The organism is Flavobacterium zepuense (genome assembly GCF_007097145.1).
Lineage (GTDB): Bacteria > Bacteroidota > Bacteroidia > Flavobacteriales > Flavobacteriaceae > Flavobacterium > Flavobacterium zepuense.
Genome location: NZ_VJVZ01000004.1, coordinates 1 through 57,671 on the forward strand (window position 1 = coordinate 1; position 57,671 = coordinate 57,671).

Genomic DNA, 57,671 nt, shown 5'->3' on the forward strand with positions numbered 1-57,671 from the left:
CTCATCCTGGTACGTGGTCAGGTTGAATACCGCCGTGCCGTCGGTGTCGCTTGCGCCGTTGTCGCAAAGCTCGTATGGCTCTGCCGGGGTTACGGCCTCCGGTACAGGGTGTACGATGAGTTGTACTTCGGCTATATCAAAGCACTCTGTTTGGTTAGAAGCAACATTAATATATAGTGTTTGCACGCCGTTGGTAGTATATGCCTGTATATTCTCATAAGCAGCGATCTCTGCATCAGATAAAGCATTAGCACCAAAGGTTGCATCTGCTAAAGTTTCATGCACCGTTAGCACTACGGTGCCTCCCATGTACGACAGTATATAATCTAAAGCTTCGTTAACATTAAATGTAGCTACATTATCATTATTAAAATCACATTCTTCTATTGGCGGAACAATTGGTGCAATTGGTGCCGGCAATACGTCTAACTGCGCTGTGGTTACGGTAGCACAGCCTGTTACATTATTAATAACTTTTACATATATAGTAGCATCCGGTGATGAATACGGGCTATTTAGCGGGTTATTTCCTGTTTGTGCATCATCTAACGTAAGGTAGTAAGCAACACTAAGACCTGAAACACCGTTAGTTACTACAGGAGCTATTTCGTCAAGGTTAAATATACCTTCGTTAGGCGTTTCCTCACACGCATAAAACGGTTCCATAGCTGTATTAACAGCAGGCAGCGGATTGACAACTAAATTAAATGATGCTACACTTGCACAGCCAAATTGCGACGCTACCCTTACCCAAAGCGTTGCATTGCCACTTTGGAAAGTAGCAGGTGCAGCAATTTGTGGTGTACCGGCTAATGCATCCTGCTGGCTTGCATAATAAGTTACAACAGCATTAGGGTCGGACGTAACATCATCATTAAGCGTAGTCAGGTCAAATACCTCAACACCATCGGGCGAATTATTATCATCACACAATACATAACTGGCTATTGCAGGTATTTCCGGATTAGGATGTACAATTAGCTGTACGGGCTCTACCGTAGCACAGTTGGTTGTGGTGCCGGTTTGTATTACCCTTATATAAATTACAGGGACAGACGTGCTGCTTGTATAAGTGGCGGGCGATGTTATAGCTCCCGTACCATTTTCGGCGGCAAGTTGCGTAGTATGGTAGGTTACCGTTAAGCCTGTTTGCCCATTAATAACTTCGGCACCGGCCACAGTAAGGTCAAACACAGCAGTGCCGTTGTTTGGCAGGCCATCACAAGCCTCAAGCGGCGTTGCAACCACAGTTACAGGACGCTCAATTACATTAAGCTGCACCGGTGCAACCGTTAAACAGCCTGTTGCATTGTTTACCACACGAACATAAACCGTAGTTGTTGCGGTAGTATAAGAAGATGCATCAAGCGCATCGGTACCGTCTTCGGCTAAAGCCTGTGTTGTATAATAGCTAAAAGTGTAGTTGGCAGGATTGGCAATAACGTTAGCATTGGCCTGGGTAAGCGTAAAAGTACCCTCGCCGTTTTCATCTTCACATACCTGTAGCGGCGTAATTGTTGCATTTACCGGAGGCAGCGGATTAACCACAAGGTTAAACGATGCCACACTATAACAATCAAAACTATTTTGAACCCTTACCCAAATGATTTGTGGATTAGCTGTATTAGTATATGCCTGTGGGGCCGCAATGGGAGCCGTACCGGCTTCGGCTGCTGCCTGGCTGATGTAATACGAAACCTCTAAAGTAGCATCAGACCCTACAGCCTGTGCATTTTTAGTAGTTAAATCAAAAACGGTAGCCTCACCCGTGGTAGATGCATCATCACACAGCACGTAATTTGTCATAACAGGAGTGGCCGGCTTAGGATTCACAACAAGCTGAACTGTTTCTATCGCATAACAGTTTGTAGTTGTACCTGTTGGCACTACTCTTATGTATATAGTTTGTGTATTAACAACTTCAGACGGATAAGCATTTGGAGTAGTGATCGCGCCTGTGCCTGCTTCAGCCTCAGCCAATGATTCGTGGTAGGTAACCGTAAACCCGGTTTGCCCGTTTATAACCTGTGTGCCCGCAGGGTTAAGGTTAAAAGTGGCAAGGCCATCAAAATCATTATCACAAAGCGCTATGTCATCGGCTGTAGCCAAAACAGGAGCTCCTGCAATAGTAATATTTGCTGTGCTGCTGCCTGCCTGTAAACACATTGCAGGATTAGCCGCAACAGTATACGTAACCGTATAAGTGCCGGGTGTACTGTTTACAACATCAATTTCGCCGGTCGCTGCATCGATGTCAAGACCCGGAGTTGACGAATATATACCACCCGCCGTAAAGCCTGTTGCAGGGGTAGGTGTAACATTAGGTGCAATATCGCAAACGGCAGCCGGCAATGTAAACGATGTTACCGTAGGGCTTGGCTCTACTATAGTTATAATAATTTGTACCGGTACACTCTGGCAATCGTTAACGGTAACCTGCCTTACAAAATAGGTTGTACTGCCCAGCGTTGCCGTATTTATAACCGGAGGTGTTACAGACCAGCCGTTGCCCGTTAGCCACTCTACTACATTAGTTGGGTCGTCTACCGGGATTACGGGAGCAGTAGCTGTAGTTCCCTGGCAGTATGAAACGTTTGTTACCGTAGGGCTTGGCGGTTCGGCACCGGTAAATTCTACCTCCATGGTGCTGATACAGTTGCTTGTACCCCAATCAAAATAATAAGTTCCCGGGGTAGAGAAATTGGATATTGTAATGTTTTGAGAGGTAGGGTCAGAAATTGTTGCCGTACCCGGATTATCGGCATGTGGTGTCCAGCTACCAATACCTGCCGACTCAACATCTATAGACAGCATGCCACAAGGCATATAGTATGGTGTATCTGTAATAATCTGGTTTTGAGCGGTAAACTGAATAGCATCTAAGAAGTTACCGGTACTTGTATCGCCAGTAGCAGTAGATACTGCCTGAAAGTAAAAGCGTGTTACAGTTTGCCCTGCAGGAACTGTATAGGTTATGGCAGCATTAGGTGCTTCGCCATAGTGTACCCATGCCGCGTTTGATGTAGAAACCTGGATGATCTGGTCTAATGTGCCTCCCGGAGGCCCCGCAGATAGTTTACAAACATCTGTACCTACACGGCCACGGTGAGCAAACTTAATGGTAAACACAGTAGGCTGTGGCGTAGCATAATCCTGGTAAACGCCCATGGTGCCCTGGTTAGCATTGGCATTAAGCTCTATAAACTGAACGCCCTGAAAAGCTGTTACACCTTCGGCCGATGGCGATGGCCAAAACTCCATTATGTGGTCATTATTGGTGGTTCTCCAACCTTGCACCGTATAATCGTTTATAAAAGTCGGCCAGCCCGCCCCTGCCGGAGGAGCAGGAGTTTCAAAACTATAGTTGATGGTATTTATAGAACAATCTAAATTACTGCTTGCCGGTGGCGTTGTTACGCATATATTAAATGAAGTAGCAAGGCTGGGGTTGGTAAGGTTAAAATAAGTACGTAGCTTATATACTGTACCGGGTGTTAACCCACTTGCTATTATTACATTATTAGCACTGCAATACAACTGGGATAAAGCTCCGCAGCTACCCTCATATAAAACCAGCATGGTGGGCTGCGGCGTACCTGTAAAGCCCGATAAGGCAATGGTATGCGTGGTTGCTGTTGCGGTAAACTGGTACCAGATATCCTGCCCGCTGATGGTTGTACAAAGGTTACCCTCTGTAGATGCCGTTGCAGCTGTAAACGATGCCGTAGTAGTAGCGGTACATGCTGTACCCGCATTTACGGTTAAGGTTGTTGCATTAGCACAATCATCATTTGGGGGAGCTACCAGTGTTTTTTTACCAGATTTTACCGGTGGGGTAATGTGCTTATTTGCCGATACATATTGAACAAAAAACAGCGAAATAAGCAGTAACGTAATTCTTTTCATCGATAGGTAATTGAGGTTTTAAAATTATGCTAATTATGTATATGAAACAACTGAGTACCCTATTTTACTACTTTTAGATTTCATTTTTATAATGTATTCAATCATAACGCATTAAATTAAATTATGTGTATTTTTTTTCATAAAATAATAAACCACTTAAAGCAACAGAACCTTTTTCAGCGAAAGAAAAAGCATTTTAACGTAATATTAGCAATCGGTTTGGTATCGAACTGCCAAAACTTTATGGTCACGGGATATACATAATTTTATTCGACCATGCAATTCCCCATATCACACCCATCAAAAAATATGAAAAGTAATTTATCAGGGTCAGGAACGTTAACTCAAAGTCCGAAAGTGAAATATTAACCCTATTTTGAAAGTTTTTCGGAAATAAAAAAGCCCTTCCGAAAAAATCGGAAGGGCTTGGTATATAATTTCAGGATAGTATTACCTGTGTTTTATCTCTGCCATTTTTATAGCCACAACAGCAGCCTCTGTACCTTTATTACCGTGAATACCACCACTGCGGTCTATTGCCTGCTGCATGGTGTTATCGGTTAACACACAGAAGATTACAGGTACATCAGTAAGTACATTAAGGTCTTTTATACCTTGTGATACCGCCTCGCATACAAAGTCAAAATGCTTGGTCTCGCCTTGTATAACGCTGCCTATTGCTATAACGGCATCTACATTTTGGGTAGCAATCATTTTTTTAGCTGCATATACCAGCTCAAAACTGCCCGGCACACTCCAGCTAACTATATTGTTTTCAGGCACATGGTTTTCAAGAAGAGTTCCTATAGCACCTTTATACAGGCCCGATGTTATATTCTCATTCCACTCTGAAATAACAATCCCAAACCGAAAATCTTTCGCGTTTGGGATTGTGTTTTTATCGTAATCTGATAAGTTTTTATTAACTGTAGCCATTACTCAAGCATTGCAATGTAAGAATCTATCAGTACACCTTCCTGAGAGGTGCTGAATTTTTCTTTAATTTCTTTAAAGTATTTAAGAGCCTCAGGTTTTTTGTTAAGATCTAATGCAAGTTGGCCTGCTTTAAACAAAAAGCGTGGTGCTGTAAGTGCATTATCTGAAACTTTAGCAGCCTCATCATAAAACTTAAGAGCCTCCTCTTTGTTAGCAGGTGTACCAAGCTGAACAAAAGCATCGCCTTTAGCACCTGTTGCCCAGGCTTTTAAAACCTCATCATCAGTTTTAAACTCTTCAAGGTGTTGTACAGCCTCTTTGTATTTACCAGTATTTAGGTAAGCAGTACCCGCGCAGTATTCTGCAAGGTTGGCAGCATCTGTACCAGGGTATTTGTCTATAATAGCTAAAAAGCCATATTTACCTTCACCGCCGTTAAGGGCAAGATTGTAAAGTGAGTCGTTTGCAGTTTGTGCGTTAACAGCCTGTGTAAGATACTGTTCTGCCTGAAACATTTCGTTAGCAGCCTCATCTTCTTTAGGAGCCACAAGAAATTTATCGTAAAATAAATAACCAATAGTTAAAAGTGCAATAACACCAACTACTATAAAAATAGGCTTTTGGTTTTTAGCTACCCATTCCTCTGTTCTTGAGGCACCTTCATCTAATGAATTAAAAACCTCTGCTGTTGTACTGTTCCCGTCAAAAGTATCCTCAATAGGTTCTGCAGGTAGTACATCTTTTGGTTCTTCCGGTTTAGGAGCTTTGTATCCTCTTTTATTATATGTTGCCATTTAATTTATTTTAGTGAGCGCAAAAATAAAATTTTTATTGAATAATAAAATATCTTTTTGTCGTTATTTTTCAATAATTTGCAGCTTCGTTAAAAATACACCTTTATTTGTAGAAGGTTTTCATATTCAGGGCCATTAAAAATGCACTTAAAGAATTTATCGCTCATTAATTACAAAAATATTGCAGAGGCCAATTACGAATTTGACCCTAAGATTAATTGTTTTGTAGGAAAAAACGGAATTGGCAAGACAAATGTGCTCGATGCCATCTATCATTTGGCGTACGGCAAGAGTTATTTCAACCCTCTTGCATTGCAAAACATCAAACACGGCGAAGAATTTTTTGTGATAGACGGTACTTTTGAAAAAGACAACCGCACTGAGCAAGTGGTATGCAGCTTTAAAAAAGGTCTTAAAAAAGTACTTAAACGCAATGCCAAGGCCTACGATAAATTCTCTGAGCATATTGGTTTTATATCCCTTGTTATCATATCCCCTTCTGACAACGACCTTATAGTTGAAGGCAGCGAAACCCGCCGAAAATTTTTAGATACCGTTATATCGCAGCTCGACCCGGCTTATCTTCAGGAACTTATCAACTATCAAAAAGTAGTTGCGCAGCGCAATGCCCTTTTAAAATACTTCGCCCTGAACCATACATTTGATCGCGATACACTATTAATATACAATGAGCAGCTAAACAGTATGGCACAGCATATATTTGAAAAGCGTCGTGATTTTTTAAACAGTTTTGTGCCTATTTTTAATAAGCACCACCAAACAATTACAGACTCGGCTGAGGATGTGAGCCTGGTTTACGATAGCCACCTGCATAATAAATCGCTGGCTACATTGTTAGATGAGAACCTGCAACGCGACCGTGTGCTGCAATATACCAGCGTGGGCATACATAAAGACGACCTGCTATTTGAGATAGATGGACATCCGATAAAGAAATTCGGGTCACAGGGACAGCAAAAGTCGTTCTTAATAGCGCTTAAGCTTGCCCAGTTTGAGTTTATAAAAAAACAGAGCGGGGTGCTCCCTATCCTGTTATTTGACGATGTTTTTGATAAACTGGATGAAACACGGGTATCTAAAATTGTACAAATGATAGACGATAAGGTTTTTGGGCAGATATTTATAAGCGACACCCACCCGGAACGTACCGAAGCAATTATCAAAGCCACCCACCAGAGTTACAGGATTTTTAATATGTAACCGGCTTGTTAATTTGATAATTTATTGATTCGGTAATTTGTAATTTGTAATTTGTAATTCATAATTCATAATTATCTTTAAACTATGATAACAACCACTACACTTCAGTTTATTGAAGACCTAAGGAATAACAACAACCGCGACTGGTTTCAGGGCAACCAGGACTGTTATAACGACTACAAAAAAGATTACAGGGATACCGTTGATGAATTTCTTAATGAAATGAAACCGCTGGATGACACCCTGGAGCAGCTTGAATTTAAAGATTGCTCATACCGCATCAACCGCGATATACGTTTTAGTAAAGACAAGACACCTTATAAAACCCACATGGGTATATGGATGTGCGAAGGCAAAAAGAACACCAACCTTGCCGGTTATTATGTGCATATTGAAAACGGCGCTGCCTTTGCGGGCGGTGGCTTATATATGCCCGAAGCTTCTGAACTTAAGAAAGTGCGCCGTGAAATTGATGGTTTTTATGAAGAACTTGAAGCCATACTGGCCGACCCCGAATTTAAAAAGGTTTACGGCAGCCTTGATACTGATGAAGGTATGGTATTAAAATCGGCACCAAAGGATTTTGACAAAACGCACCCTGCCATTGAGTTACTAAAGTTCAAGACATTTTTAGCTACCGCAAAAATTTCACAGAAAGAGCTATTGAGTAAAAACTTCGTGAAGGATACCTCAAAAAAGCTTATTGTTTTAAAACCGCTGATAGAATTTTTAAACCGCGCACTCACTACCGAATAAGCTTAATAGCTTATTTTTGCACCAACAAATCAACTTTGTCCTTTTTATGGAGATCCTTACGCAATACCCGCTAAAAAAACATAACACCTTTGGCATGAATGCTTTTGCTAAGGAGTTTATTTCTGTTACCTCAACAAATGAACTTGCCGAAGTTTTAAGAGAAAATCAGGGTAAAAAGCTGTTTATATTAGGCGGCGGCAGCAATATGCTCCTAACGCAGGACGTAGATGCACTTGTTATTCAGGTTGGGCTTAAAGGTATAGATGCAGTTTGGCAGAATGACGAGAAAGTACACATTAAGGCAATGGCCGGCGAAAACTGGCATGAATTTGTGCAATATTGTATTGAGCATAATTTTGGCGGGATAGAAAACCTGTCGCTTATTCCCGGTAATGTTGGCACCACACCCATACAAAATATTGGCGCCTACGGTACTGAAATTAAAGATGTAATGATTAGCTGCGAGGCTATGGAAATTACAACCGGACAAATAACAACGTTTACTACAAGTGACTGTGAGTTTGGCTACCGCGAAAGCATTTTTAAAGGCAGACTAAAAGATCAATACATTATTACATCGGTTACTTTTGGGCTCACCAAGGCAAACCATGTAATTAACACATCCTACGGCGATATCGCCGCAGAACTTACTAAACAAAATGTTACCCTGCCCCCTACCATTAAGGAGGTTGGCGATGCTATAACAGCCATCCGCCAAAGTAAACTGCCCGACCCCAATGTATTAGGCAACAGTGGTAGTTTCTTTAAAAATCCTATTATTACTACTGAGGAGTTTGAAAAGGCATATCTTCAGCATCCGCAAATGCCGCATTATACTGTAGATGACACGCACATTAAAGTCCCCGCAGGCTGGCTAATAGAGCAGTGCGGCTTTAAAGGCAAGCGTTTTGGCGATGCCGGTGTTCATGAAAAACAGGCATTGGTATTGGTAAATTATGGCAATGCAACCGGTCAGGATTTGCTGGAGCTTTCTAAAAATATTCAGGAAACTGTTTACGAAACATTCGGGATTAAAATTGAAGCCGAGGTTAACGTAATATAGTGGTTAGTTATCTTTTAAATTAAGTTTCTAAAAAACTGTATACCGATTACTAAAGACTGAACAGTTTTAACTAATTTTGCGCAAAAATTAAGAGCCTATATGCTTAACATTATTTTTTACGTTTTTGTTGCTGTTGTAGTTTTGCAAATGGTTTATTATCTGGTAATTTACGGAAAATTTGCCTTTGCCAAACCGCAGGACATCACCACTAAAAAGCTGCCGGTATCGGTAATTGTTTGCGCTAAAAACGATTCTGAGAACGTAAAGCGACTTATACCATTGCTTGCTGCACAAAATTATCCTGATTTTGAGCTGGTACTCATAGACAACGCATCCAGCGACGATACACTTGATGTTTTTGAGGAGTTTGAACAGCAATACCTTAACATACGCCTTGTAAAAGTTGAGAATAACGAAGCTTTTTGGGGCAACAAAAAATATGCGCTTACCCTTGGTATTAAAGCCGCAAAAAAAGAATACTTGTTGTTTATAGATGCTAACTGTGTACCTAATTCACCCGAATGGATAGCCCACATGGCATCGCAGTTTACCATGAGCAAAACCATCATTCTTGGCTATGCAGCTTATGAGAAAAAGAAAAACTCGTTCCTTAATAAGATCATACGGTATGATGGTGTGCTAAATGCCACACAATATTTTGCATGGGCAAAAGCCGGCAGGCCTTTTAATGGTAATGGCCGCAACCTTGCCTATAAAAAGGAAGAGTTCTTTAAAGTAAACGGCTACATCAACCACATGAAAATGCATATGGGCGAAGACTCTTTATTTATTAATGAGGTAGCTACCCCAAAAAATACAGCCATTTGCTATACTCCGGAGAGCTTTACCTATCGCGAGAGTAAAAAATCGTTTAAAGGCTGGATAAAAGAAAAAAGGAAGAAAACCTATACGGCAAGCTTCTTCCGCTCGTTCGACCAGTTACAGATAAAAGCCTTTTACGTATCGCAATTAAGCTTTATTGTATTAGCTATAGTTTTGGCAGCATTACAGTTTAACTGGATGTTCCTCGTGCCTGTAATTGTATTGCGTTATATAATAAGCTGGGTAACCATGGCGCAAAGCGCTAAAAGGCTTCAGGAAAAAGATGCGGTTTACTGGTACCCTGTTATAGAAATTATTCTTATCTTCACACAGCTATATGTAAACTGTACCAATTTGTTCTCAAAGCAAGCGCATTGGAAATAAACTCTCAACTCATACAAAAAAACATTGAAAAGGCAAAAATGGGCGACCAGGTTGCCTTTACTTTTTTATTAGATTTTTTTTGGAATGAGGTTTACGGCTTCATGCTTAAGCGCACCCAAAACGAAACCGACACCGAAGATATTGTTATAGAAACCTTTAGCAAAGCGTTTGACAGGATAGCAACCTATAATCCTGATTATGCCTTTAACACCTGGCTTATAGCTATTGCTAAAAATGTACACATAGACCTGTTGCGTAAAAAACGCTCCTCTTTATTTATAGAAATAACCGATGAAGAAGACAGCCGCGCCTACAACGTAGCCGACAGCTCCCCTTCTGCCGAAGATAACCTTATCAAGGAGCAAAATCTTTCGCGCCTGTTAGAATGCATTAAGCACCTTAAACCACAGTACCAGGAAGTAATACAATTGCGGTATTTTCAGGAGTTGAGTTACCAGGAAATTGCCAATCAGTTGGGTGAACCTTTAAATAACGTAAAGGTTAAACTGCTCAGGGCAAAAAAACTACTGCTTGAAATCATCACTAAAAAGTAATATTAAGGCTTAATTATCACCGATTTTTACTTTTATTGAAGTAAAACACTAAATCTGCTTCAGATTAAATAAAAATCATCTTTATACTTCTGAATTTCAGCTTTTAGAACAATAAATTTTAAAGAAAATTTATTGTTCTTTTCATACTATGCGCGCCTTCTAAATCGTTGTAGTGATATAATCTTAGTACAAACCAAAAATCACCAACAATTATGTCAAAAGTAAGTGTATTCAACCACGCATGGATTGACTTAGTATTCGAAGGTCGTAATCAGGAGTACGGTGCCTATCAATTGCGCCGCCAGGACTCTAAAACAACGCTTATTGCCCTTTTTTCTGGCATAGGGCTTATGGTATGCCTCGTAGCCGTTCCTACAGCTATTAATTATTTTATACCAAAACAGGATGTAGCATCTGTAACACCTAATGATCCCGGGGTTATTGTAACATTAGATGACTTTAAACCTCCTGTAGAAGAACCTGAGCCACCTATGCCGGAAACAGCGCCTGCGGCAGCTGCACCGCCCAGTATTACCCCTACTACAGAGTTGAAACCTATTGTAGCCACCAGTGAGCCTGTAGAATTTACAACTACTACCGAGGAGTTAAACACTGCCCCACCGGCCGCAACCACAACTGCCGGTAATGGCAGCGGTACGGTTAATATTGGCCCGAGCGGCACAGTACCCGGCGGCACTGGTACAAATACTACCGGAACGGTTAGTGGCCCGGAAATAATTGAAAATGTTGTTGATGTAATGCCACAATTTCCCGGAGGCTTAGAACGCTTTTACTCCGAAGTTGGAAAAAGGTTCCGCACGCCTGAGAACGACAGCGAAACAACATTAAAAGTATACGTATCGTTTGTAGTAGAGAAAGACGGCAGCATGACCAACCTTAAAGTACTGCGCGACCCCTGCAACTGTATGGGTAAAGAAGCACTAAGGGTATTAAACTCTATTAAAACCAAATGGGAGCCCGGTAAGAAAAAGGGTGTTACGGTAAGAACAGCCTACAACCTGCCCATTACGGTAAATTTAAAATAGATAACTGCGGCTCCACATGGAGCCGTTTTCGTTTAAATCAGTTTCTGTAATAAATAACAAAAAGTATCTTAATATACCATTTTTGGAAACCATACGTTTTAGCCTTGTATGCAAAATAAACCTTATCTTTGCACTCTAAAGTTTTTACTCTATGGAAACTGTATTAGATACATTAAGGCCTGTTGCTGCTAACGGCCTGCTTACTCAAAAACCAAAATGGCTTAGGGTTAAACTACCTACCGGCCAAAAATATACTGAACTGCGCGGACTTGTAGATAAATACAAGCTTAATACCATATGTACATCGGGCAGCTGCCCAAACATGGGCGAATGCTGGGGCGAGGGTACCGCTACTTTTATGATACTGGGCAACACCTGCACCCGCTCTTGCGGCTTTTGCGGCGTTAAGACCGGAAGGCCGGAAACGGTTGACTGGGATGAGCCGGAAAAAGTGGCGCGCTCTATTAAAATAATGAATATTAAGCATGCCGTTGTTACCAGTGTAGACCGTGACGACCTTAAAGATATGGGCTCAATCATTTGGGCAGAGACCGTTAAGGCAATCCGCAGGATGAACCCTACTACCACACTTGAAACCCTGATACCGGATTTTCAGGGAATAGAACGCCACCTTGACCGTATTGTAGCTGTTGCCCCGGAAGTGGTATCACACAATATGGAAACTGTTAAAAGGCTAACCCGCGAAGTACGCATACAGGCTAAATACGAGCGTAGTTTAGAGGTGCTTAACTACCTTAAACAATCGGGTATTAACCGTACAAAAACCGGACTTATGCTTGGCCTTGGCGAAACCGAAGCCGAAGTATTGCAAACTATGGAAGACCTGCGCAATGTTAAGCTGGATGTGCTTACCATTGGCCAGTATTTACAACCAAGTAAAAAACACCTGCCTGTAAAAGAGTTTATAACTCCGGACCAGTTTAAAAAATACGAGACCATAGGCCTGGAAATGGGCTTTAGGCACGTAGAAAGCGGTGCATTGGTACGTTCATCTTACAAGGCACAAAAGCATATTTTATAATAGCACCCTGCAATGAGGATACCGTTGCTGTACATCCCAAAAACAGGGATTAAAAAGTTTTTATATATTGATAAGCAGTATAACGCATCACGGCTTATATTACCTATAGGCTGTGATTGCCACCCTGCTTATTGCCTTCAAAAACTACACATAAGGCAACATAGTTTTCCGTTCGACTGGCTTAATATTACACCTGTAAAAACCATAAGCTATGTGTTGGAAAACATAAATACCAATTTTATCTTTTTTCTTGAAAATTTAGCACCAAATGATGCAGGCAATATTGTTTCTGCCACCTATCCTTTTGCAGAATTCATTCACGAAAAAGACCTGGACACTAATCCTAAAACACAACAAAAATTTGTCCGTCGTCAAAAGCGCTTTTTAGAAGTTTTGGCAAACGAACCTGTAGATTTACTTTTAAATATACCAGCTTCAGAAATACAGAGTCAACAGGATGTTGATTACTTTCATCAATCGGTAACAGATTTAGCTGCTGCTATTAAAAGCAACGACAGGATTTGCATTTATATTAGGTATGACGAAAATCTGAATGAAAACGCTGTTTTAACCAACACCTTTACAACACAGCTTTTAAAATTACCTAAAGTCACTATTACCCAGTACTGCCGCAGTTTTAGCCATTATGGCATCTGGGGCAACCCCAATAAATATCCGCAGATACTTGCATCGCTTGGGATTAAGCTGCAAAAAAAATTCCCTAAAATATACATCAAATAAAAATGAAGATAAAAATTGCTATAAATGGTTTTGGCCGCATAGGACGGAACCTTTTCAGGCTCCTGCTCAACCACCCTGCTATAGAGGTAGCTGCTATAAATGATATTGCCGATGCCCGCACTATGGCACATCTTATAAAATACGACAGCATACACGGCGTTTTGCCTTATGATGTGTCTCATACTGATGATGCTATCATTATAGATGAAATTTCTTACCCCTATATTTGCAAAAAAGATGTAGCTGATATAAACTGGGCTGCCCATAACATTGATATTGTTGTAGAGTCTACAGGGCGCTTTAAAACGCTTGATGATGCACAGCAGCATATTAACTCAGGCGCTAAAAAGGTTATTTTATCTGCCCCGCCCGAAGACGACCGCATTAAAACCGTTGTTTTAGGGGTTAATGAACATATTTTAGATGGGTCTGAAACTATTATCTCCAATGCCAGCTGTACCACCAACAATGCTGCGCCAATGATGAAGATCATTAACGAGCTGTGCGGTATAGAACAAGCCTATATTACAACGGTGCACTCCTATACTACCGACCAAAGCCTGCACGACCAGCCGCATAAAGACCTGCGCAGGGCACGTGCTGCATCGCAGTCTATTGTGCCTACTACAACTGGTGCTGCAAAAGCGCTAACGCGTATTTTTCCTGAGTTTATTGGCAAAATAGGTGGCGGTGGTATTCGTGTACCCGTGCCCGATGGCTCGCTGACCGATATTACCTGCTACGTTAAACGCGAAGTTAGCATAGAAGAAATTAACGCCGCTTTTAGGGCCGCTGCCGATGGTTATTTAAAAGGCATACTTGCCTATACCGAAGACCCTATTGTGAGCGTAGACGTGATAGGAAACCGCAACTCGTGCCTGTTTGACGCACAGCTAACATCGGTTATAGATAAAATGGTAAAAGTAGTAGGATGGTATGATAACGAGATTGGCTATTCATCAAGAATAATCGACCTGGTTTTGTATATGGAGCGATAGGTTTATTTCGCAAAGTTTCACAAAGAAGGCACAAAGTTCCGCAAAGTTATTTGCTATTTTCACACATAGTTATTGCGAGCGTAGCGAGCTTTCTGCCTTATCTATTACTCGTTTAAATAATGAGACTGCCACGGTCGTACCTCCCTCGCAGTGACAGTACGAGAAGAAGGGAAAATCTACAATATTATTTTCTATGAAGATTCCTCAATTCCGCTGCGCCACATTCGGAAACCTAACGTAGTGGTTCGGCTTAGCCATGAAACAAACGTTATTCCATTTCGACCGTAGGGAGAAATCTCAATTTAATAAAACATTTTTTAAGAGATTCTTCGACTTCGTTGCACTTCGCTCAGAATGACACACCATGCCTATTCAACAGCGTAAGATATGATTGTCTCACTACTGAAAACTGCGACTCCCTACTATCTAATCACTTCTCCTAAAATTATTCCTGCTGCCGGCATTGCCCGGGCGGCTTGCGGGATTTCCCGGCCTTATAACCCTGTCGCTATTTTTAACTTCAGGTTTGGGCAAGCTGGCCTCTTCGGTTTTACTTGAAGGCTCAATTAAGGTATTAAGTTCCTGTATCTCGGCCGGGGTAAGCTCGCGGTAGCGGCCAACCGGAACATCAAGCGAAATATTTATAATACGGGTACGCTTAAGCGCGGTAACATCATATCCTAAATATTCGCACATGCGCCTTATCTGGCGGTTAAGCCCTTGGGTAAGTATTATTTTAAAGATATATTTACTTACCTGCTCTACATGGCATTTTCGGGTAACTGTGTCTAAAATAGGTACGCCATTGCTCATACGCTCAATAAACCTATCGGTTATAGGACGGTTAACAGTAACAATATATTCTTTTTCGTGGTTGTTGCGGGCGCGGAGTATCTTATTTACAATATCACCATCATCGGTCATAAAAATAAGGCCTTCACTGGCTTTATCAAGCCTGCCTATAGGGAAGATGCGCTTAGGGTAATTTATATAGTCAACAATATTATTGTGCACCTCCAAATTAGTGGTGCACTCAATACCCACCGGTTTGTTGAAGGCGAGATAGGTATGCCTGCCTTTTTTTTCGGTTATAAGTTTGCCATCAATACGCACTTCATCGGCAGGGGTAACTTTAGTTCCCATCTCCGGCACTATACCGTTTAGGGTAACTCGACCCTCCTCAATAAGGCGGTCGGCTTCCCTGCGCGAGCAGTAACCCGTTTCAGATATAAATTTATTAAGGCGTTTTAACTCTTCTTCCATATTGCAAAGTTACTTATTTCCCGTCAAACAAAAACGAATAGATCCTGGTGTAAAGTTTATCATCATGCATACTGTGGCCAAGCCCTTTAGTTTGCACAAAATCGGCAGTGGGCCAGGCAGCGGCAATCTTTTTACCCTCTTTAAAGGCTACCGTTTTATCATTAACGTCATGGGCAATTAACCCTTTAATCTTAATTTTAGATGCAAACAAACTACCCGAGAACTCGTCAGTCTTAATCTTAAGATTTTCCAGAAAATGCTTGTTGAGCAACTTAAATACATTGCCATTAAGGCTTAGCAGGCCAATGTAATTATTAAGGATTGAATTAAAATCGCAAGGGGCACCCATAATCACCATTTTTTCGATACTATTATCAGGATAATGCGACTGGTAATATAATGCTGTAGCACCACCAAGTGAATGCCCCACCATGTATTGTGGCTTTTGTTGCCTTACCAGCACATCTATAAATTCTGCATACTGCGGAATATTAAATTCAGTCCCTGATGACAACCCATGTGCAGGGGCATCCAGAGCTATAATAGTGCATCCCGCTTTTTTAAGGTAGGTAATAAACAATTTCCAACGCGATGCGTTACTTTCCCACCCATGTACAAGGAGTACTTTGCAATCGTTTGTACCTTTCCATGTGTAGGTTTGAAAGATAAAATCGTTATGGGTAACCATTTTAGCCTCGGCCTCCCTAAGTACCGATGGCAAACTATCTTTTAAAAGCCTTCCATCCCTGGGCTCGCTAAAAAATTTGTAGGCAAGCCTGGTGGCTTTTTGCGGCGCAAGGTAACTAAGTATGTTAATGTATAGTCCTATAAGTTTGGCAAGGACAAAAGTGAGCAGTCTCTGCATGGCTATTATTAAAAAGCCCCGCGGGTGCGGGGCTTAAAGTATTATATTTTTGCAAATAATTGCTCCATTTTTTCTCTTTCCTCTTCCGCAAGCGAACTGTCTACAAGAATCCTTCCGCTGTGCTCATCGGTAATGATTTTTTTACGGGCAGCAATTTCCATCTGGGTTTGCGGCGGTATTGTAAAGAAAGAACCTGCAGATGCGCCCCTTTCTATAGAAACCACAGCTAGCCCGTTACGAACGCTGGTCCTTATCCTGTTATAAGCAGCAAGAAGCCTTTCCTCTATTTGCGCCTGGTATTCGGCCGATTTTTCTGCAAGAAAGTTTTCTTCTTTCTCCGTTTCCTGCATTATAGCATCAAGCTCAGATTTTTTGTGGCCAAGGTGGTTGCTCTTAGCATCAAGTTTTTCCTGGCTTTGAGCAATAGTATCTTTTTTAAAGTCTATCGAAGCCCTCATTTCTTTAATGTGCTTTTCCGCAAGCTGTATTTCAAGCTCCTGAAATTCAACCTCTTTAGTAAGGGAGTTGAACTCACGGTTATTGCGCACATTTTTTTGCTGTTCAGTATATTTTTTTATGGCAGCTTTATGGTCTTCAATAGCAGCTTTTTTATCTTTAATCTGCTCTTCTATAGACTCAAGGTCGCTTTTTAGTTTATCAAGCCTTGTGCTCAGTCCCGCTACTTCATCTTCAAGGTCTTCAACCTCAAGCGGAAGTTCACCTCTCACGTTCCTGATCTCATCAATTCTTGAATCAATTAACTGTAAATCATAAAGTGCCCTTAATTTGTCCTCAACACTTAGTTCCTTGATATTCGCCATATTTATATGTACTTAACTGGATTTGTATTATCTTCCTGTAAAATGATTGCAAAATTAGGGATTTTTTCCTTATGAAAATCAACTAAATATTTTTTTGTGCTAATGCCCTTATTTTTCAATATGTAACCTTGTTACTTACTCTTACAAATTACAAATAATTAACCGGATTAGTGTTTACCTGAGATAATACAACATTTACACCCTCAACCCTTTCTAAAATATAATCGGCAATATAGTTCATGGTATAGCGTTCGCTTTCAAAATGGCCTATATCTGCTAAAAGCAATTTATTTTCAGCTTCATAAAACTGATGGTATTTAAGGTCGGCTGTTAAGAAAACATCTGCACCGGCAGCAATGGCATTTTTAATTGCAAAGCTACCCGACCCTCCTAATACGGCAACCTTACTCACCATGTTGCCGGTAAAAGCACTATGCCTAATTCCCTGTGCATCCATTTTTTGTTTTACAAATTGCAGGAACTCAGCTTCAGGCATCGGTTTAGCTAACTCTCCCGTCATACCCAACCCGATATGCTGATGGCTATTTTCTAAAGAATAGATTTCATACGCTACCTCTTCATAAATATGATTTGTAAATAGGGCTTTTAATATTTTGGGTTCGAGGTGTTTTTCAAAAGTAACCTCAATTTTAATTTCGGCAGCTTCTACAAATTCACCACGCTTGCCTATTTGAGGGTTGCTAAACTCATTACCACTATAAGTACCAGTACCAAGGCTGTTAAAGCTGCAATTATCATAATTACCAATACTGCCCGCCCCCGCATTAAAGAGTGCGTTACGAAGCTCTAAATGATTATCGGGCGTAGTATAAGTTACCAGCTTACGGATGAAGTTTTGTTTAGGGATCAGTACTTTGGTATTGATAAGGCCCAGTGCATCGCAAAATATTTTATTAACGCCCTGCTTATGGTTATCCAGCGCGGTATGAACTGCATAAATGGCAATATCATTTTTAATCGCTTTTATAACAGCACGCTCAACATAATTTTTACCCGTTATTTTTTTTAGTCCAGAAAATAAAATAGGATGAAAACAAACCACCATATTACAACCTTTAGCAATTGCCTCATCAATAACAGCCCTAAGAGCATCATGGCAAACAAGTACACCAGTAACATCATCATTTGCATTACCTGTAAGCAAGCCTACATTATCAAAATCTTCGGCATAAGCTAATGGTGCCATTTGTTCTAAAACCTCTATTATATCTTTAGCTTTCATAAGTTGCATTTATATCTCAAAAATAACAATAAAAAAACTGCCCCTAAAAGGGGCAGTCAGTATTTTATCAAACTATTACCTATTGGCAAATTAAATCCTTAGTTTGTTCATAAGCGTCAATATATTGTTGATAAGGCATCTCGGTATCCTCGTTTTCTATTACAGCAGTTCCGTTAGGACCTTTACAAATTTTTACACCGGTTCCTGCAGGAGCTCCTGCCGTAGCACACGTAACGCAATTAGTGACAGGGATTGGAGGAGCAACAAACTCGTTACCACAAAAAAGCGAAAAATAATAATCTGCGGCTACATTAGTATTAGCGTTATCAACATACGCAATTCCGTCCTCATCTATACAAACTTCGTAATCCTGATCTATAATATCAGATGGTGGTGCATTTTCCGGTGTATCTTTAATTTCACATATCTGGCACCCTACATAGGTAACAGTTGCAACATCAGTATCGTCATCTCCACAGGCAACCAGCGTGATTCCGGCTAATAGTGCTATAGATAGTATAAGTTTTTTCATTATTGAGGGTTATTTATTTTGCGATACAGCAAAAAAAGAAAAAACGCGGGTCATATCCAAATGTTTGCGTTAAAAGTTTGCAAATATTATACATCAAGATATCGTTAAATAAAAAAACTGCCCCATTAGGGGCAGTTTCTTTAGGAATTAGTCACACATTAAATCTACATATTCATCATATGCAATTCCAGAGTCTGTTCCTTGTACTGTAGCATTTCCATTATCAGCTTTACATACTTGGTAAGTTTGACTTTGACCACCAGCACTAACTGTACAATCTACACAGTTATTTCCTTTGTCATCATCAGATGAACAAGCAACGAATGTCATACCAGCTAATAGAGCTACAGCTAAAATAATTTTTTTCATGTTAAAAGGTGTTAATTAATTTGTGATAGCGCAAATCAATAAAAATTTAATGTGATTTCCTAAAAATTTTGTGTTAAAGTTTAAATTTTTCTTTGTAAAGTGGAGAGTTTATCTACTTATTGATTAAAAGTTGTAAATTAGCGTAATGAAAGTCTTACGATTATTACTACTCCCTATATCCTTAATATACTGGATGGCAACATCTTGCCGTAATTTGTTTTATAATTTCGGTTATTTCAAATCATTTTCGTATTCACTGCCAATTATCGCTATTGGAAACCTAAGTACCGGTGGAACCGGCAAAACGCCACAAACTGAATACCTTATAAGACTCCTTTCCAGTCATTTTAGCCTTGCAACATTAAGCCGTGGGTATAAAAGAAAGTCGAAAGGATTTGTTTTAGCCGACAAAAACGCCAATGCAGACATATTAGGAGATGAACCTTACCAATTTGCATCTAAATTCAGCACTATAAATGTAGCTGTTGATGTTAACCGTAAAAATGGTATTGAGCAACTTATTGCCTTAAAAAATCCGAAAATCATACTACTTGATGATGCTTACCAGCACCGTCGTGTTAAAGCAGGTTTTTATATCCTGCTCACAGCTTATGGTGATCTTTATAGCGACGATTATATATTACCGGCAGGTAATCTTAGAGAAGGCCGTAGTGGCGCAAAACGAGCCAATATAATTGTGGTAACTAAATGCCCGCCTCAATTATCAACTGAAGAACAGCACAAAATAACAAATAAGCTAAAACCTTTACCATCGCAAAAGGTGTTCTTTACAAGCATTGAGTATGATGCAGCGGTATATAACGGCCTAACAAGCTTAGACACATCTGCCATTAAAAACCAGGAAAAAGTACTCGTTGCCGGTATTGCAAAGCCTAAGCCCTTTTTTGACTTTTTAAGCAACCCTAAAGACATTATAAAAAGCTATCCCGATCATCATAATTTTAACGATAGTGAGTTGTTAGAACTAAACGAACTGGCTAAAAACAAAATTATAATTACTACTGAGAAAGATTATATGAGGTTAAAAGGAAAAGTACCGTTAGATAAGTTATTTTACCTTCCTATTAAGAGTAATTTTATAAGTAAAGGAGATGATTTTGACAGTACTATACTTAACTATGTAAATCGCTAATAAACGAGCAGCGTGCAGATTTAGCAAAGCATTTTCGTCCATTACATCAATTAAAAGCATAAAAAAACCCTTTCATTACTGAAAGGGTTTCTTATTTATTTAAGCTTGTCCTGCAGGACCAAAACTCAGTGGAATTTGCGGTTGCTCCGTATCGCTTATCGTGCCGTGGGCAGCTTCAAAACGGTGGATGTTCTCGCCTAACGCTTTTAGCAGGCGCTTAGCATGCTGCGGCGTTAACACAATGCGTGATTTTACCTTAGCCTTGGGTATACCCGGCATAATGGCTACAAAATCAACAACAAACTCAGACGCCGAATGGTTAATGATGGCAAGGTTACTGTACGTACCCTCAGCCGTTTTTTCATCAAGCTCTATGTTTATTTGTCCCGGTTGTTGTTTCTGGTCACTCATTATTAATAGTTATATTCCTCTTTAGGAGTTAACAGCTCATTATATTCTTCTTTAGAACCTACAATAATGTTATCGTAATCCCTCATACCTGTACCTGCAGGTATCCTGTGGCCCACGATTACATTTTCTTTAAGTCCTTCAAGTCCGTCAACTTTACCGGCTACTGCAGCTTCGTTTAGTACCTTAGTAGTTTCCTGGAACGATGCCGCAGAAATGAACGATTTAGTTTGAAGCGATGCCCTTGTAATACCCTGTAGTACCGGAGTTGCCGTTGCAGGAACAACATCTCTTGCAGATACCTGGTTTTTATCATTACGTTTAAGCAGCGAGTTCTCATCCCTTAGCTGGCGTGGCGTAATAAGCTGCCCCGGTTTAAGGTTTTCAGAATCTCCTGCATCTTCAACAACTTTCATTCCGTATAGCTTATCGTTTTCTACGATAAAGTCAGACGTATGTATTAACTGGTCTTCAAGGAAAAGGGTATCTCCCGGATCCTGAACCTGTACTTTACGCATCATCTGGCGGATAACAACTTCAAAGTGCTTATCATTGATCTTAACACCCTGAAGGCGGTATACCTCCTGAATTTCGTTTACAAGGTATTGCTGTACAGCAGATGGGCCTTGTATCCTAAGGATATCTTCTGGTGTAATTGCACCGTCTGATAATGGTAAACCGGCCTTAACGTAGTCATTTTCCTGAACAAGGATCTGGTTAGAAAGTTTAACCAAATATTTCTTGATCTCTCCAAATTTAGATTCGATAACGATCTCACGGTTACCCCTTTTAATCTTACCGAATGATACAACACCGTCGATTTCTGATACTACAGCCGGGTTAGAAGGGTTACGCGCTTCAAGAAGCTCGGTAATCCTTGGTAAACCTCCGGTAATATCGCCGGTTTTAGATGAACGCCTTGGTATCTTAACTAAGATCTTACCAGCTTTAATCTTCTCGCCGTTATCTACAATAAGGTGGGCACCAACCGGTAGATTGTATGAACGGATAAGTTCTCCTTCTTTTCCGTAGATCAATAAGGTTGGGATCAATTTCTTGTTCCTTGCCTCAGAGATTACTTTTTCCTGGAAACCTGTCTGCTCATCTATCTCAACCATAAATGATTGTCCTTGCTCGATGTCCTCATAAGCTACCTTACCGGTAAATTCAGAGATAATAACACCGTTATAAGGGTCCCATTTACAGATGGTCGCTCCTTTTTCCACCACGTCGCCATCTTTAACAAAAATGCTCGAACCGTAAGGGATGTTGTGCGTATTTAATACGATACCTGTGTTAACATCTACAAGCTTAAGCTCTGTAGAACGAGACACAACAATATCGGTCTGGTTACCTTCAGTATCCTCACCTACAACAGTTTTAAGATCTTCAATTTCAAGCCTACCTGCAAAACGGGTAACAATGCTTGATTCTTCAGATATACCACCCGCAACACCACCAACGTGGAATGTACGAAGTGTAAGCTGTGTACCAGGCTCACCAATAGATTGTGCAGCAATTACACCAACAGCCTCACCCCTTTGGGTCATTTTGCCGGTTGCAAGGTTACGACCATAACATTTGGCACATATACCTTTTCTTGCCTCACATGTAAGCGGAGAACGTACTTCTACCCTCTCTATAGGTGCAGCGTTTATAGCTTTAACTTCTGCTTCTTTAATTTGCTCGCCGGCATGTACAAGAATTTCATTATTAAGCGGGTTAATAACATCCTGTAACGCCACACGGCCTAATATTCTTTCACCAAGAGTCTCAACGATCTCTTCGTTCTTTTTAAGTGCACTAACCTCAATACCCCTAAGTGTACCACAATCTACAGAGTTTACAATAACGTCCTGAGAAACGTCGTGCAGCCTCCTTGTAAGGTACCCGGCATCAGCCGTTTTAAGAGCCGTATCCGCAAGACCTTTACGGGCACCGTGAGTAGAGATAAAGTACTCAAGGATCGATAGGCCTTCTTTAAAGTTAGAAAGGATCGGGTTTTCAATAATCTCACCACCACCGGCAGTTGATTTTTTAGGCTTAGCCATCAAACCACGCATACCTGTAAGCTGACGAATCTGTTCCTTAGAACCCCTCGCTCCGGAGTCAAGCATCATGTACACCGAGTTAAAGCCCTGTTGGTCTTCGCGGATGTTTTTCATGGCAAGCTCTGTAAGCAATGCGTTGGTTGATGTCCAAACGTCAATTACCTGGTTGTAACGCTCATTATTGGTAATAAGCCCCATGTTATAGTTAACAGAGATAGCATCTACCTGCTCGTTAGCATCGGCAATAAGCTCCTGCTTTCTTGCAGGGATAATGATATCCCCAAGGCTGAATGACAAACCACCACGGAAGGCGAATTTGTAACCCATATCCTTCATATTATCAAGGAATGCAGCTGTTGTAGGCACATCGGTAACACTTAAAATCTTACCAATAATATCCCTTAGGGATTTCTTAGTAAGTACCTCATTGATGTAACCCGCAGCTTCCGGAACTACTTCGTTAAACAATACCCTACCAGCCGTAGTCTGGATGATCTTGTAAACAAGCTCTCCTGCATCATTAAAGTCTTTAGCACGAATTTTAACACGGGCATTAAGCTCAAGTCGTCCTTCGTTTAGTGCTATGTTAACTTCTTCTGCAGAATAGAAAGTAAGGTCCTGTCCTAAAATTTTAAGCGTATCTGTAGACAAACGTTCTTTGGTCATGTAGTACAGACCAAGTACCATGTCCTGAGAAGGTACCGTAATAGGCGCACCGTTAGCAGGGTTAAGGATATTGTGCGATGCAAGCATTAACAACTGTGCCTCAAGTATAGCCTCAGGCCCTAACGGAAGGTGTACCGCCATCTGGTCACCATCAAAATCCGCATTAAATGCCGTACATACCAATGGGTGAAGCTGGATAGCTTTTCCTTCGATAAGTTTTGGCTGGAATGCCTGTATACCAAGCCTGTGAAGGGTTGGAGCCCTGTTTAATAGTACCGGGTGCCCTTTAATTACGTTTTCAAGGATATCCCAAACTACAGGTTCTTTTTTGTCTATTATTTTCTTAGCCGATTTCACCGTTTTAACGATACCGCGCTCTATAAGCTTACGGATAACAAACGGTTTGTAAAGCTCGGCAGCCATATCTTTTGGCAAACCGCACTCAAACAATTTCATCTCTGGCCCAACAACAATTACCGAACGCGCAGAATAGTCAACACGTTTACCCAATAGGTTTTGACGGAATCGTCCTTGTTTACCTTTTAATGAATCGGATAGTGATTTAAGCGGCCTGTTAGATTCTGTTTTAACAGCAGAAGCTTTCCTTGTGTTATCAAAAAGTGAATCTACAGATTCCTGTAGCATACGCTTTTCGTTACGAAGGATAACTTCAGGAGCTTTAATCTCCATTAACCTTTTTAAACGGTTATTACGGATGATAACCCTCCTGTAAAGGTCGTTTAGATCGGAAGTTGCAAAACGTCCACCATCAAGCGGCACCAATGGCCTAAGTTCCGGCGGGATAACCGGGATAACTTTAAGGATCATCCACTCTGGGCGGTTTTCCCTGTTAAAGTTAGACTCACGGAAAGACTCTACAACCTGTAGCCTTTTAAGAGCCTCAGTTTTACGTTGTTTAGACGTTTCGTTATTGGCACTGTGGCGCAGTTGATAAGACAATTCGTCTAAGTCTATCCTTGCAAGCAGGTCCATAATACACTCTGCACCCATTTTAGCGATAAACTTGTTAGGGTCATTATCGTCAAGATATTGGTTTTCTGCAGGAAGTGTATCTAATATATTAAGATATTCTTCTTCGGTTAAAAAGTCTAACCTTTTAAGGCTTTCGCCATCCGGTCCTTTAGCAATACCGGCTTGTATAACCACATACCTTTCATAGTATATGATCATGTCTAATTTTTTAGACGGAAGGCCAAGTATATAACCAATTTTGTTAGGCAGCGAACGAAAATACCAAATGTGGGCAATAGGCACTACAAGATTGATGTGGCCTACCCTGTCACGTCGAACTTTCTTCTCAGTAACTTCAACACCGCATCGGTCACAAACAATCCCTTTATATCGAATCCTTTTGTATTTACCGCAGGCACATTCAAAATCCTTTACAGGGCCAAAAATACGCTCGCAGAAAAGGCCGTCCCTTTCCGGTTTGTGGGTACGATAGTTAATGGTTTCCGGTTTTAAAACCTCACCCCTTGATTCAGCAAGAATAGATTCCGGCGAAGCCAGGCCTATTGATATCTTGTTAAATCTTTTTACGGTATTTTTATCTTTTAATCTTGTCATGATATGTAATCTACCAATTTATTAAAAAGTATAGAAGGGAACGGCCGCTAAGCCGTTCCCGTGGTAATTTATTCTTCTAATCTGATGTCAAGACCAAGGCCTTTAAGTTCATGCATTAATACATTGAACGATTCTGGCAATCCTGGTTCCGGCATGGTTTCACCCTTAACGATAGCTTCGTAAGTTTTAGCCCTACCAATTACGTCATCCGATTTAACAGTCAGTATCTCCCTTAGTGTACTCGATGCACCGTAGGCCTCAAGTGCCCAAACCTCCATCTCTCCAAAACGCTGGCCACCAAACTGAGCTTTACCTCCAAGAGGCTGTTGCGTGATAAGCGAGTATGGACCGATTGAACGTGCGTGCATCTTATCGTCTACCATGTGGCCCAGTTTAAGCATGTAGATAACACCTACAGTTGCCGGCTGGTGGAAACGCTCTCCGGTACCACCATCGTATAAATACGTATGGCCAAACCTTGGGATTCCTGCCTCATCAGTTAACTCATTAATCTGGTCAAGAGATGCACCGTCAAAAATAGGGGTAGCAAACTTGCGTCCTAAATTCATACCAGCCCATCCAAGAACCGTTTCGTAAATCTGCCCGATGTTCATACGGGATGGTACACCAAGCGGGTTAAGTACGATATCTACAGGAGTACCATCCTCAAGGAACGGCATATCTTCATGGCGAACAATTTTAGCAACAATACCTTTGTTACCGTGGCGTCCTGCCATTTTATCACCTACTTTAAGCTTACGTTTTTTAGCAATGTAAACTTTAGCAAGTTTTAAGATTCCTGACGGAAGTTCGTCTCCAACCGTAATGGTAAACTTCTCTCTTCTTAGAGCACCCTGAAGGTCGTTCAGCTTAATCTTATAGTTGTGGATAAGGTCGTTAACCATTGCATTGGTATCATCGTCCGTAGTCCACTGGCCTTTAGTTAAGTGAGCAAAATCTTCAACGGCATAAAGCATTTTCTGGGTGTATTTCTTACCTTTTGGTAATACTTCCTCACCAAGATCATTCATAACACCCTGAGAAGTTTTTCCGTTAACAATATTAAACAACTTGTCAATTAACTTGTCTTTAAGCTCTACGAACTTAACTTCAAAATCACCTTCAAGTTTGCCTAAATCGTCTTTATCTTTAGTACGTTTACGTTTGTCCTTAACGGCACGTGCAAACAGTTTCTTATCAAGAACCACGCCATGAAGTGATGGAGACGCTTTTAACGAAGCATCCTTGACATCGCCTGCTTTATCACCAAAGATGGCGCGAAGCAGTTTTTCTTCCGGTGTAGGGTCAGATTCTCCTTTAGGAGTAATCTTACCAATAAGGATGTCGCCAGGTTTAACCTCGGCACCAATCCTTATCATACCATTCTCATCAAGATCTTTAGTAGCCTCTTCAGATACGTTAGGAATATCGTTAGTTAACTCTTCGTTACCTAACTTAGTATCCCTTACCTCAAGAGAGTAATCATCAACGTGAATAGATGTAAAGATATCATCACGAACCACTTTTTCTGAGATAACAATTGCATCCTCAAAGTTATAACCTTTCCAGGGCATGAACGCCACTTTAAGGTTACGGCCAAGAGCAAGCTCACCGTTTTGTGTAGCATAACCTTCACAAAGAACCTGGCCTCTTACAACCCTGTCGCCCCTTCTTACAATTGGCTTAAGGTTAATGCTGGTACTCTGGTTAGTTTTCCTAAATTTAATAAGCTGGTATGTTTTCTCATCCGGATCAAAGCTAATGCTCCTCTCACGGTCGGTCCTGTCATATTTAATAGTAATCTGGTTAGCATCTACATACTCTACGGTACCACTACCTTCGGCATTAATAAGTACACGAGAGTCAGAAGCTACCTGGCGCTCCAATCCTGTACCCACAATTGGGGCTTCCGGACGTAAAAGAGGAACCGCCTGGCGCATCATGTTAGATCCCATCAACGCACGGTTAGCATCATCATGTTCCAGGAACGGGATAAGCGAAGCCGATATCGATGCGATCTGGTTAGGTGCAACGTCTGTATAATGTACTACAGAAGGATCTACAACCGGGAAGTCGCCTTCCTCACGCGCAATAACCTTATCTGCAGTAATGTTACCATCGGCATCCATCTGAATGTTTGCCTGGGCAATCATTTTGCCTTCTTCTTCTTCGGCGCTTAAATAAATTGGTTCCGACTCTAAATCTACCCTACCTTCAGTAACCTTACGGTAAGGAGTTTCTATAAAGCCCATTCCGTTTACTTTAGCATAAACGCCAAGAGACGAGATTAGACCAATGTTTGGACCCTCCGGAGTTTCGATAGGACACAAACGACCGTAGTGCGTATAGTGAACATCTCGAACCTCAAAACCTGCTCTTTCACGCGATAAACCACCTGGTCCAAGTGCCGATAGCCTACGCTTGTGCGTAATCTCTGCAAGAGGGTTAGTCTGGTCCATAAACTGAGAAAGCTGGTTGGTACCAAAGAACGAGTTGATTACCGAAGACAATGTCTTAGCGTTGATAAGGTCAATCGGTGTAAACACCTCATTATCCCTAACATTCATACGCTCCCTGATAGTCCTGGCCATACGGGCAAGACCTACACCAAACTGAGCTGATAACTGCTCTCCTACCGTTCTAACACGACGGTTAGAAAGGTGGTCGATATCATCAATCTCTGCTTTAGAGTTTATAAGCTCTATAAGGTATTTTACAATGGTAATAATATCTTCTTTGGTAAGCACCTGCTTTTCCATCGGGATATCAAGACCAAGTTTTTTGTTCATCCTGTAACGGCCTACATCACCTAAGTTGTAACGCTGGTCTGAAAAGAACAATTTATCTATAATGCCACGAGCTGTTTCCTCATCAGGTGGTTCTGCATTACGCAGCTGACGGTAAATGTGCTCTACAGCCTCTTTTTCTGAGTTAGTAGGGTCTTTTTGCAGCGTATTGTGGATAATACCATAATCTGCCTGGTTGTTATCCTCTTTATGAAGCAGTATCGTTTTTACGTTAGAATCAATGATCTCTTCAACATTATCTTTATCAATAATGGTATCCCTGTCTAATATAATCTCGTTACGCTCAATAGATACAACCTCGCCAGTATCTTCATCCACAAAATCCTCATGCCATGTGTTTAGCACACGTGCAGCAAGCCTTCTGCCAATATATTTTTTAAGTCCTGTTTTAGAAACTTTAATTTCTTCGGCAAGGTCAAAAATCTCAAGGATATCTTTATCTCTTTCAAAACCAATGGCACGGAAAAGCGTTGTAACAGGTAGTTTTTTCTTCCTGTCAATATAAGCATACATAACACTGTTAATGTCTGTAGCAAACTCAATCCACGAACCTTTAAAAGGAATTACCCTTGCAGAGTATAGTTTAGTTCCGTTTGCGTGGAACGACTGGCCAAAGAATACACCGGGAGACCTGTGAAGCTGTGATACAACTACACGCTCTGCACCGTTGATAACAAAAGTACCACTTGGTGTCATGTATGGGATAGTACCCAGGTAAACATCCTGTACAATTGTCTCAAAATCTTCATGTTCAGGATCAGTACAGTACAGCTTTAAACGCGCTTTAAGCGGCACGCTGTACGTAAGGCCCCTGTCTATACACTCTTCAATTGTATAACGTGGCGGATCAACAAAGTAATCAAGGAACTCCAATACAAACTGATTTCTGGTATCAGTAATCGGAAAGTTTTCCATGAAGGTGTTATAAAGACCTTCGTTGCCTCTTTCATCCGATTTGGTTTCAAGCTGGAAAAAATCCCTGAAGGACTTTACCTGTATATCCAGAAAATCCGGATAGCTTGGGATGTTTTTTGTTGAGGCAAAATTTAATCTTTCAGTCTGATTTGTTATCATCAATGGACAAAATTTTGATTAAAAAAAGTAATATAGAAACGTATAAAACGTATAAAATGTTATTATACGAAAAATGGTTTAGGCCTTTGAGAGTTCTTCTCAAGGCCTAAACCTGGGTTTTAAAACCTATGTTAGCTTATTTAAGCTCAACAACAGCTCCGGCTTCTTCTAATGATTTTTTAAGACCTTCAGCCTCATCTTTAGAGATACCTTCTTTTACGTTTGCAGGAGCACCGTCTACAAGATCTTTAGCTTCTTTAAGACCTAAGCCTGTAAGTTCTTTTACTGCTTTAACAACAGCAAGTTTAGAAGCACCAGCATCTTTAAGTACTACTGTAAATTCTGTTTGCTCTTCAGCAACCGGTGCATCACCACCAGCAGCAGGACCAGCAACTACTGCAGCAGCAGCAGGCTCGATTCCGTACTCATCTTTAAGTATTGTAGCAAGTTCGTTAACTTCTTTAACTGTAAGGTTAACTAATTGTTCTGCGAATTGTTTCAAATCTGCCATTTTTTCTATCGTTTTAAATAGTTTGTAATATATAATTCATTAAGTGCGTTCGTCGCGTATTACCTGGATTATTTCTCAGATAATGTTTTAAGGATACCTGCAATTTTGCCACCACCCGATTTAAGGGCAGAAACAACATTTTTAGCAGGAGACTGAAGTAGGCCAATGATTTCGCCAATAACTTCATCCTTAGATTTAAGAGATACAAGAGCATCAAGCTGGTTGTCGCCAATAAATACTGCTTCAAAAATGTAAGCACCTTTTAATACAGGCTTATCAGATTTTTTACGGAATTCTTTGATGATCTTAGCAGGAGCGTTACCGTTCTCTGATATCATTATAGAAGTGTTTCCTTTAAGTATGGTAGGTAAATCACCATAGTTATTGTCAGAACTTTCCATAGCTTTTTCAAGCAATGTGTTCTTAACCACTTCAAGTTTTATACCTGCTTTAAAGCAAGCCCTTCTTAAGTCTGAAGTAACTGTTGCGTTAAGACCGCTAATATCTGCCACATAGACAACATTAGAACCGGTTAATTGCGCAGTTAAATCTTCAATAACTTTTGATTTTTCTTCTTTGGTCATAATAAAAACTTTTTAACTACCAATTATACCGCCTTAGGATCTAGGGCAATAGCAGGGCTCATAGTACTAGAGATATGAATACTCTTAATATATGTACCTTTAGCTGCAGTTGGTTTTAATTTGATTAATGTCTGAATAATTTCGTGAGCATTCTCAGTTATCTTGTCAGCCTCAAAAGAGATCCTTCCAATACCTGCATGAACGATACCGGTTTTATCAACTTTAAAGTCAATTTTACCAGCTTTAACCTCAGTAACAGCTTTAGCCACATCCATAGTAACTGTACCTGTTTTAGGGTTTGGCATTAAACCACGAGGACCTAATATCCTACCTAAAGGTCCTAATTTACCCATAACTGCAGGCATTGTGATGATAACATCAACATCTGTCCAACCGTCTTTAATTTTTTGAAGGTAGTCATCTAAACCTACAAAGTCTGCACCGGCAGCTGTAGCTTCAGCTTCTTTATCAGGAGTTACAAGGGCAAGAACCCTTACATCTTTACCTGTACCGTGAGGAAGTGTTACTACACCCCTTACCATTTGGTTTGCTTTTCTTGGATCTACACCCAGACGCACTGAGATATCAACCGATTCGTCAAATTTTGCAGATGCAACTGTTTTGATCAATGCAGATGCATCTTTCAAAGAGTACAGTTTGTTCTTCTCAATTTTAGAAGCAGCCTCTTTTTGTTTTTTTGTCAATTTTGCCATTTCTTTGTCTTTTTACGATTAAAAAGGAGCAGCTCCTGATACGGTTATACCCATAGACCTTGCTGTTCCTGCAATCATGCTCATTGCTTTCTCTATAGTGAAAGCATTAAGGTCAACGATTTTGTCTTCAGCAATAGCCCTGATCTGATCCCAGGTAACGCTAGCTACTTTCTTACGATTTGGTTCTCCTGAACCCGACTTTAGTTTGGCAGCATCCAATAACTGAATAGCAGCCGGTGGCGTTTTAACAACAAACTCGAAAGATTTGTCTTTATACACAGTAATTTGTACTGGTAATACTTTACCGGGTTTATCCTGGGTTCTTGCATTAAATTGCTTACAGAATTCCATGATATTAACACCAGCAGCCCCCAAAGCAGGTCCAACCGGTGGCGACGGATTCGCAGCACCTCCCTTAACTTGTAGTTTAACTACTTTACTAATTTCTTTAGCCATTTCTTTAAAAGATTTAGCACATCTTCATTGGAAGCGAATGATGTGGTTTTATAATAAGTGTAACAAAATTATACTTTTTCTACCTGCATAAAGCTTAATTCCAGCGGGGTCTTTCTTCCAAAGATCTTCACCATAACTTCAAGCTTACGCTTTTCTTCATTTACTTTCTCTACAGTACCGTTAAAGCCGTTAAAAGGCCCGTCTGTAACTTTTATCGTTTCGCCAATTGTAAATGGTATAGAAACGTTATCAGTTTTTACCGAAAGCTCATCTACTTTGCCCAGCATCCTGTTCACTTCAGAAAGCCTTAAAGGCACGGCGTCTCCACCTTTAGTTTCACCAAGAAAACCAATAACACCTGTTATAGATTTAATTATGTGAGGTATTTCGCCGGTTAGGTTAGCTTCTACCATTACATAGCCCGGAAAGTAAACCCTGTCTTTACTGATTTTTTTACCATCACGCACCTGTACAACTTTTTCAGTTGGCACCAGTACCTGAGAGATATAATCACTCATACCCAGCCTGCTTATTTCTGTTTCGATGTAGTTTTTAACTTTATTTTCCTGACCGCTTACCGCTCTAACCACATACCACTTTTTGACACTGTTATCAGTCATTGCAATAAAATTAATTTTTTAAGAAACTGTACACTTTTGCAACAAGAACTTCAAAGCCCTTGTCTACACCAAAGGTTATCAACGCAAATATTACCGAAAAAACAGCTACAATTATGGTTAAGCGTTGCACTTCTGCCCACTCCGGCCATGTTACATTGTCTTTCAGCTCTGTAAACGCATCTGATATATAGTTGGTAATCTTTGCCATTGTCTTTGCTTTTTTGCACGGGTGGAGGGATTCGAACCCCCATCAACGGTTTTGGAGACCGCTATTCTACCCTTGAACTACACCCGTTTGTTAATAAAAGCCAGCCGGTACACTAAAGCACCGTGCTGGCTCTATATAATTTAAATACTATAGGATCTCAGTAACCTGACCTGCACCTACTGTACGACCACCTTCACGGATAGCGAAACGTAGACCTACGCTTAGAGCGATTGGACTAAGTAGCGTTACCTCAATAGTAAGGTTATCGCCCGGCATAACCATCTCTACACCTGCTGGAAGAGTGATAGTACCAGTTACATCCGTTGTACGAACGTAAAACTGAGGACGGTAGTTATTGTGGAATGGAGTGTGACGTCCACCTTCTTCTTTTTTAAGGATATAAACCTCTGCATTGAAGTGAGCGTGTGGTTTAACAGATCCCGGTTTAACGATTACCATACCCCTTTTGATATCAGCTTTATCGATACCACGAAGTAATAGACCTACGTTATCTCCAGCTTCACCACGGTCAAGGATTTTACGGAACATTTCAACACCTGTAATAGTAGATGTAAGTTTTTCAGCACCCATACCAATGATTTCAACTGCGTCACCTGTGTTAGCAATACCAGTTTCGATACGACCTGTAGCAACAGTACCACGACCAGTGATAGTGAATACGTCTTCAACAGGCATAAGGAATGGTTTCTCAACGTCACGTACCGGCATCTCGATCCAGCTATCAACAGCAGCCATAAGAGCTAAAACTGTATCAACCCACTGAGGCTCACCGTTAAGTGCACCAAGAGCAGAACCTTGAATAACTGGTCCGTTATCTCCATCATACTGATAGAAAGATAGTAGGTCACGGATTTCCATTTCAACCAGCTCTAAAAGCTCAGCATCATCAACCATATCTACTTTATTCATGAAAACAACCATTCTTGGAACACCAACCTGGCGACCTAGAAGGATGTGCTCACGAGTTTGTGGCATAGGACCATCTGTTGCAGCAACTACAAGGATAGCACCGTCCATCTGAGCAGCACCAGTAACCATGTTCTTAACGTAATCCGCGTGACCTGGACAGTCAACGTGAGCGTAGTGACGGTTAGCAGTAGCATACTCTACGTGAGAAGTATTAATAGTAATACCCCTTTCTTTTTCTTCAGGAGCGTTATCAATTTGGTCAAATGATTTAGCTTCAGAATAACCTGCATCAGATAATACTTTAGTTATCGCTGCAGTTAATGTTGTTTTACCGTGGTCAACGTGCCCAATTGTACCTATGTTAAGGTGTGGCTTCGACCTATCAAAAGTTTCCTTTGCCATGATTTAATAATTTAATCTTAGTTTATAATTAGTGTTCAAATTCTTCTAAACTTTGAGCCAATGACGGGAATTGAACCCGTGACCTCTTCCTTACCAAGGAAGCACTCTACCCCTGAGCTACACCGGCTGGTTCCACAAACTCAATTAGCCTGCTGTTTTGTGGGGAGAGAAGGATTCGAACCTTCGAAGGTTTCCCAACGGATTTACAGTCCGTCCTCGTTGGCCGCTTGAGTATCTCCCCTAACCTTTACTTTTTCAGATGCTTATCAAAAAACAATTTTGAGCCGATAGAGGGACTCGAACCCACGACCTGCTGATTACAAATCAGCTGCTCTAGCCAGCTGAGCTACACCGGCATCTTCAATAAAAAAGTCCGCTATTTCTAACGGACTGCAAATGTATATAATTTATTTTTTAATCAAAACATTTTCCTAAAAAAATTTTAAATTAAGAATGCGCCCTGATTTTTTGTTTTCTTTTCATTAGCAAGCGCTCCATAGAATCTGCCGCGAGCTCTACCGCCTCTTCAAATGTTTTACATTGTTTTTTTACTATAAATTCATCCCCCGGGACGATTAGCTTAATTTCAGCGATCTTATTCTGTTTCTCACTCGTATTATCCAGTTTAAAGTACACATCAGAGTTTACAACCTTGTCATAATACTTTTCAAGCCTATCCAATCTTTCCTGAACATAGCCAACCAATTTCCTGTCAACATTAAAGTTAACTGCATGAACATTTACTTTCATAATAAAAACGTTTTATGGTTTAACATTTAGGATTTACCCTGGTTACGCGGGTGCGCATCCTTATACACCTTTTTTAGTTCGGCAAGACTGCTGTGGGTATATATTTGTGTAGATGATAAACTCGCGTGACCCAGTAACTCCTTTACTGAATTTAAATCGGCCCCGTTGTTTAATAAGTGTGTTGCAAAAGTGTGCCGCAAAACGTGTGGGCTCTTTTTTACCTTACCGGAGACAATACTAAAGTAACTATTTATTAACCTGTACACAAAAGATTCGCTTATTTTTTTGCCCTGCAAACTCACAATTAACATATCGGTGTTTGCAACCGCACCAAGCTCCCGTTTTTTATCAAGATACTTATCAACAAGCACCGCAGTGCAATCCAGCACCGGCAATATACGCTCTTTGTTGCGCTTACCCAACACCTTTAGGGTTTTACCTGCCCTGTCGTAACTTGCCAGGGTTAAACCAATAAGTTCTGCACGACGCATACCGGTAGTGTACAGCAACTCAATAATAAGGCGGTTACGGATACCCTCAAAATCATCAGGATAGTCATTAAAATCGATAACATCCAGCAATTCTTTTTCCGAGAACGGCACCTGCACCTTTTTCTCAGTTTTAAGTGACTTGTGTTTTTGCAGCGGGTTGATCTCTATTTGCTTAGACTTAAGCAAAAATTTGTAGAATGATTTTAGAGAAGACATTTTTCGGTTAACCGATGTATTGGCTATACCAGCCTCTACAAGCGCTACGATCCAGCTGCGTACCTGGCTGTAATTAACCTCTTCCAGCGTAGCGCCATCGTCGTGCTGCTGTATAAAGACCTCAAATGCAGTTACATCATCTAAATAAGCACGCAGGGTTAACAGGGAATAATTTTTTTCCTTGTGAAGGTAATCGCGGTATGCCTCTTTGCTATTTGCCATAAAAAAACCGTTAACAGCAAAGATAAACTTTTGCTGCTAACGGTAATATTTTAAAAACCTAAGAAATTAATTAGTTCTCTACAGAGTCCCTTAATCCTTGTATGTAGGCTGCTTTTTGTACTTGAGCTCTTCTTTTAACAGATGGCTTCGTGAAAGCCGTACGGCTCCTAAGCTGACGCACAGTTCCGGTTTTGTCGAATTTACGTTTGTAACGCTTAAGCGCCCTATCGATATTTTCTCCGTCTTTAATTGGTATAATCAACATAAGTATAACACCTCCTCTCGTTAAGGGTGCAAACTTATAACTATTTTTTATACCCACCAAAATTATTATACAATTTTATTTTGGCGACCAAATGGTGTACCCGTGTGGCGGTGCCTGTACTTTTACCCAGGTATCACCCTGCGTTACAGGCTCCCAAGTAGAGCTGCCGGTATAATCTTTAATAGTGGTGCTTGCCCAGTTGGTATCTACCCAGCGCTCCTGCCACGAGTTACTGTTATTAATATATACAATTATACCCGGAGCACCGTTGCGGCGTGCTACATACTCATCATTATCTGCAAATAAATATGTAGTGTTGCCAAAGGCTTTGTTATTGTGTATCCAGATAAGGTTGTTGAGCTTATTCTTGTCCAGCCACTCTTCATAATCCCTGTAAAAGATACACGGGTAGCCCTCGTGAGTTAAAATATAGGCATAGGCCAGTATTTTATTAGTGTAAATCTCATCGGTATCATGGTTTGCCACAAAAGTTACAGCACGGTAAGCGTTGCGTTTAAGCAGCATATCGCCGTTAAGCTGGGTAAGGTCGTTATTGGCAAGGGCATCGCGCATTTTATAGTAGCAGGCAAAATCGAACGCGCTAGCCTCGGCACTATTGGCCCAGGTTTCTAGCGTGGCGGCATTACCGTCCCAATATTCGCCCACTGTAAAGCCGCCTACGGCATTTTTAAAATTTTTAACCACCCAGGGTTCAAAACCTTTTACCATATCAAAGCGCCAGCCATCAAAGCCCATAGTGTTCTTGTAGTACTTAGCTATTGAGTTACTGTTGTTGTATAGCCAGTCCTGCACCCAGGTTTTATCATGGCACAAATCCGGGAAACCGCCAAAGGTTCCCGCATCAGATGCATGTACATTATTGGGATGGAAATCGTTATACGAACGTGCAAACAGCCCAGATGCCGGCTGAAAGTTAGTGTAGGTGTTGCTGCCCGTGTAGGGGTTAGCCTGCGATGCACCGCCGCTGCAATGGTTTACTACAATATCGGCAATTACACTCAGGTCGTTATTGTGCGCTGTTGTAATGAGCGACTGTATTTCGGCAAGCGAACCAAAACGCGTCTCGGTGCTGCCCATTTGATTGTAATTTCCAAAATCAAAATAATCAAACGGGTCATAACCCATAGAGTAGCCCCCACTCTGCCCTTTAGTTGCCGGTGGCAGCCATATAGCATCGATACCCGCGCTTGCCCACGACGGTACTTTGCCCGATATTGTATTCCACCAGGTACCGCTACCGGGAACATCCCAGTAAAAGGCCTGCATCATAACCTTTGTACCTGCCGAGCGTGCCGCATGCATAGGGTTATTAAAATTAGTAGTGTCAGCAACACTTTGAGGATTTTCAGCAGCCTGAGGCGCCACCTCCATCTCGTTTGCGCAGCCCCACAGCAAAAATGCAGCAGCTGCCATTGTAAATATGTATTTCATAAATAAAAGGGATTGGTTTCTACCTAATTTATAAAAAAACATATTCAAAATTACCGATTCGATAATCACAACACCACTACAACGTTATAGTGTTGATAAGTAAAACAAAAAAGGCCTCCTGCCTAAGCAGAAAGCCCCAAAGTTGAGTTAGTTAAGATTTAAATATTAGTCTTTAAGCAAGTTACGCGAAATTACAAGCTTCTGAATCTCGGTTGTACCCTCGCCAATAGTACATAATTTTGCATCCCTGTAAAATTTCTCTACAGGATAATCTTTAGTATAGCCGTAGCCACCATGAATTTGCACGGCTTCGTTAGCCACTTTTACACATACTTCAGATGAGTACATTTTGCCCATTGCACCTGCCAGTGTAACGGGTTTATGGTTGTTTTTAAGAAACGCCGCTTTGTGCAGTAAAAGCTCTGATGCTTCAATCTCAGTAGCCATATCGGCAAGTTTAAAGGCAATACCCTGAAAACTGCTTATTGGCTGGCCAAACTGGTGGCGTTCTTTAGAGTATTTAAGGGCCGCTTCATAAGCGCCTTTAGCAATACCCAACGACAATGCGCCGATAGATATACGCCCGCCATCCAGAACTTTCATTGCCTGTATAAAGCCCTCGCCTACTTCGCCCAGCCTGTTGGCATCGGGTATGCGGCAATTATCAAATACAAGCTCGGCAGTTTCGCTGGCGCGCATGCCTAATTTATTTTCTTTCTTGCCGCTGCTAAAGCCCGGCATTCCTTTTTCAAATACAAAAGCGGTCATACCGCGGGAGTCGCCTTTATCGCCGGTGCGCACAATTACTACGGCAATGTCGCCCGATTTGGCATGTGTAATAAAGTTCTTGGCTCCGTTAACAACCCAATGGTCGCCATCTTTAACGGCAGTGGTGTTCATACCGCCTGCATCGCTACCGGTGTTATGCTCTGTAAGGCCCCACGCACCAATATGTTCGGCCGTGGCAAGCTTAGGCAGCCATTTCTTTTTTTGTTCTTCGTTACCGAAGGTTAAAATGTGATTGGTACAAAGCGAATTGTGTGCCGCTACCGATAACCCAATTGAAGGATCTACTTTAGATATCTCCTCAATAACGGTAATGTATTCGTGGTAGCCAAGGCCGGAGCCACCATATTCTTCCGGAACGAGTACACCCATATAGCCCATCTCGCCAAGTTGTTTAAATAAATCTACCGGAAAATGCTGGCTCTCGTCCCACTCCATAATGTTAGGACGGATATTCTTTTCTGCAAACTCCCTGATCGATTCGGCGATCATGTTTTGCGTTTCATTATAATCAAAGTTCATTTTAACTGCTTAATTTTTAGAATTCCAAATATAAGCGAATTATTTTTGACTTATAATTAAAAATATCATTAATTTTTGACAATTCGTCAAAATTAACGATTTTACCCGTCATACTGCGTTGTGTAATGATGGCTTTTGCAATATCGCGATTAAAGTAAGGAAATCGCGTTAATTGCTGTAATGACGCGGTGTTTACATTAATTGTAGTAACCCGTGGGTTAGCATTAACCAAAAAAATTTTCTTTAATCCGGCAATAGCTTCAGGCGAAAAATCTTTAAAGTCTTCCATCTGATCCATGCTTACAAAAGCACCAAGATCGGCACGGCGGCGCAGTATCTTTTTAGCAAAAGCGGGCCCTATGCCATATACGGCAACAAGGTCTTCCTCTACCGCAGTGTTGATATCCAAAGCCGGTTTAACGGCTTCTTTTTTATCAGGATAGGTATTGGTTTGCTTTTCAGCAGAAGCATATTGTTGGTCCGGCTGCTTTTTATTAACCCAGCCGGGAAATTTAAAATATGGGGATATTTTATTCAGCACGCTATCATGCACTCCCGTTACTTTTTGAAAATCGGCAGCTGTGTTAATGAATTTTCCGCTTTTATGAAAGGCATGCAAACGGTCTATCTGCGCCACGGTCATACCCAGCATATAACCTCTATAATCGGATATGTAATTGGGATTAAACGGGTAAAGCTTGTATTCTTTACTGCCCTGTTTTGCTTTTAGCGCATCAATTTCAGTTTGATGGGCAAGCCATTCTTTTTCAGCCTGAGATTGTTGTGCTTCCGATGAAAGATCATACCGGGATGTCACAAAGTAAAACACCTGCACCATTATGATAACCAGGCACAATGCCATAATGCCTTTTCGCTGGCTTTTTGTAAAGCGGTAAAAAAATTGTGATAGGGGCATTTAGGAAGATGCTTAGATTTTTAGATTGTTGGATTGTCAGATATCACTATAGATCAAAAACCGAACTACGTTTGGTGTATATCATGTCTTTTAGCTTTAGCCAGAAGGCCAGCGTTAGGTATACCCCAAACCATAACCCTGCGGTTACAAAGGTTATGTATATAAAAAACAGGCGCACGTTAGTGGCACGCATGCCCAGCTTATCGGCAAAGCGTGAGGCTACTTCAAAGCCGTGCTTTTCAAAAAAGTGCCTTATGTTGGTTATCAGGGACATCTATGTAGTTTCAGGTTTAAAGTTTCAGGTTTAAAGTTCTCACTCAGTCCCTAAATACAAAGTTAGCAATTATCTTTTTAAAAGCTCTAAGCCTAAGGCGCATTGCATACATCGTTTATGATTGCAGTACTCATTTTTAAGCTGAAGGAGCGACTGTGTATCATAAGCCGACTGCGGTGCTATCTTAAAACTACGGAACTTATCTATAATGGCGTTCTTTTCCGGGGCTGCCTGGCGCATAAAGTTAATCAGCTCCTCGGTATTGTCTTTACCCATGCTTTTGGCATAGGCAAATTTAAACGGGATGATCGTGTTGATGACCAACAGGTCTATAAACGATGTTGAAAGGCCCTTACGTTTTTTTGGACTTTCCTTATCAAAACGGTAATGGGTATTCCAATACGGCGCTGCCGAAATATTAAACAGCGCATACAACTCGGCAAAAGTGGTCGCAACGATCAATTTCGAAAACAAATTGTGAAATATATGGTACAATTGCCCCAGTTGCGACAGCCTAATTGTAGGAAAATTATCCGGGCGATGTTTAAAATATTCTACACTATCTATATGCACCGGCTCCAACCTATGTTTATATGTAATGTATTGATAACGTGCCTGTAGGTCTTTAGCATACACATCTTCAAACTCCCCGTTTAAAATCCCTGCCCTGCCCATAAGCAAAGCTTCGATATTCTCAGGCTCAAAACTTTCTTTACGTACAATACTAAATGGCAATGATTTAGCTACATTGAAAAACACTTCACCATTGGTATTGAGTCCAAAGTTCTTTGCTAAAAAGCAAAATAGTACCGCTTCCCAGTCGCCATTTGTCTCTTTTGCCAGTTGCAAGATGGGTTGGGCCTTACGCTCCAGGCGCTCAAAGAACAGGCGTTCCTTCCAGTTCTCTATCACAAAACTGTTCATGTGCTCCAGTTCTTTCTCGCAGTAAATCCATGTCTTAGCCACAGCAAGGGTATTGTAGTTTTCAAGCACCTTAGGGTCAACGTAGTGCTTAAGCTCTAAAACGGGTATTTCTGAATTGTCTTTACGCATCACCTCAATGTCATGTTCCCAAACCACATGCAGTATCACGCTATCATAATTACTGTCGCGCTCATGGTTGTGCAGGTACCAGTCAGACGATTTTATGTGGATCTCTACATTGCCCGCCCACTTTTGGCCGCCTATAATAATCTGGGCGTTAAAGAAGTCCGGGCCTGCCAGTTGAAGGTATTGCCCCGCATTAACGATTTGCACATCATCGCCCTGCACAGTGGTTAAACCCTGCACGTTGAACTTTTTAAACTGCCAGATGTAGTGAAGAAAATCCTCTTTCATAGCCTTATATAGCGGTGGACTAATGTACATAAATTTCAGATAATTCTAAACTCCTTATATTTGCTGCATGAAAACATTTATTGCCTTACTGCTTGCCCTGCCTTTATTATGTTTTGCCCAAAAACAGCCCAAAGCTATAAAAGTAACCTACCAAAAATCGTATTTAGGCAGAGTTACTGATGCTGATAATCCTGTGGTTATTTTCTCCGACATTAACAAAACAATGATAACCAGCACTGCTATTTTAGCAAAGAAGGCTATCTTGCCTGCCGAACAAACTGTTGTAAGCCATAGTGATGAATCGTATATTCAGTTAGCAGAATTGGGTACAGGCAAATTTATAAGCACTAAGGACAGCACCTCAATAAAAAAGCAGCAGCTTGAATTATTGCCCGATACCAAAACAATTTTGGGCTATACATGCCATAAGGCGAAAACTGTAATAAATTCCAATACTATTGAAATTTGGTACACAAACGATTTAGGCATTAAAGGCGCACCCAGCGTTTTAGGCATAGGATTAGGACTTGTATTAGAGACCGTTCGCAACAATAACTTTGTTGTAACCGCCACTAAGGTTGAAAAACTTAAAGATGGCAAAACGCATTATACCATACCATCCGGCATAAAAATTACCGATGCTCTTAGCTACCGCGACCAGCTTTGGAAATCGCGTTTTACAACCATTAGCGTTTTTAAAGATGAAGTGATTAACTTTTCGGGCGAATCAGCATCCAACGACAGTGTAGTTCGGTTTGCTAACGGAACCGTTATCCTTAGAAAAATAAATTTCCCCGAAATTAAACCCGGCAACCAGGTTTTTGTAGACCTCACCGAGCAATCTAACGGCGATGCTTACGATCGTACGGGTTCAGTATTCATCATTCCCCAAGGTGAGAAACAATCCTTTTTAGACGGACTTAAAAACGGCGTAAATAAACTACCGCTTTATGATAACGGTAATGGCAAAAAATACCAGGGCATTGCAAAAGTTACGGGTTACATGCCTCTTTTAGAACTCATGCGTTTCTTTACCCCGTTTGGCGTTAAGCAATACAATTACCTACAATTAAAAGACAAAACATGGCAGGAGGCAGTGCCGTACCGCCAGGATATATCAGAGCTTGCACCGTCATTCAGTAATAAAGAAGTTTGGGTGGGTGTGTTTATAGGCAATTATGATAAAGGCGGCCATAAGATCAGCATGAACCTAACCATCCATAAAGACGAGGTTCAGTACAATAAAGACACTACCGTGCTACCGCTATTTAACACGGTTAATGTTATGGAGATGGCCGGACAGGAATACGGCATGCTATTTAGTTCGCCTAAAGGTTTGGAGGTACATTTTACGTTGCAGAAAGACCTTAAAAATGCCCGCTTACGTTATATTACTACCGGCCACGGTGGCTGGGAAAACGGCGATGAATACCTACCCAAAAAGAACACGATTACACTCGATGGTAAAACGGCTTTTGCATTTGTACCCTGGAGGCAGGACTGTGGCACCTACCGGCTTTATAATCCGGCATCGGGTAACTTTGAGAATGGATTGTCGTCATCCGATTACAGCCGAAGCAACTGGTGTCCAGGCACGGTTACCAATCCGGAATATATAGACTTAGGCGATTTAAAAGCCGGAGGGCACATCATAACCATTACCATACCTATGGGTGCACCCGAAGGCACTAACTTTAGCGCATGGAATATATCCGGGGTTTTATTGGGGAGGGAGTAACTGTTGTTATTCCCAATCTTCGGGAGAGCGGCTTGTATGAAATACGGATAGTATATGAATGGTACTGTTGTCTAATATATAATGAATACCGAACTCAAATTTCTTAAGAAATTTTACTCTGACATCTTTATATCTGACTTGAAAGTTCTCAGGATTTTTTTGAACTAATGTTATTGTTGCATCTAAATCTCTTAAAAATTCTATTTCGAGTCCAAGCTTTTTTTGCTTAAACCATTCAGCAGATTGTTCAATCTCAATTAATGCTCTCTTTCTAATTTTTATAGAATACCCCATTAAGAACCAAACTTATCAAATAGTGTTTTTTTTACGCTATTCCAATCAGTATATTCAGCCGTACCGTTTTGATGTTCTTCTAAATAAACATCAAGCCTATCTTTTTGCCATTGAGGCAAATCATCGTTTTTTTCAAGGCGAATAAAATCAAGTGTTTGTATAAAATTTAAAAAAGCCTTAGCCTTTTCATTATTTTCATCAAGCGAAAGTACAATTTTCATAATCTGACTTTTTAGCTAATTTACGAAATATAATATCTAAAATAAACTTTTACACTTTAAGCTTTACCTGTCCATCATGCAGTAAATACAACTTAGCGCAGGCGCGGGCATCTGAAAGTGCTTCGTGGTGGTTTAGCTCAATGTCGTGGCGGTCGCAGCACGCACGCAGATTTGCCGGCTTATATCCTTTGGCGCGGTATATTTTTACGGTACATTCCCACTTATCGGCAATTTCCAGTTCATCATAATAGAGTCCGTAATATCGCATGGTCTTAGCAAGTACGCCACGGTCAAAAGCTTCGTTATGGGCAACTATTTTCCTGCCGAAAAGGCGCTTATGAATTTCAGGGAACAGTGTATCAAAAGTAGGCACCCGTAACGTATCGGCAGGCTTAATACCGTGCACCATAATATTACGATACCAATATTCATTCTCGGGCGGTTGAATAAGCGTGTGGTATTCTTCGGTAATTATCCCGTCTTCAACGGTAATAATTCCAACAGCGCAGGCGCTGTGGCTGTATCCTGTGGCAGTTTCAAAATCTATGGCAGTAAACGTCATCAATCAATTGCATTAAGTTTCAAATATATAAAGAAATTAGCAAACCACCATAAATAACAAACCCTGCCGTTAAGCAGGGTTAAGTAATTATTTGAGCCTATTATTTAATAGAACTGATAATATCGTGCTTGGTAATAATATGGTGCCTTCCATCGCCCAAATCTACCAACACAGCCTGATTGTCTTTATTGATAAGTTTAGAAATTTCTTCTATCGAAGTATTGGCCTGAACAATTGGGTATGGTTTGCCCATAATATCTTTAATAGGCTTCTCGGCAATATCTTTATCTTCAACGTAGCTCCTAAACAAGTCGGTTTCATCAATAGAACCTACAAAGCCTTCTACATCTATAACCGGAATTTGTGATATTTTATATTTACGAAGCCTGTCGATAGCGTGGCTAACCAGTTCTTCGGTACGCACCACAATAAGTGGCTTATCGCTATGGTCTTTAATAAGGTCTTCGGCTTTAGTTATCTCATCATCCAGGTAACCCCGCTCACGCATCCAGTCGTCGTTAAACATTTTACCTACATATCGGCTGCCACTATCGTGGAATAATACCACAACCACGTCTTCCGGCTTAAAATGCTCTTTAAGCTGCAGCACACCTTTAATGGCAGCTCCGGCCGAGTTACCCACAAAGATACCTTCTTCCAGCGCCAGCCTTCTTGTATACACAGCTGCATCCTTATCGGTTACTTTGGTAAAGCCATCAATAAGCGAAAAGTCAACGTTTTTAGGAAGGATGTCCTCGCCTATACCCTCGGTAACATATGAGTAAATTTCGTTCTCATCAAAAATACCCGTTTCATGGTATTTTTTAAATACCGATCCATAAGTATCTATACCCCATATTTTAACATCAGGGTTGCGTTCTTTTAAATATTTCGCCACACCGCTAATCGTTCCTCCCGTACCCACGCCTACTACAAAATGCGTTATTTTGCCCTCGGTCTGTTCCCAAATTTCCGGGCCGGTTTGTTCATAATGCGCAGCGGTGTTGCTTAAGTTATCATATTGGTTTACGTACCAAGAGTTAGGTGTTTCCTGGGCAAGACGTTTGGAAACCGAATAATACGAACGCGGATCGGTAGGCTCTACATCGGTAGGGCAAACCACTACCCTTGCGCCTACGGCACGCAATATATCCATCTTTTCTTTGCTCTGCTTGTCAGATATTACACAAACAAGCTTATAACCCTTTACAATAGCACCAAGGGCAAGGCCCATGCCGGTATTGCCCGATGTACCTTCTATAATTGTTCCGCCCGGTTTAAGTCGGCCATCTGCTTCGGCGTCCTCAATCATTTTAACCGCCATACGATCTTTAACCGAATTGCCGGGATTAAATGTTTCTACCTTGGCAAGCACAAGTGCATCTATACCTGCGGTTAACTTATTTAATTTTACCATTGGCGTATTGCCAATAGTTTCTAGTATATTTTTTGCGTATTTCATTTAAAATAAGGTTATGGCCGTTGCCAATACGTTATGCAAAGATATTAGTTATAGCTTTAATAAAATAGTTAAATGCTATTACGAGAAGAAATTCCACACGATACCAAAGCGCACAGTGAAATCCCTGTACGGCGTATTGGGTGCCGAATAATAGTTATAGCCGGTAAAGCTGGAATTAAAATGCTCTGCTTTTAAGAATAGCCTAAACTCCTGTATCTTCATATTAAGAAAAAAATCGATCATAGGAAAATCGCCAAATTTCTTATTATCCTGAACATAAAACTCACCAAGCAATGGATTATAATCGTTGCCGTAATATTTAGAAAAATACTGAAACGTAAATCCGGTTTGTATAAGCAATGCCCTTTTAAATAAATGGTCGGTATAGTAAAGTGTATTACGGGTTACAAAGCTTGGTACATTAAGTATGTTATCAGTCTGCTCCACATTTTGGTATAAAAGTGTATTATCCAATGCCAGCTTCCACCATTTAAATTCTTTACTTACTTTTAACGACAGGTAGTTAATGGTACCGGCATATTGCTTTGGGCTTACCATTAACGAATCGTAAACAGATGTATCCTCGCTACCTGCCCAGTCATTGCTAAAATAAAGATGATCTTTTAAAATAGTGTATTGTAATGATGCAGTTGCCCATTTGGTTTTTGCTTCAACTTCCAGACTATTAATTTTTTCGTTATTAAAATTATTAGACCAATTGTAAAATTTATAATCACTTTGGTAAAGGTTATAATTATGATTGGGAAGCTTGTTCATATTTTGATAAAGGACCGAAATTACATTCTGTTCATCAAAACTGTATCGTGCCTGCAAGTCGATATTTGTTAAGGACTGGTCGGTAATAGAATTTGAAATTAACGCAGTACCCTTCCACTTATCTTTATGGTACGTATAACGGGCTCCATAATTATCAATCCTGTCGTTTAAAGCATTGGGTATGGCTACCACTCCGCCACTATTTAAAACTGTTGTATAATAAAAGTAATTATACTTAAAATCTTCAAGGTAAAATTCAATAGTACCTATGGTTTTATTAGCGTAAGCAGCCCCAATAAGGTTGTACATCCTATTGTATCGCGTTTTATTATCAATAGATGTTGTGTAGGCCTCCCCAAACTTGCTGCTAACAGTAGGCTGTGTGAAAGTAAAATACTCATTCTCAAAATTAAACTGGTGATGAAACACCAGGCTGTTAGGATTGCTTTTACTTAACCTAAATGTGTGGTCTATAAAATAACGGTTACCCTTTAAAAACGATTCAGCATCTCTAAAATAAACGTCCAGTTTTTCCCTGTCGGTATATAAGGGGTCGCCCGTATCAAACAAATTAGTATCTATAATACCACCATTTTCCTGATTTGTAAAATCCTGACCTGTAAAATGCAGTTTTAAAAAATAACGTTTGTCTTTTGTATTATAGCTCCCACCGATTTTAAAGTTACCGTTGCTGGACCTGGCATTAATATACTTACCGATAGATCTGACACCTTTGTAACCCACAAAAAGGTTAAGGTTGGGCGATGTATTAACCGTGAATAGCGCGCTTAATATTTGCCCCTGCCGCTGGACCGACCTATACATTAAATCAGTGTATGGTGTTGCAACTTCATAATAATTAATATCATCTACACGTTCGTATGCCGAATGTTTAGCTGTAAAACCAAACTCCGGAAAGGGATTAAATTTGGTTAATCCATAATCAAGCACATTATAGGTTTGCCCATCATTAGGAAAAGCCAATAGCCCGAAATTATCCCTCTTTAAATAATTTACTTCATATTCCTTTTGTATGGTTAAGGTAGTGTCCACAAGGATGGTATCACGTTGTAGCGTGATAATTTTGTACATATCTATAGTAGCAATAGTATCTGCTGCCGAAGTTATCGTATCTTTTTTTGAACCTGTACTACGATCAGGCAAACTCTGTACATTGTTAGCAATGTTACCAGAAGAACGCACTTTTTTTTCAGGGCGAACCTGTGAAAATAAAATCTCCGGTAATAACAATAAAACAATTATTCCAATATTTTTCAGCATATGCAAGTATAACTAGGGCAAAGATATATCTTTTGATAAAAAGTATACTATAGTATAGACAACAAAAAGCAGGGCTGCCAAAAGGCAGCCCTGCTATATAAACAAATAAATAGTTTAATTATTGTTGCGGAGTGTATACAGAAACACCATTTTCTCCATAACCAACAGCTGTCCACGAAATAGTGATTACACCTGTTTGTTCATTATAAGAGTTAACAGCACCTGCGGTAGGAACAACATCTCCCCACGGATCTACTTCACCAGACCAAGAAATGCTACCACAGCTTACATTAAAGGTAAGATCCCTTTGTGCCGCAGGAGCAGTATTAGTACCATAGTTTGTAGCATAAGGACCTGTAGAATATAAACCTCCTGTGAAATCCAGCACTTTATAATTATTATCACCCGATGCATCAGTAACCTCAACAGTCATAGTGTTTTGAGGGTATTCTGCAAGGAAATCATGGAAACCATATACCGTAGTTACACTGTAAGTTCCTGCAAGATCTGTAGGACAAGACCTGAAGATACTTACGATGTGGAAACTTTTTTCATCAAGAATCTGAACCTGAGACTGATCTAAAGTTAAAATTAACTGTAGAGTTTCTCCATCAGGAATATTAGCAAGGTTACCTTGTAGAACGATTTTACCAATAAATTCGCCAGCAGGAATAACAAGAGTTGCAGGTTCGATAGTATATTGCGCAGTTGTAGCTGTAGAAGTCGCATCAATATTAATAGGGATTGTCCTATCCACATCAGCACGAGATGTAACACCTACTTCAATAGTATCGGTAAAAGTTTCAGTGCCAACTGCTAAATCTGAAGCAGCCTCATTAAAAGACCACAAGTTAGTACCGTTATCCGGGTTTAGTGAAACCCTGTCTTCATCACAGCTTGTTAAAGCAGCAGCAAAAACACACACCAAGCCAAGTTTATAAAAAATATTTTTCATGTTATTTTTTTAATTAAGATTAATAGCCAGGATTTTGTTGTGACCTTATAGCCGCGTTACCGTTAAGCTCATCCAAAGGAATTGGCAAAGTAAACCTGTAATCAGTTACAGGAAGATCGCAAGATGAATAAGGAGTACAATCTCTGGTATACCTTTGAACACCCGGAACACCTGCAAGAGTACCTAAACGCTTAAGATCGATATAACGGTGGCCTTCAAAACTAAGTTCCATCCTTCTTTCATCAAGGATAGCTTTCCATGCTTGTTGTGCATTCTCAAATGCAGGCAAAGCAGTTGCTTTCCTTTTTTCCCTAACAAAATTAATTGTAGTTAGAGCACCTGCTAAATCACCGGCAGCAACCTGTGCCTCTGCTTTAATAAAGTGCATTTCTACAAACCTCATTACTTTAATATTGTTATTTAACGGCAGGTTTTGCGCAGTATTACCGGGATATTTATCAATAACTATTACATCGGCATTTTTATAATCAAACACAGTAGTGTAATCTTCTGCTATAAGACTTGAATTATCAACAAAAACCCTCAATCTAACGTCGTTATTTTCTACAAGCTGATTGTAAAGAGACCTGCTCATATCAAGGAAAGGACCACCAGCTAAAGAAGCACCATTAAAAAACCAGTTACCTACAATACCGGTTTTACCTGTAGGCCTTGTTAATGTAAATATAACTTCTGAAACAATGTTAGTATCTGTCCAAACACCCCTATAGGCAGTGGTGGCTGCTGTTAAAGTTTCTCCAGTAACCAGGCCATTACCCTGAACAATATCCAAAGTTTGCTGTGCATAAGCAAGCGCCTCTGGGTATAAACCGCGGTATGCAGCAATACGAGCCCTTAAACCTAAGATAAATTGTGGTTTAATAAGTACTACACCATTATTTGCAAGTGTACTAAAATTTTCCTGAGCATAATCAAGATCCTGATCAATAAATGCAAACAATTCTCCATTTGTAGACCTTGGCAATTGCTCAAGGTTTGGTGGTGAAGATGGAACGTGATCCATTAAAATAACACCTAAAGCGCTGTCATTTTTAAGATCTGTAGAAAAGTAAGTTAATAACTGGAAGTGGCTGAAAGCTCTTATAACGCGAGCTTCAGTTAAAATCCTTGTTTTCTCTTGTAACTGATCTTCAAAATCATCTGCTAATGTATCTAACACAACATTATCAGAAGCTTCAATAAGCCTGTTAGCGTAGTTAATAACCCTGTAGTTATCTAACCAAATGCTACTTGCATAACCGTTATTAGCAAAAACCTGGAATCTATACTCATCAAGGTTTTGTCCTCCATTTTCGTTACCTATAGCCGCTTCATCGGTAAAAACACTTGTAAAACCAATAATATCTTCGCCTGATATATTATCATATACCTCAGACAGAGCTAAATTCATATCTGCAAGGGTTAATATAGCAACATCTTCGGCATATTCTCCCGGCTGTATAATTTCGTAAGCATCATCACAAGAGTATATAGCTCCTGCAATCAACGTTAGTAAAAATATCTTCTTTAAATTTTTCATATAATTTTTTTTTTAGAATTGTAAGTCAACACCAAAAGAAAATACGCGTGGTGTAGGGTAGCCTCCAAATGTACTTGCTGCATTACTTTCAGGATCAAATCCTCTCCATTTAGTCCATGTAAGGAAGTTTTCTGCCTGAGCATAAACCCTAACACTGCTTAAGAAAGTCTGATCTAAGAATTTAGAAGGAACATTGTAACCTACTGTGGCATATTTAAGCCTTAAGTAAGAAGAATCACGTAAAAACCTGTCTGATAACGCATCATTTGCTGTATTTGTAGCAAATATTGATGGAATATCTGTATTTGGATTATCCGGTGTCCAAGCCCTGTTCTGGTCTGTAGATTGCGGGAATGTACCAATAGATGTTGGATCCTGAAGGTTTTGTAAATCGTAATCGAACCTCCAAACATCAGCTACAAATGTAAATTGAGCACTTGCATAAAAACCTTTGTAATCAGCATTAAAGCCAAAACCACCCTGATAAACCGGTATTGGAGATTTACCTGTAGCAACCCTATCAGCAGCCACAGAGTTCTCTGTAAGTGTACCATTTGCATCATAGTAAAGAGCGTTACCATTAGATGGGTTTACACCTGCATATCTAACTGTGTAATACTGGAAAGCAATTTGGTCATTACTTTGTATTTGAACATCGCCAAGGAACTGATTTTCTGTAGGCTGATTTTTAAGCCTGTTCCTGTTGTAAGAACCGTTAGCACTAATAGTAAGGTTAAAATCCTGGCCTTTAACAATATCATAAGCAAGTAATGCCTCGATACCTTTATTCTCCATATTACCATAGTTACTATTTAACAGGTACTGACCATTAATAGCTGATACAGGAACACCCTGGAAAAGATCTTTAGTATATTTCCTGTACACATCTACTGTACCCCTAACACGCTTGTTCCAAACAAAGTCAACACCTATATTAGCCTGGCTTGTAGTTTCCCACTGTATAGTAGGGTTAGCTAACTGAGATATAACTAAACCTGGCTGGTTATTATATCCTGTTGTAGTAGAATATAAAGCCCTTGAAAGGTTTGGAAGAGCATAAGGACTCTCACCACCGATGTTCTGGTTACCGGCAGTACCAATAGATCCCCTAAGTTTTAGCTCTGTAATTGTAGAACCTTCCATGAATTTCTCCCTGTCAAGATTCCACCTACCTGATACTGACCAGAAGGTACCCCACTGATTATCCTGTACGAACCTGTAAGAAGCATCCCTACGAACAGAAACACCTAAACCATATTTAGAGTCGTAATCATAATCAAACATACCAAAGTACGAGAATAAACCAGCTTCTAATTTAGAAGAGTTAACTGTACGGTTAAAAAGGTTAGGAGTAGCTGCACTAAACGGAACATAACCAGTACCTGAACCAGGAGCATAAGTCCTGCTGTTAAGACCTATTGTTGTAAAACCATTAGCTTTATAGTGTGCTTTGTAGTACTCTGTCATTAATGACGCATCAATTGTATGCTTATCTGCAATAACTTTATTATAGTTTAACCTTGCATTACCGTTAAAGCTAAAATCCCTTGTAGTACTTTGAGTTTCAAGACCCGGGAAATCAGCATATCCTCCAGCTTCAGCAGAAACTATAGCAAGGTACGATTGTGGAAGCCTTGCAAATACACGCTGGTTTTCAGTAAAATCGATACCACCATTAACACCCGCAGTTAAATCATCTGTTAATTTATAGCTCGCAGACCCATTAAATAATAATTTAACCTCATTATATTGGTTATAAATATTTTTAATGTAATCCATAAGCATATATGGAGTAGCACCAAAAGATGGCTGACCAAAATCGTCAAACAACTGACGGCCGTTTTGATAAACCGCAGGATCAAGATATGGAAGCGAAGAAAGCATACCCTGAAGTGGGTTTTGAAGCACGTTACCTGCAAAAGTAGGATCTGTTTGAGACCTTGTTTCTGCTTCTAATTCATTACGCCTTGAATAACCTGCATAAAGGTTTGTAGTATAGTTAAATTTCTCGTTTGAACTTTTACCAGTAAAGTTAGACCTTAACGATATCCTTTTAATATCTGTGTTAGGCACAATACCATCCTGCTCAAAATAACCAAGAGACACAAAAGAGTTAGTATTTTTACTACCCTGGCTAAAGCTTAAACTATGATCCTGAGAGATACCTGTTCTAAAGAACACATCCTGCCAGTTTGTATTAGGAGCAGCTGCAATTTCCGCATCTGTCATTGGTGTATTATCAACACCACCTGTAGCACCTAAGCCAGAACCTTTTAACCTTTCAAGGGTTAATAATTGCTGACCACTCATTATTTGGTAGTGGTGATCCTGAAGTGTTGTAAAACCTGTAACTCCTGAGTACCTGATTTTTAAACCAGAATCAAAAGAACCTCTTTTAGTTTTAACAACGATAACACCATTTGCACCCCTGTTACCATAAACCGAAGTAGCACCTGCATCTTTAAGAACCGAAACCGACTCTATATCATTACCATTGATAGTCCTGAAGTTAAGTAAGTTTGAAGGAACACCATCAATAACATACAAAGGCTCAGTATTACCACTTAATGAACCAAGACCCCTTAAAATAACACTAGTTTGAGCAGAACCTGGTGATCCTGAACCTGTAGATATATTTAAACCCGGGATTTGGCCCTGAAGCGACTGGATGAACGAAACGTTTGGCCTGCCCTCGATAGTTTCTGAACTTATCGTAGTTACCGCAACGTTAGATCTTGGCCTGGCTGTAGTTCTATAACCTTCTACAACTACACCCCCCAAATCAATACCTGATTTAAGTACAACCGGAGGTATTGTAGAGCCTGCGCCTACAGTTACAACCTGATCATTCATACCTACGTATGTAATAACCAATTTTTGGCCGGCAGAAGCCTGGATGGAAAATTTACCATCAAAATCAGTCTGAACTCCGTTAGAAGAGCCTTCAACCTTTACATTAGCTCCCGGAACCGGCATGTTGGCATCATCAACAACAGTACCTGTAACGGTCTTCTCCTGTGCAAAGGAAAACTGAATAAAAAACGCCAGTAAAAGCGTAAAAATCCAAGTAAACTTTGATTTCATATTTAATTAATTTGAGTTAGTTAAGTTGCAAAGCTATCAATTTATTTTTATATAACAAACTTTTAACATTGCATTATCAATAAAACATAACTATTTGCCGATATAAATAAAATATCCACAACATATTTGAATTTATTGCTATCATAATAGAAAAATTAGTTAAAATGATAAACGCCGGTTAAAAAAAACCGGCGTTTATTTATAGATACTATTTTTGTATTATGGTTGCGTAAATAATGCTATTTTTTTATCATTATTTAAATAAAAACTATTTATTTACAACAACTTTCTTAACTTGTTGTTTTGCACCTTGTGTAACCTTTACCATATAAACCCCTGCGCTTAAATTATTTGTATTTATTACACTTAGGCTTTGTGAAAGCTCACGCACTAATACTTCCCTTCCCTGAATGTCATAAAAAGCAACAGTTGCAGGTGCAGAAGAATCCTGCACAAGGTTAATATTAACCTCTGAGTTTGCCGGGTTAGGCCATACAGCAAATAGGTTAAATTTAAAATCATCGGCACCAAGAGCTTCTGTAGCATTAGTTACAATTAAAGAATATTCCTGAGGGCCAGATGTAAGAGAACCTTCATGATCTATAGTAATGGTATAAGTACCTGATGCATTAGGTATATCAATACGCTCAATATTATCTACATCATTATCTCCTTTTACAGATGGCGAACCATTAGTTGTAGCCAATTTCCATGGCAAATAACTTGTACCGCCTTTAGTAACTTCTACATCAAGATCATTCTTAAGCCTTGGAACAGTAGAATCTGCCGATGAGCTTACGTTTCCTGCAGGATCTGTCCAGCAGATACTAACCTGAAGCTGTTGCCCGGCTATAGCAGTAACATCAAATGAGTAGCTTGCACCCTGAGATAGCGAACGCTCCTCTATAATAGATGTAGTACCGTTGTTTGTAATTGCCTGAGCCGCTTTTTTTGCATCAAATAAGCCCCAGCCAAATCGTGCATCCGGCCCATCCCAGTCTCCGGCTTCATCTGCCGTATGACAAATAAGACCCCTTAGTGTTGCAGAACGCATATAAGCACCGTTTACGTTATGATAATGCTGCTGCAATAAAAGTGCACCGCCTGCTACTACAGGAGATGCCATAGATGTACCGCTTTCTGCCCCATAGCTTGAGTTATTATCATCAATAGATGATATAACGCTCACACCTTTTGCAGCAATATCCGGCTTAACCCTTTTATCATCTGTAGGCCCGTAGCTACTAAATGAAGACATTAAAACATCGCTTGGCTCAGAATACTCTGAAGTAAGGCCAACAACCGCAGCAACTATCAATGAGTTTTTAGCTGTTTTAGCATTATTTATAAGATCATACCCTCCTTTTGTAGGGTTATACACCTGTCCGTTATCATTCCTGTCATTACCTGCAGCCTGAACTATAAGATAATTTTTTGCAAGAAAAGCAACATTATCATACTCCTGAGACTGGCTGGTATATGCGCCAAAAGTACCTACAGATACTTGCCCGGCTATAGCACCGTAAGAGTGGTTAGAAACAAGTAAACCGCTTGAAGCAGCAAGCCCCATCTCTACAGTATCGCTATTCCAGTCGTAAGCATTACCAGTAGCAAGAGGTGCCATACCCTTAGCACTCGCATTTGGGTTTCCGTTGCTTCCTGTATTGCCGTTACCTATAATAGTACCAAAAACGTGGGTAGAGTGTGTTGCCTGCACAGTGGCCGCATCCTGTATGCTTAGCCTTTGGCCTATTGTACCACTAAAGGTGTTATGTGTTGCTCTTGGCCTATCCTGGTCCCAAATAGCAGCAAGCATACCCTGCCCATCTACCGTTAACCCTAAGCTACCACCAGTATTAAGAGAGGTTATACCCGATGTAAATGCAGCATTAGCATTTAGTGTTTGATAATATAACGGTTTGCCATCATCCTGCAAACCTACAAGCTCTGCATGGTTACCCTCCTCTGTTACAAACTTGGTTGGCCAGCCATTTAACGCTGCAAGACGGTAAGCTTCATCTCTATTTTTCTTAGTCTTTTCAGTTTGTTCGTTAATAAATTTTGTTAACGCCGCCTGATCGTAATCTTTTGTGATAATTCTCCTCTCTTCTTCAGTTTGTGCTTTAGCAGAAAATCCTCCCGCAAGCAACAATCCAAGAACAAGCATAGAAACAGTATTTTTTTTCATGACTGTTGTTATAAATATTTAGTAGTTAATAGATTTTTTTAAGAACAAATATGTATTTGCTATTAAAAAAGATTAGCAAAAATATAAAATCCTGTAAATTAAACACCATCAATTTTAAATTTAACTATATACTTTTATATTTGTTACTTTATAATATTACGTTAATTTTTAAAATACGGTTTAAAATGCTGCTGTTAAAATATTCTGATCTATTATACGAAACCGGTACCGATGAGGCCGGAAGGGGGTGCCTTGCAGGCCCGGTAACAGCGGCTGCCGTTATTTTACCGGATAATTTTGAGCTGGATCTTTTAAATGACTCCAAACAATTATCGGAAAAAACAAGGGAGCACCTTCGCCCGCTGATACAAAAACAGGCGATTTGTTATCATATAGTACATATTGAACCTGAAATTATAGACGAGATTAATATCCTGAATGCTTCTATTCGTGCCATGCAGGAGTGTATCGTTAAGTTAGCCCCCTCTCCCCACTATATAATTGTAGATGGCAACCGCTTTAAACCGGTAGGAGATATACCGCACAGCTGTATTGTAAAAGGCGACAGCAAATACCTTAGCATAGCGGCGGCATCGGTGCTGGCAAAAACACACAGGGATGACTATATGAACAGGCTGCATGAAGAGTACCCTATGTACAACTGGAAAAGCAATAAGGGCTACCCAACTTTAGAGCACCGTGAAGCAATAAGAAAATACGGAATTACAAAATACCACCGCAAAACATTCAGGCTATTGCCCGAACAATTAGAAATGGATTTAGAATTTTGTGAGTAGTATATATATTAAGGAGTAAAAAACATAAAATCATTTACTTTTTCACTCCTTAATATTATAGCAGTTGCTTTTCGGTTACAGGATTTTCCACCACAATTTCAGCTTCAAATAGCTGCGCAAAGTATTTTAGTAATTTTGCCTTTACTTCTGCCTCATCTACCTTATCTACACCAAGCTCGGCATTTAAAGATGCTACTGCCTTACCACGGATACCACACGGTATGATATTATCAAAATATCCCAGGTTAGCATTTACATTAAGTGCAAAGCCGTGCATGGTTACCCAGCGTGAAGCCCTAACCCCCATTGCACATATTTTTCGGGCAAATGGTGTACCGGCATCCAGCCACACCCCGGTTTCGCCATCGCTTCGGGTTCCGGTAATGCCATAATCGGCCAGGGTAAGTATTACCATTTCTTCAAGAAAACGAAGGTATTTATGTATATCGGTAAAAAAATTCTCTAGGTCTAAAATAGGGTAGCCAACTATCTGGCCGGGGCCGTGATAAGTAATATCGCCACCACGGTTAACTTTATAGTAAACTGCATTTTTAGCAGCCAGCTGTTTCTCGTTTATTAAAAGATTCTCTATATCTCCGCTTTTACCAAGGGTATATACATGCGGATGCTCTACAAACAGTAAATGATTGGGCATTTCCAGCGTAAGCTCTTCTCTCCTGTTGCGTATTTTTAAGTCTACCGTTTCCTGAAAAAGTTGTTCCTGGTACTCCCACACTTCTTTATAATCCCTCAAACCCAGGTCGCGAAACCAAATTTTTTTGTTCATCGCTTTAATTATCTAATATTATGCTACAAATTTACAAAACTTATTGCCACCAATTACCGCATAAAAAACCGGACAATATAGCCCGGTTTAGATGTATTGTTCAAGGATTTACTTTTCAAATTCTACCTGCAAGCCCAACTGCGTAGGGTTTTCCAGATATTCAACCAAATCGTAGGTGATGCTAACCGTTTTTTTATCAGCACCAATAATTGCAGCCGGGTTAGATACTTTTGCCACCTTTTTAGGGAACTTATATTTTAGCGTGTAAGTAGACCCTTCCATCATTGGCTTATACATATTTAAACTATCCGAAACCGGCGCTGCTGTTTTATCGGGAACCACATTTCTTTTAAAGGTTTTGCCATCATAAGCATAGCTAACTACCGAATGATTGTTTAAAAAACTCAGCGCTTCCGCCTTTTTAGCATCGCCGGTACCGGCCAATTCCCTAAAATTCTTCATCACATCTGTAACATCGCCAATTTTCTTAAAGTTATCTATAATATCAACGTTTAACTGGCCCTCTTCGGCATTCATCAACACCTTTAGCGACAGGTTTTCCAACGCTTTAAGCCTGTCCTGCTCTGCTTTAGGCAGTTTTGCAATACTGTCTTTTTTAGCCGCAAAAACCTCTTTAAAGGTAATTGTTGAGTCAATTTTTTTATTGGCAGCCTCGCCCATTTGTCCAGCACCTAATGCCATAAGCTGCGATGCATCCATATTAATTGTTGCCATACCGCTGCCATCAGGGTTCACGGTAATATTCTCGGTAAAATTGCACGATGTGGCAAAAAAAGCAAGCAGCAAGCCCAGTACAGGCACCATTAATGATTTCATATTTTTTTGTTTTTAGGTATATTTTTATTAGACGGAAGTATGCTTATTTTGTTACAACTGCCAAATTGCTTATTTGTTAAATATCATTATCTTTGCAGGCTTAAAAACATAATAACCATGCAGCTTTCAGAACAAGAAATCATTCGCAGAGAAAAACTGGACACGCTGAGAAACCTCGGCATTAATCCGTACCCCGCTAACCTGTTTCCGGTAGACCATACCTCTAAGCAGGTAAAGGAAGATTTTTCTGAAAGCAAGAAGGTAGTTGTTGCCGGCCGTTTAATGTCAATCCGCGTTCAGGGTAAGGCAGCTTTTGCTGAATTACAGGACAGCGAAGGCCGTGTACAAATATACGTTAACCGCGATGAAATTTGTCCGGGCGAAGATAAA

At 40.3% G+C, this 57,671-nt stretch carries 50 protein-coding genes, 4 tRNA genes and 1 pseudogene (1 of these 55 running past the window's edge); 13 read left to right on the forward strand and 42 right to left on the reverse strand.

Going from position 1 to position 57,671, the window contains the following annotated elements; all coding sequences use genetic code 11:
- From FMM05_RS07135 to FMM05_RS07145, 3 genes and pseudogenes are all read right to left on the reverse strand, one after another.
- Positions 1–3,906 (reverse strand): annotated as a pseudogene (locus FMM05_RS07135) (hypothetical protein); the annotation flags it as partial.
- A 450-nt stretch (positions 3,907–4,356) separates the two neighbouring features.
- Positions 4,357–4,842, reverse strand: a complete 486-nt coding sequence (gene ribH, locus FMM05_RS07140) for a 6,7-dimethyl-8-ribityllumazine synthase (RefSeq protein WP_143372666.1) — start codon at positions 4,840–4,842, stop codon at positions 4,357–4,359.
- Positions 4,842–5,636, reverse strand: coding sequence for a tetratricopeptide repeat protein (locus FMM05_RS07145; RefSeq protein ID WP_143372667.1), 795 nt, complete (start codon positions 5,634–5,636; stop codon positions 4,842–4,844). Before FMM05_RS07145 ends, ribH begins: the two co-directional genes overlap by 1 nt.
- Positions 5,637–5,777: 141 nt before the next feature.
- On the opposite strand from FMM05_RS07145, the gene recF reads away from it, so the two are divergent.
- From recF to gap, 9 genes are all read left to right on the forward strand, one after another.
- On the forward strand, positions 5,778–6,857 hold the full coding sequence (gene recF / locus FMM05_RS07150; RefSeq protein WP_143372668.1) for a DNA replication/repair protein RecF: 1,080 nt from the start codon (positions 5,778–5,780) through the stop codon (positions 6,855–6,857).
- Between the two features lie 84 nt (positions 6,858–6,941).
- Positions 6,942–7,613: a DUF2461 domain-containing protein gene (locus FMM05_RS07155; protein WP_143372669.1), complete on the forward strand. Its 672-nt coding sequence runs from the start codon at positions 6,942–6,944 to the stop codon at positions 7,611–7,613.
- 46 nt (positions 7,614–7,659) lie between these two features.
- On the forward strand, positions 7,660–8,676 hold the full coding sequence (murB, locus tag FMM05_RS07160) for a UDP-N-acetylmuramate dehydrogenase (RefSeq protein WP_143372670.1): 1,017 nt from the start codon (positions 7,660–7,662) through the stop codon (positions 8,674–8,676).
- Between the two features lie 99 nt (positions 8,677–8,775).
- Positions 8,776–9,882 (forward strand): glycosyltransferase, encoded by a 1,107-nt coding sequence (locus FMM05_RS07165; protein WP_143372671.1) that lies wholly within the window; start codon positions 8,776–8,778, stop codon positions 9,880–9,882.
- Complete coding sequence (locus FMM05_RS07170; RefSeq protein WP_185965527.1) at positions 9,873–10,436, forward strand: RNA polymerase sigma factor; 564 nt, start codon at positions 9,873–9,875, stop codon at positions 10,434–10,436. Before FMM05_RS07165 ends, FMM05_RS07170 begins: the two co-directional genes overlap by 10 nt.
- Positions 10,437–10,648: 212 nt before the next feature.
- On the forward strand, positions 10,649–11,482 hold the full coding sequence (locus tag FMM05_RS07175; protein ID WP_143372672.1) for an energy transducer TonB: 834 nt from the start codon (positions 10,649–10,651) through the stop codon (positions 11,480–11,482).
- A gap of 151 nt (positions 11,483–11,633) precedes the next feature.
- The gene (gene lipA, locus FMM05_RS07180; protein ID WP_143372673.1) at positions 11,634–12,524 is read left to right on the forward strand and encodes a lipoyl synthase; all 891 of its coding nucleotides are present in this window, start codon (positions 11,634–11,636) and stop codon (positions 12,522–12,524) included.
- Between the two features lie 12 nt (positions 12,525–12,536).
- Positions 12,537–13,265 (forward strand): DUF1796 family putative cysteine peptidase, encoded by a 729-nt coding sequence (locus tag FMM05_RS07185; RefSeq protein ID WP_143372674.1) that lies wholly within the window; start codon positions 12,537–12,539, stop codon positions 13,263–13,265.
- Positions 13,266–13,267: 2 nt separating this feature from the next.
- Positions 13,268–14,263 carry a type I glyceraldehyde-3-phosphate dehydrogenase gene (gene gap, locus FMM05_RS07190; protein ID WP_143372675.1) on the forward strand — a complete coding sequence of 332 codons (996 nt, stop codon included), beginning with the start codon at positions 13,268–13,270 and terminating at the stop codon, positions 14,261–14,263.
- Positions 14,264–14,689: 426 nt separating this feature from the next.
- Here gap and rluF read toward each other — a convergent pair whose 3' ends face one another.
- The 6 genes from rluF to FMM05_RS07220 all read right to left on the reverse strand — a co-directional run bounded on the left by rluF (position 14,690) and on the right by FMM05_RS07220 (position 19,356).
- Positions 14,690–15,526: a 23S rRNA pseudouridine(2604) synthase RluF gene (gene rluF / locus FMM05_RS07195; protein ID WP_235894374.1), complete on the reverse strand. Its 837-nt coding sequence runs from the start codon at positions 15,524–15,526 to the stop codon at positions 14,690–14,692.
- A 13-nt stretch (positions 15,527–15,539) separates the two neighbouring features.
- Positions 15,540–16,391 carry an alpha/beta fold hydrolase gene (locus tag FMM05_RS07200; RefSeq protein ID WP_143372676.1) on the reverse strand — a complete coding sequence of 284 codons (852 nt, stop codon included), beginning with the start codon at positions 16,389–16,391 and terminating at the stop codon, positions 15,540–15,542.
- Between the two features lie 41 nt (positions 16,392–16,432).
- A complete protein-coding gene (locus tag FMM05_RS07205) occupies positions 16,433–17,212 on the reverse strand; it encodes a zinc ribbon domain-containing protein (RefSeq protein WP_143372677.1) in 780 nt (259 codons plus the stop codon).
- A 148-nt stretch (positions 17,213–17,360) separates the two neighbouring features.
- On the reverse strand, positions 17,361–18,455 hold the full coding sequence (locus FMM05_RS07210; protein ID WP_143372678.1) for a Nif3-like dinuclear metal center hexameric protein: 1,095 nt from the start codon (positions 18,453–18,455) through the stop codon (positions 17,361–17,363).
- Positions 18,456–18,534: 79 nt separating this feature from the next.
- A complete protein-coding gene (locus FMM05_RS07215; protein ID WP_143372679.1) occupies positions 18,535–18,987 on the reverse strand; it encodes a hypothetical protein in 453 nt (150 codons plus the stop codon).
- A 147-nt stretch (positions 18,988–19,134) separates the two neighbouring features.
- Positions 19,135–19,356: a hypothetical protein gene (locus FMM05_RS07220; RefSeq protein ID WP_143372680.1), complete on the reverse strand. Its 222-nt coding sequence runs from the start codon at positions 19,354–19,356 to the stop codon at positions 19,135–19,137.
- A 145-nt stretch (positions 19,357–19,501) separates the two neighbouring features.
- On the opposite strand from FMM05_RS07220, the gene lpxK reads away from it, so the two are divergent.
- Positions 19,502–20,509 (forward strand): tetraacyldisaccharide 4'-kinase, encoded by a 1,008-nt coding sequence (gene lpxK, locus FMM05_RS07225; protein WP_143372681.1) that lies wholly within the window; start codon positions 19,502–19,504, stop codon positions 20,507–20,509.
- 99 nt (positions 20,510–20,608) lie between these two features.
- On the opposite strand, the gene FMM05_RS07230 is transcribed toward lpxK, so the two are convergent.
- The 22 genes from FMM05_RS07230 to FMM05_RS07335 all read right to left on the reverse strand — a co-directional run bounded on the left by FMM05_RS07230 (position 20,609) and on the right by FMM05_RS07335 (position 40,758).
- Positions 20,609–20,920, reverse strand: coding sequence for a DUF3467 domain-containing protein (locus tag FMM05_RS07230; protein WP_026990342.1), 312 nt, complete (start codon positions 20,918–20,920; stop codon positions 20,609–20,611).
- Between the two features lie 2 nt (positions 20,921–20,922).
- Positions 20,923–25,221, reverse strand: coding sequence for a DNA-directed RNA polymerase subunit beta' (rpoC, locus tag FMM05_RS07235; protein ID WP_143372682.1), 4,299 nt, complete (start codon positions 25,219–25,221; stop codon positions 20,923–20,925).
- A 68-nt stretch (positions 25,222–25,289) separates the two neighbouring features.
- On the reverse strand, positions 25,290–29,102 hold the full coding sequence (gene rpoB, locus FMM05_RS07240; RefSeq protein ID WP_143372683.1) for a DNA-directed RNA polymerase subunit beta: 3,813 nt from the start codon (positions 29,100–29,102) through the stop codon (positions 25,290–25,292).
- Between the two features lie 136 nt (positions 29,103–29,238).
- Entirely contained in the window at positions 29,239–29,613 is a 375-nt protein-coding gene (rplL, locus tag FMM05_RS07245; RefSeq protein ID WP_143372684.1) for a 50S ribosomal protein L7/L12, read from the reverse strand.
- 68 nt (positions 29,614–29,681) lie between these two features.
- A complete protein-coding gene (gene rplJ, locus FMM05_RS07250; RefSeq protein WP_143372685.1) occupies positions 29,682–30,197 on the reverse strand; it encodes a 50S ribosomal protein L10 in 516 nt (171 codons plus the stop codon).
- A gap of 23 nt (positions 30,198–30,220) precedes the next feature.
- Positions 30,221–30,910: a 50S ribosomal protein L1 gene (rplA, locus tag FMM05_RS07255; RefSeq protein ID WP_143372686.1), complete on the reverse strand. Its 690-nt coding sequence runs from the start codon at positions 30,908–30,910 to the stop codon at positions 30,221–30,223.
- 18 nt (positions 30,911–30,928) lie between these two features.
- The gene (rplK, locus tag FMM05_RS07260) at positions 30,929–31,366 is read right to left on the reverse strand and encodes a 50S ribosomal protein L11 (protein WP_026990348.1); all 438 of its coding nucleotides are present in this window, start codon (positions 31,364–31,366) and stop codon (positions 30,929–30,931) included.
- A gap of 68 nt (positions 31,367–31,434) precedes the next feature.
- Positions 31,435–31,986, reverse strand: a complete 552-nt coding sequence (nusG, locus tag FMM05_RS07265; protein WP_143372687.1) for a transcription termination/antitermination protein NusG — start codon at positions 31,984–31,986, stop codon at positions 31,435–31,437.
- Between the two features lie 10 nt (positions 31,987–31,996).
- Positions 31,997–32,194, reverse strand: a complete 198-nt coding sequence (secE, locus tag FMM05_RS07270) for a preprotein translocase subunit SecE (protein WP_143372688.1) — start codon at positions 32,192–32,194, stop codon at positions 31,997–31,999.
- 16 nt (positions 32,195–32,210) lie between these two features.
- Positions 32,211–32,281, reverse strand: a tRNA-Trp gene (locus FMM05_RS07275).
- 60 nt (positions 32,282–32,341) lie between these two features.
- Complete coding sequence (gene tuf / locus FMM05_RS07280; RefSeq protein WP_143372689.1) at positions 32,342–33,526, reverse strand: elongation factor Tu; 1,185 nt, start codon at positions 33,524–33,526, stop codon at positions 32,342–32,344.
- Positions 33,527–33,581: 55 nt separating this feature from the next.
- Positions 33,582–33,653: transfer RNA gene (locus FMM05_RS07285), tRNA-Thr, on the reverse strand.
- Between the two features lie 33 nt (positions 33,654–33,686).
- Positions 33,687–33,767, reverse strand: a tRNA-Tyr gene (locus tag FMM05_RS07290).
- A gap of 41 nt (positions 33,768–33,808) precedes the next feature.
- Positions 33,809–33,882 (reverse strand) — tRNA-Thr (locus tag FMM05_RS07295).
- 91 nt (positions 33,883–33,973) lie between these two features.
- Positions 33,974–34,276: a ribosome hibernation-promoting factor, HPF/YfiA family gene (hpf, locus tag FMM05_RS07300; protein ID WP_143372690.1), complete on the reverse strand. Its 303-nt coding sequence runs from the start codon at positions 34,274–34,276 to the stop codon at positions 33,974–33,976.
- Positions 34,277–34,302: 26 nt separating this feature from the next.
- Positions 34,303–35,205, reverse strand: a complete 903-nt coding sequence (locus tag FMM05_RS07305) for a tyrosine-type recombinase/integrase (RefSeq protein ID WP_143372691.1) — start codon at positions 35,203–35,205, stop codon at positions 34,303–34,305.
- A gap of 70 nt (positions 35,206–35,275) precedes the next feature.
- Positions 35,276–35,470 carry a 30S ribosomal protein S21 gene (gene rpsU / locus FMM05_RS07310; RefSeq protein ID WP_143372692.1) on the reverse strand — a complete coding sequence of 65 codons (195 nt, stop codon included), beginning with the start codon at positions 35,468–35,470 and terminating at the stop codon, positions 35,276–35,278.
- Positions 35,471–35,545: 75 nt separating this feature from the next.
- On the reverse strand, positions 35,546–36,922 hold the full coding sequence (locus tag FMM05_RS07315; RefSeq protein ID WP_235894375.1) for an alpha-amylase: 1,377 nt from the start codon (positions 36,920–36,922) through the stop codon (positions 35,546–35,548).
- Between the two features lie 165 nt (positions 36,923–37,087).
- Entirely contained in the window at positions 37,088–38,230 is a 1,143-nt protein-coding gene (locus FMM05_RS07320; protein ID WP_143372694.1) for an acyl-CoA dehydrogenase family protein, read from the reverse strand.
- Between the two features lie 16 nt (positions 38,231–38,246).
- Positions 38,247–39,146: a helix-hairpin-helix domain-containing protein gene (locus FMM05_RS07325; RefSeq protein WP_143372695.1), complete on the reverse strand. Its 900-nt coding sequence runs from the start codon at positions 39,144–39,146 to the stop codon at positions 38,247–38,249.
- Between the two features lie 46 nt (positions 39,147–39,192).
- Positions 39,193–39,420, reverse strand: a complete 228-nt coding sequence (locus tag FMM05_RS07330) for a PspC domain-containing protein (RefSeq protein WP_143372696.1) — start codon at positions 39,418–39,420, stop codon at positions 39,193–39,195.
- A 69-nt stretch (positions 39,421–39,489) separates the two neighbouring features.
- Entirely contained in the window at positions 39,490–40,758 is a 1,269-nt protein-coding gene (locus FMM05_RS07335; protein ID WP_143372697.1) for a DUF2851 family protein, read from the reverse strand.
- A gap of 67 nt (positions 40,759–40,825) precedes the next feature.
- On the opposite strand from FMM05_RS07335, the gene FMM05_RS07340 reads away from it, so the two are divergent.
- Entirely contained in the window at positions 40,826–42,496 is a 1,671-nt protein-coding gene (locus FMM05_RS07340) for a GLPGLI family protein (RefSeq protein WP_221932255.1), read from the forward strand.
- Between the two features lie 6 nt (positions 42,497–42,502).
- Here FMM05_RS07340 and FMM05_RS07345 read toward each other — a convergent pair whose 3' ends face one another.
- The 9 genes from FMM05_RS07345 to FMM05_RS07385 form a co-directional block, all read right to left on the reverse strand.
- Positions 42,503–42,790 carry a type II toxin-antitoxin system RelE/ParE family toxin gene (locus tag FMM05_RS07345; RefSeq protein ID WP_143372698.1) on the reverse strand — a complete coding sequence of 96 codons (288 nt, stop codon included), beginning with the start codon at positions 42,788–42,790 and terminating at the stop codon, positions 42,503–42,505.
- Positions 42,790–43,011 carry a hypothetical protein gene (locus FMM05_RS07350; RefSeq protein WP_143372699.1) on the reverse strand — a complete coding sequence of 74 codons (222 nt, stop codon included), beginning with the start codon at positions 43,009–43,011 and terminating at the stop codon, positions 42,790–42,792. The genes FMM05_RS07345 and FMM05_RS07350 overlap by 1 nt, the downstream gene beginning before the upstream one ends.
- A 49-nt stretch (positions 43,012–43,060) precedes the next feature.
- Positions 43,061–43,573, reverse strand: coding sequence for a 3'-5' exonuclease (locus tag FMM05_RS07355; RefSeq protein WP_143372700.1), 513 nt, complete (start codon positions 43,571–43,573; stop codon positions 43,061–43,063).
- A gap of 100 nt (positions 43,574–43,673) precedes the next feature.
- Entirely contained in the window at positions 43,674–45,035 is a 1,362-nt protein-coding gene (locus FMM05_RS07360) for a pyridoxal-phosphate dependent enzyme (RefSeq protein WP_143372701.1), read from the reverse strand.
- A gap of 78 nt (positions 45,036–45,113) precedes the next feature.
- Complete coding sequence (locus FMM05_RS07365) at positions 45,114–47,093, reverse strand: putative porin (RefSeq protein WP_143372702.1); 1,980 nt, start codon at positions 47,091–47,093, stop codon at positions 45,114–45,116.
- Positions 47,094–47,211: 118 nt separating this feature from the next.
- Entirely contained in the window at positions 47,212–48,048 is an 837-nt protein-coding gene (locus FMM05_RS07370; RefSeq protein ID WP_143372703.1) for a hypothetical protein, read from the reverse strand.
- Positions 48,049–48,067: 19 nt separating this feature from the next.
- Complete coding sequence (locus tag FMM05_RS07375) at positions 48,068–49,588, reverse strand: RagB/SusD family nutrient uptake outer membrane protein (RefSeq protein WP_143372704.1); 1,521 nt, start codon at positions 49,586–49,588, stop codon at positions 48,068–48,070.
- 12 nt (positions 49,589–49,600) lie between these two features.
- Positions 49,601–52,672, reverse strand: coding sequence for a SusC/RagA family TonB-linked outer membrane protein (locus tag FMM05_RS07380; protein ID WP_143372705.1), 3,072 nt, complete (start codon positions 52,670–52,672; stop codon positions 49,601–49,603).
- Positions 52,673–52,940: 268 nt separating this feature from the next.
- On the reverse strand, positions 52,941–54,860 hold the full coding sequence (locus FMM05_RS07385; RefSeq protein ID WP_143372706.1) for a S8 family serine peptidase: 1,920 nt from the start codon (positions 54,858–54,860) through the stop codon (positions 52,941–52,943).
- A gap of 185 nt (positions 54,861–55,045) precedes the next feature.
- Between FMM05_RS07385 and FMM05_RS07390 the strand changes: the two genes are divergently transcribed.
- Positions 55,046–55,657, forward strand: a complete 612-nt coding sequence (locus FMM05_RS07390; protein WP_143372707.1) for a ribonuclease HII — start codon at positions 55,046–55,048, stop codon at positions 55,655–55,657.
- A gap of 55 nt (positions 55,658–55,712) precedes the next feature.
- On the opposite strand, the gene lipB is transcribed toward FMM05_RS07390, so the two are convergent.
- The gene (gene lipB / locus FMM05_RS07395) at positions 55,713–56,444 is read right to left on the reverse strand and encodes a lipoyl(octanoyl) transferase LipB (protein WP_143372708.1); all 732 of its coding nucleotides are present in this window, start codon (positions 56,442–56,444) and stop codon (positions 55,713–55,715) included.
- 108 nt (positions 56,445–56,552) lie between these two features.
- Positions 56,553–57,281: a hypothetical protein gene (locus tag FMM05_RS07400; RefSeq protein WP_143372709.1), complete on the reverse strand. Its 729-nt coding sequence runs from the start codon at positions 57,279–57,281 to the stop codon at positions 56,553–56,555.
- Between the two features lie 117 nt (positions 57,282–57,398).
- Here FMM05_RS07400 and lysS point away from each other — a divergent pair, with 117 nt between their 5' ends.
- Positions 57,399–57,671 carry the start of a lysine--tRNA ligase gene (gene lysS, locus FMM05_RS07405; protein WP_143372710.1) on the forward strand. It continues 1,422 nt past the right edge of the window, so only the first 273 of its 1,695 coding nucleotides appear in the window; the start codon lies at positions 57,399–57,401; its stop codon lies off the right edge, out of view.

Excerpts from the sequence above, each read along its gene's own strand:
- FMM05_RS07220 (WP_143372680.1), bottom strand. The coding sequence starts at position 19,356 with ATGAAAAAAATTATTTTAGCTGTAGCTCTATTAGCTGGTATGACATTC.
- FMM05_RS07205 (WP_143372677.1), bottom strand. The coding sequence starts at position 17,212 with ATGGCGAATATCAAGGAACTAAGTGTTGAGGACAAATTAAGGGCACTT.
- ribH (WP_143372666.1), bottom strand. The coding sequence starts at position 4,842 with ATGGCTACAGTTAATAAAAACTTATCAGATTACGATAAAAACACAATC.
- FMM05_RS07325 (WP_143372695.1), bottom strand. The coding sequence starts at position 39,146 with ATGCCCCTATCACAATTTTTTTACCGCTTTACAAAAAGCCAGCGAAAA.
- rplK (WP_026990348.1), bottom strand. The coding sequence starts at position 31,366 with ATGGCTAAAGAAATTAGTAAAGTAGTTAAACTACAAGTTAAGGGAGGT.
- FMM05_RS07390 (WP_143372707.1), top strand. The coding sequence starts at position 55,046 with ATGCTGCTGTTAAAATATTCTGATCTATTATACGAAACCGGTACCGAT.
- FMM05_RS07365 (WP_143372702.1), bottom strand. The coding sequence starts at position 47,093 with ATGCTGAAAAATATTGGAATAATTGTTTTATTGTTATTACCGGAGATT.
- rplL (WP_143372684.1), bottom strand. The coding sequence starts at position 29,613 with ATGGCAGATTTGAAACAATTCGCAGAACAATTAGTTAACCTTACAGTT.
- FMM05_RS07320 (WP_143372694.1), bottom strand. The coding sequence starts at position 38,230 with ATGAACTTTGATTATAATGAAACGCAAAACATGATCGCCGAATCGATC.
- FMM05_RS07335 (WP_143372697.1), bottom strand. The coding sequence starts at position 40,758 with ATGAAAGAGGATTTTCTTCACTACATCTGGCAGTTTAAAAAGTTCAAC.
- FMM05_RS07155 (WP_143372669.1), top strand. The coding sequence starts at position 6,942 with ATGATAACAACCACTACACTTCAGTTTATTGAAGACCTAAGGAATAAC.
- FMM05_RS07385 (WP_143372706.1), bottom strand. The coding sequence starts at position 54,860 with ATGAAAAAAAATACTGTTTCTATGCTTGTTCTTGGATTGTTGCTTGCG.
- FMM05_RS07375 (WP_143372704.1), bottom strand. The coding sequence starts at position 49,588 with ATGAAAAATTTAAAGAAGATATTTTTACTAACGTTGATTGCAGGAGCT.
- rpoB (WP_143372683.1), bottom strand. The coding sequence starts at position 29,102 with ATGATAACAAATCAGACTGAAAGATTAAATTTTGCCTCAACAAAAAAC.
- FMM05_RS07345 (WP_143372698.1), bottom strand. The coding sequence starts at position 42,790 with ATGGGGTATTCTATAAAAATTAGAAAGAGAGCATTAATTGAGATTGAA.
- rpoC (WP_143372682.1), bottom strand. The coding sequence starts at position 25,221 with ATGACAAGATTAAAAGATAAAAATACCGTAAAAAGATTTAACAAGATA.
- FMM05_RS07200 (WP_143372676.1), bottom strand. The coding sequence starts at position 16,391 with ATGCAGAGACTGCTCACTTTTGTCCTTGCCAAACTTATAGGACTATAC.
- FMM05_RS07305 (WP_143372691.1), bottom strand. The coding sequence starts at position 35,205 with ATGGCAAATAGCAAAGAGGCATACCGCGATTACCTTCACAAGGAAAAA.
- FMM05_RS07400 (WP_143372709.1), bottom strand. The coding sequence starts at position 57,281 with ATGAAATCATTAATGGTGCCTGTACTGGGCTTGCTGCTTGCTTTTTTT.
- recF (WP_143372668.1), top strand. The coding sequence starts at position 5,778 with ATGCACTTAAAGAATTTATCGCTCATTAATTACAAAAATATTGCAGAG.
- FMM05_RS07210 (WP_143372678.1), bottom strand. The coding sequence starts at position 18,455 with ATGAAAGCTAAAGATATAATAGAGGTTTTAGAACAAATGGCACCATTA.
- FMM05_RS07175 (WP_143372672.1), top strand. The coding sequence starts at position 10,649 with ATGTCAAAAGTAAGTGTATTCAACCACGCATGGATTGACTTAGTATTC.
- FMM05_RS07230 (WP_026990342.1), bottom strand. The coding sequence starts at position 20,920 with ATGAGTGACCAGAAACAACAACCGGGACAAATAAACATAGAGCTTGAT.
- rpsU (WP_143372692.1), bottom strand. The coding sequence starts at position 35,470 with ATGTTGATTATACCAATTAAAGACGGAGAAAATATCGATAGGGCGCTT.
- FMM05_RS07370 (WP_143372703.1), bottom strand. The coding sequence starts at position 48,048 with ATGAAAAATATTTTTTATAAACTTGGCTTGGTGTGTGTTTTTGCTGCT.
- rluF (WP_235894374.1), bottom strand. The coding sequence starts at position 15,526 with ATGGAAGAAGAGTTAAAACGCCTTAATAAATTTATATCTGAAACGGGT.
- rplA (WP_143372686.1), bottom strand. The coding sequence starts at position 30,910 with ATGGCAAAATTGACAAAAAAACAAAAAGAGGCTGCTTCTAAAATTGAG.
- lipA (WP_143372673.1), top strand. The coding sequence starts at position 11,634 with ATGGAAACTGTATTAGATACATTAAGGCCTGTTGCTGCTAACGGCCTG.
- murB (WP_143372670.1), top strand. The coding sequence starts at position 7,660 with ATGGAGATCCTTACGCAATACCCGCTAAAAAAACATAACACCTTTGGC.
- lipB (WP_143372708.1), bottom strand. The coding sequence starts at position 56,444 with ATGAACAAAAAAATTTGGTTTCGCGACCTGGGTTTGAGGGATTATAAA.
- FMM05_RS07215 (WP_143372679.1), bottom strand. The coding sequence starts at position 18,987 with ATGAAAAAACTTATACTATCTATAGCACTATTAGCCGGAATCACGCTG.
- hpf (WP_143372690.1), bottom strand. The coding sequence starts at position 34,276 with ATGAAAGTAAATGTTCATGCAGTTAACTTTAATGTTGACAGGAAATTG.
- FMM05_RS07360 (WP_143372701.1), bottom strand. The coding sequence starts at position 45,035 with ATGAAATACGCAAAAAATATACTAGAAACTATTGGCAATACGCCAATG.
- FMM05_RS07330 (WP_143372696.1), bottom strand. The coding sequence starts at position 39,420 with ATGTCCCTGATAACCAACATAAGGCACTTTTTTGAAAAGCACGGCTTT.
- FMM05_RS07340 (WP_221932255.1), top strand. The coding sequence starts at position 40,826 with ATGAAAACATTTATTGCCTTACTGCTTGCCCTGCCTTTATTATGTTTT.
- FMM05_RS07355 (WP_143372700.1), bottom strand. The coding sequence starts at position 43,573 with ATGACGTTTACTGCCATAGATTTTGAAACTGCCACAGGATACAGCCAC.
- FMM05_RS07380 (WP_143372705.1), bottom strand. The coding sequence starts at position 52,672 with ATGAAATCAAAGTTTACTTGGATTTTTACGCTTTTACTGGCGTTTTTT.
- secE (WP_143372688.1), bottom strand. The coding sequence starts at position 32,194 with ATGGCAAAGATTACCAACTATATATCAGATGCGTTTACAGAGCTGAAA.
- FMM05_RS07315 (WP_235894375.1), bottom strand. The coding sequence starts at position 36,922 with ATGAAATACATATTTACAATGGCAGCTGCTGCATTTTTGCTGTGGGGC.
- gap (WP_143372675.1), top strand. The coding sequence starts at position 13,268 with ATGAAGATAAAAATTGCTATAAATGGTTTTGGCCGCATAGGACGGAAC.
- rplJ (WP_143372685.1), bottom strand. The coding sequence starts at position 30,197 with ATGACCAAAGAAGAAAAATCAAAAGTTATTGAAGATTTAACTGCGCAA.
- lpxK (WP_143372681.1), top strand. The coding sequence starts at position 19,502 with ATGAAAGTCTTACGATTATTACTACTCCCTATATCCTTAATATACTGG.
- tuf (WP_143372689.1), bottom strand. The coding sequence starts at position 33,526 with ATGGCAAAGGAAACTTTTGATAGGTCGAAGCCACACCTTAACATAGGT.
- FMM05_RS07165 (WP_143372671.1), top strand. The coding sequence starts at position 8,776 with ATGCTTAACATTATTTTTTACGTTTTTGTTGCTGTTGTAGTTTTGCAA.
- FMM05_RS07145 (WP_143372667.1), bottom strand. The coding sequence starts at position 5,636 with ATGGCAACATATAATAAAAGAGGATACAAAGCTCCTAAACCGGAAGAA.
- FMM05_RS07350 (WP_143372699.1), bottom strand. The coding sequence starts at position 43,011 with ATGAAAATTGTACTTTCGCTTGATGAAAATAATGAAAAGGCTAAGGCT.
- nusG (WP_143372687.1), bottom strand. The coding sequence starts at position 31,986 with ATGACTGATAACAGTGTCAAAAAGTGGTATGTGGTTAGAGCGGTAAGC.
- FMM05_RS07185 (WP_143372674.1), top strand. The coding sequence starts at position 12,537 with ATGAGGATACCGTTGCTGTACATCCCAAAAACAGGGATTAAAAAGTTT.